Source organism: Microcoleus sp. AS-A8 (assembly GCA_039962225.1).
GTDB lineage: Bacteria > Cyanobacteriota > Cyanobacteriia > Cyanobacteriales > Coleofasciculaceae > Allocoleopsis.
On the sequence record JAMPKV010000002.1, the window covers coordinates 461,372 to 519,042 of the forward strand.

Sequence of the window (57,671 nt, forward strand, 5' to 3'; positions counted from 1 at the left end):
GAGTGATACCATAGCCGGTGACTGTTTCGGCACAAAAATAGCAGCCGTGGGATTGGCCACTACTCCTTGTTGTAATAAATTTAGGGGGCTTTGAGAGGTTAACCAGAAAAAGCCAGCCACTGCAATCAACAGTAACCCAATGGCTCCTGCTGCCAGGACATAAAAAAATGAGCGTAGCTTCATGATGAAATCTAACCGCGTCCGATGGCGATTGAGGGAGGAATAATCTCAATTCCACGCTTATTGTACCAAATGCGGGTTGACCACTCTCTTTATCACGAAAAAGAATCTCCCTTAAACTACCCCGCCCTGATGGATCGCTGAGGATGGGGATTTCAGTAGCCTTAAGACATGATGTATGTAGAGAGCAAGCAAGTCCTGAACCTCCAGGCTGGTTTAAGAGCAGCCCCAAAGTGGAAAGATTCTTAGCTGCATTCTCGTCCGCATCATCGGTTTAATCAGGCTAGGAATTGCAACGATTGCTGCAAGCCACCTACAAAGGTGACATGCTCCCGATCGCCTTTTGTTTTTCCGGCGACTCACCTGCTAATTGCAGAATCTCACAGGCCGCGCGATCGCAAACTCCAACTTCCCCTAACAATTGGCGCATTTCTTGATAATCAGCCTGGGTTTGTTGACGCCTTTCTGGATTAAACAGAAGCTCTAACGATTCATTAACAATATTTTCTGATGTGGCTTGTTCTTGTAATAACTCTGGCACAATAGAACGCATCACCACGAGGTTAGGCGGCGACATAAAAGGAATCGAAAACTTCAAAAGACGAGCAATCGAGTAAGTCAAAGGACTGACCCGATAAAAAACAACTTGTGGCACATTTAACAGCGCCAATTCCAAGTTCACCGTCCCTGACTTCGTAATGGCTAAATCAGCCGCAGATAGCACTTCCTGCGTTTGACCCGAAACCAGAGTTGCCCTTAGACCATAACGCTCAATCGCCGCTTCAATTGCAGGTCGATAAGCTTCTAGAGACAAAGGAATCCAAAAGAGTGGGGATTGGGAATTGGACTTTTGACTTTCTGCTGTCTCCAGTAATTTCGACTGGAGTTGTCGTGCTGCCTCAAAAGCTACAGGCATCATATACTTAAGTTCTTGTCGCCTAGAAGCCGGGACAAGCGCGATCGCCATCTGCTCCGGTTCAATTCCGAGTGCTGCCCTTGACTCCTCCCGCGTCGGCGTCAATCGCATCCGATCAACCAATGGATGACCCACCCAAGTCACAGAAGCTCCCTTTTTTTCAAAATAACGGGCTTCTTCGGGGAAAACTGCCAACAGTTGGTCGGTCATCTTCACAATGGTCATCGTATCGCGGGGAAGAATCGACCGAGCTGACCAAACCCAATCTTGTGGGGCAATATAATAAGCAATCGGCATCTGCGGTAGGTGACGCCGCATAAAACGACCCAGGCTGAGATTTGGCCCCATATAGTCAATCAGTACCACCAAATCAGGTGGGTGCTGCCGCAGGTACTGTTTAGCACGCTGCTGAATTTGCAGAGTCGGCACGACAAAAGGCAAAGATTCCAGAATTCCCACCGAACCTATGCCAGTGGTATTACCCAACAGCGTGGCACCCGCTGCTGCCATTTTCTCGCCGCCTAGCGCCACAATCTCTAAATCTAACCCTATGGCCTCTGCCTGACGTTTCAAGCCGTCAATCAGGAGTGCCCCTTGTAAATCACCAGAAACCTCTCCGGTGCTAATAAAAATGGTTTTGCGTGTCATGACTCATTGGTAAAGAAGAGTTGAAAGCCGATCAAGTTAAAAGGCGAGCCAGTTGAAAGTTGAATATTAAAACTTTCAACTTTCAACCTTCCAACCTTCAACTCTTAAAAACCTTCAACCTGTAACCCTTTGATGCGACGACCAGGAATTACACCCCGTCGTCCCTCCATCTGAGATAACTGCAAAAATCGGCGTAGGTGCTGTAAGTGTTCGCTATCGGAGAGTAAATCTAGATGTTCTAAGGATTGAGGCAGCGTGTATCCAGAACGATACAGAGTTCGGAATGCTTTTTTGAGCTGTCCGATTTCAGTCGCCGTTATTCCAGCGCGCTTAAGTCCCACTAAATTGAGCGATCGCACTCTAGACGGATTTCCCTCAATTAACATGTAGGGTGGCACATCCCGGTCAATTCGGCTCATACCACCGACCATCGCTAAACGCCCAATGTGGACAAATTGATGAATCCCTAAAACTCCACCAATCGTTGCCCTGGACTCAATGTGAACATGACCTGCCAAAGCAACGGCGTTGGCAATAACAACCGAGTCGCCAAGGACGCAGTTGTGGGCGACATGAACATAAGCCATTAACAAATTGTTGCTGCCAACCACCGTTGTCTCACCCGCAGCCGTGGCTCGGTTAATGGTGACATACTCCCGAATTCGGTTGTCATCGCCAATTTTAACCCCAGTGGTGGCTCCGTCATATTTGAGGTCTTGGGGTTCCGAGCCGATCACCGCACCAGGAAAGATTTGATTCCTGGCTCCAATCTCTGTTGGCCCTTCTAGCACGACATGAGCACCAATCGTCGTGCCTGGACCCACCTTGACATTATCCCCAATCACAGCATAGGGGCCAATCTGAACCGTGGGGTGGAGTTCAGCACCGGGATGGATAACAGCAGTTGGATGTATCAGTGTTGCCATAGAAGTGTTGAGTTGGATAGGAGCTCCTGCTCCTGTGCTGTGAGCTTGAGGGAGTGAGTTATGAATTTAAAACTTTAGACTCAACACCGTCGTACTCAAAGCGACATTTAGTCTACGAGAGAAAACAATAATTCGCCTTCTGCGACTCGTTGACCATCGACAACCGCACGAGAGAGCATCTTTCCAAAACGACGCCGCTTGATCGATATCAGTTCCGTGGTCATGATCAGTTGGTCTCCAGGCACGACAGGACGACGAAAACGAACTTTGTCAATGCCAGCAAAAACAAATAATCCACCCTCCAAATCGGGCAACTGAGTCAAGACAATACCGCCAACTTGAGCCATGGCTTCTACAATCATTACCCCAGGCATCATCGGGCGTCCGGGAAAATGTCCTTGAAAGTGGGGTTCGTTGAAGGTCACGTTCTTGATGCCAACGGCTCGTTTGCCTGGAACATATTCAATAATCCGATCCACTAAAGCAAACGGATAGCGGTGGGGTAGAAGTCTCTGAATGTCTTCAAAGGTAAGAGCTTGGCTCGATGGTTGAGCGCTCGGCTTCTCAACAGTTTCTGTGGAATTCGGGTGGGTGTTAACGTCGGTCAGTATAGACATTTTGGTGCTTCGGAGGGTTGCAGGTTGCAGGGCGAGTCGGTTGCCAGGTTAATAAGTTGTCCGGTTAGTAGGTTAGCAGGTTACAGGTTACAGGTTATAGGTTATAACGTTTAACCTTCCAACTTTCCCGCCTTCCCGCTTTCAACGTTCTAACCTTCAACCCATTTGTTGTGCTAGCTCTTGAGCCAGTTGGACATGCAAATGGTGGCTAGCTTTGTAGGCAAGGAAGTGAGCTACAGGAAAAGTTCCGAGTAGACTTAAATCCCCTACTAAATCTAAAAGTTTATGACGCACTGGCTCATTTGAAAATCTTAAGGGAGGATTCAGCCAGCCAGTATCGTCACAAACTAGGGCATTGTCTAGGCTCCCGCCTTTAATTAAACCGGCTTGTCGCAATTGCTCAACTTGGTGCGCTAAACCAAAAGTTCGAGCCGGTGCGATGCTTGTGGCAAAACTCTCCTGCTCCGGTGAAAAGCTATACCATTGATTCCCGATCGCAGGTGAATCAAAATCAATGCCATAAGTAAATCGGAGCGTCGGTGCTGGCAAGGCAGCAACAAAGGCATCTCCTTGGTGTACCCAGATGGGTTGCTGTAAGGCAAACGAGGCGGAAAGTGTTCTTGAGGAATTCCCCACCTCTATGTGTCTTTTCACCAAAGGTTCCGATGTCCCTGTGTCTTCTTTTCCCTCTTCGGTCTGGACTCCGTCCCGTTTGGACGCTAGCGCCATCACTAAAGCATTGTTCCCCCTCTCCTGCTCTCCTGCCACGACACCTACTCCCTGAATCGCCTCTACCCAAACCTGGGCTGAACCATCTAACAGTGGAACTTCCGGGCCATCAATTTCAATCCTCGCATCATCAACGCCGCTACACGCTAACGCCGCTAATAGGTGTTCCACGGTTCGCACTCGTGCTTCCCTGTGGGTAGATTGAGGCAAAATGATGCTGTGTTGCGCTGCATTGTCCATTTCTGAGTCACTGGTGATCAGTGCTTGGAGTTCAGTAGACAGTCTGGTTTCATAAACAGCCTCGACTCGTGCTGGAATGATCGGTGATCCAGGCAAGTCCACTCGCACGAAATAGCGTCCCTCCCCAGGAGTAGCAGGCAGCACTCGCACATTTGTCAAGATACCGCTATGTAGTCCAACGCCGGAGCGATCGAAAATACCACCCAAGGTGTATTGAGCCATAGGTTATTCGTCACGACTGATTAGTTTAAACAGGGATTGGGCGTTGGCAGGTTGAAGGTGAAGTTCAAGAGCGTCGCTACGGCTTCTCTAGAGTTGGTGAACATTGGCAGGTTGATCTGTTCAATGTTTCAACCTACGGCTACCCTACCCCTTTGGGGAACGCTAGGCGAATAACCTTCAACCTTCAACCTTCAACCTTCAACCTTCAACCGTTTAGAATCGCTCTCCAATGCCGAAGTGCAACTGAGAGTCGCCTTGGTCATTAAAACCATAGTCCACGCGAATTGGACCTAGCGGCGACTGTACGCGGATACCTAAACCGTAGCCAAAACCATTGCCGGGTTTGCCCCGCACGCCCGCTGGGTTACCCGGAACGTTTTCACCGGAACCGAGATCACTGGCATAGTCCAAGAACAAAGCACCACCTATCACAGAGAAAACAGGGAAGCGATATTCAGCCGTAGCCTGAATATAACGACGCCCTGCTCCCACATCTCCTTCACCGTAACCCCGTACCGAATTAACGCCACCCAAGGAAAACGCTTCATAAGGCGGCAAATCGCCCAGCACGGTTCCCCCTTGAACATTAAAGGCAAGAGCTTGGGGGCCTTTGGTGAAGTTGGTAAAGTTCACAGGGATGTAGTAGCTGTAGCTGCCTCTCAGGCGGGTCATGAGGATGGAGCCGACGGGAATCGACTGTTCCGCACCCAGTCGCAGCAGAGAGCCGCTGGTGGGTCGTATGGGGTCATTGCGCCGATCGCGCACAGCACCCAACTGAAGGGTCAACAGGTTGTCTTTTCCACTCTCATCAAAGCTTAAGAGTCTGCCCGCCTCATCCCTGGGAGTAACATCACCCTCGCTATTGGTGACGGAAATCCTTTGATACTGTAAGCCTAAGGAAGCCGTCCAATCCGCTGGGGTGAACACATCTCTCGACAACGGACGGGTGAAGGTAATACCGCCTCCTGTTCGCCGGATACGGGGGCGATCGCGATCTCCGTCATCGTCGGGTGGGAGGAACACTTCTGGGTCACCGCCCTCAAAAATCAGGGAGATCGAGCGGCGTCGGAAGGCGTTTACTGTATACGATGTACGGTACGGATCGCCTGCAATCCAGGGGTCTGTAAACCGTGCGTCAAACAGGAACTCCCGTTGACCCACCTGTACTTCGGCTCCTAAGGTCTGATTGTTACCCCCCAGGTTTTGCTGTTGATAGCTCACAGAACCAAACAGACCACTTGCCGAACTAATCCCACCCCCTAGCGCCAGAGAACCGGTGTTTTTCTCAATCACATCCACGACTACAACCACTTTACGGGGGTCAGTACCGGGGGCAAAGGAAAGCCGCACATCATCAAAAATACCCAAGCCAAACACGCGCCGCAAGTCTCTTTGAGCTGTCTCCCGATTAAAGACATCGCCCGGTTTAAGTTGCACCTCTCGCGTAATGATGAAGTTACGGGTACGACCCCTGATCGTTTCACCCTGCTCATTTGTCGTCTCTCCCTCTTTATTGAGGAAACGCACCTGAATATCTTCAATGACCCCTTCTGCCACGATTAACGTGACTTTCCCATCGGCGGTCACTTGCTGAGCATCAATGACCTGAGCGAGGTCATAACCGTTATCTTTGTACCATTGATTGACCTTTTTAATGCCCTCTTGCAGGTCGCGCAGGTTTAGGATTCTGCCATACTGCTGGCTGAAGATGTTCTCGACAACTTGAGCAGGCAGGACTTGCGTACCGGCACCTTCCGGAACGGTTTGAACCGACACATTCCGCAGCACGGGGTTAGCCTCTACCACAAAAGTCACGCGAACCCCCAGAGGTGTATCTTCTGGCTGTACATTCACACTAGAGAAGTAGCCTGTGGCGAAGATGGCATTCACATCTTCCTGCAACTGGGAGCGAGTGGTTGCCTGTCCCGGTCGAGTTTTAATCACGCGAAAAATTTCCTCTTCCAGTTCCCCTTGTGCGCCACTGATGTCCACTTCCGCAACGAGAACTCTTGGTTCTGGCTGAGTCGGTTGCGATTGAGTGTCTGGAGGAGTTGAAAATTCGGGCGCTGGGGTTGGCGTTGGTGAAAAGTCCTGCGTCGGGCTTGGTGAGGGACTGGGTGAAAGTTCCTGCGTCGGGCTTGGTGAGGGACTGGGTGAAAGTTCCTGCGTCGGGCTTGGTGAGGGACTGGGTGAAAGTTCCTGCGTCGGGCTTGGTGAGGGACTGGGTGACGGTGAGGGACTGGGTGACGGTGAGGGACTGGGTTGCACAGAACCTCCGGACTCAGCATCCTGTGCCATCAGGGGTTGCACACTAGAGGTTTCTGGCACAGGTAGAGTCTCGACAACCCCATTGTTGACCCTTTCTGGTTGGCGTTCTGTTGATGCCACAGACTCCGAATCTATGGGAACAGCATCTTGATTAACATAGACTGGCTTTGAAATTGAGCCTGAATGACGCTCAGTGGTCGGCTCAGCGTTAGCTGTAGGCACTCCTCCACTGCTGTTGGTCGCTTCTGGTTCTGTTGCTTTTGACTGGGGACTGGGCAAGTCTAGGGTTTGCCCCTTCACCGGGTTGGATAAACAGAAAGTGGCTGAAGCAGCCAGCATTGCTGCTAAAAAGGGAGATAAGCGCATGTCTTTGAGCTCTTTTGACACTTCCACACACCACGTTTATTGCAAGTCAGCGAAAGACGCTAGCGAGTCTTGCGTCGCTATCCGTTTCTTATTTTTTGTCCATTGTCCATTGTCTGTGAAGAGTTTTAACGATTTGCTGATCGCTAATCTGAAAAAAGCGATGGGGACTGGGCAGGATAAAGGTTTTTCCTGTAAGACTTACGCATTACCTCTACATCTTGGATGAAAGCAGGGCAACCACAGAGCGATTGTCCCTACAACTGGTATTGGTGCATAAGTCCTGTGCTGTTGTTGTGTACCCAGTGTGTGGGTCTCTAGCTAGCCGTCAACCCCAGTAATACCGCAACGGTTGAAAAAGGTCATGAGAATTTCGAGACTGAAGGAATTGACATCGGCTACCAGTACTAATGTTCCTGAGTATCACCTCCAATGAACAAATTCACACCTGTTTAATACCATTTCACTTTAAGTTGCTTAGCGAGCAAACTAGGGGCAGTAGAGCAAGCCAGGGGCATAAGGAAAATAATTTTTATCAGGAATTAAGTGAATTGGTATAACAAACCCCAATAGAACCATTAACGAGTTTAGTCTGCTAGGAGTAAAATAGAATCTTCTACATCAGTCATACTGGAGAAAAATTATAGACCGATTTGTTGCCTTGGGCAGGCAATGCTTACACTAATCATGTGCCAAGATGTCCGCAATGGATATCCGTTATCCGAGACAGGCGTTTATGGCATCCGCAAACTCACTGAAAAAAGGCTGTTGCTGGGGTTGATTTTTCAAAAAAATTACCGTAAAAATACTGTTGATTTAGATAATTTTATCTAGGATATATATATATATATATATATATATATTAAAGAGTAAGGAATAGATTTTTAAAGCTACTTCGCTCAAGTCAAAGCGTCCAATTTCTATAAGGCTGGCTAAATTCCAGGAAAACGCGAAAATAGATTGGATTAAGCCGATTAGAGAATTGAGAGATTTTCACCTCAAGCGGCGAATTTTAAAATAAAAATAAGGAGATAGCTATGGCTGATAAATTTGATTTTCTATATCCTCGCAGTCGCTATTACGGCCAGGTCAAACCAGAGAATCTGGTCTTCAACGCTAATCTACAGGAGTTTACTCAACGGGTCAACTATATCTGTAATCTAGAAACGGGCGGTAAACTTTCCCCAGAAGAAGCTTACTCCCAAATCAAAGAACTTTGGAAACAGTTGAAGCGCACTAAAAAGCAACTCTCGATTGGTCAGCACCCATTCCAAAGTGATGAAGGAGAAAACGAGGAAGGATGAATGAGAAAGTATGAAGGATGAAAAAAGGTGGTTTAGAGTTCATACTTTCGACTTCTTCATAACAAATTATTCGTCGTGGGAAACTCCGTGTATGAGACACCGCAAGAGGAACAAGCGGGAGCGGTTTTTACCGCCTACCCGCCAACTGTTGTAGGAAAGAAACTTAATCTCCGTTGTAATTGCATTTTGAGTTAAGCGTTTTCCTGTTTTCAGGCAGTGAAGACTCACTGCCTTTGTGTCTGGATCTTTCTTCGTAGGCAATTCCCAGACAGTTCAGCAATTGGCTAGACACCGTTTTAGTCTCGGATGAAGAAGGTGGTGAAGCTTCCTCTTCCCAGCCCCCGAATTCTATTCGGGGGTTAGTGACAACTTGATTATTTCGTTGTTAGCGTGTGAACACCGTCCCACCACTCTGGGGGCGGATTGTTACGATAGTAGGCCGCTCGATCTAAATGGATTGAGACAGCTTGGTCAGTGGGTGGCTTTAAGGGATAAGCCTGCTCAAAGTAGATGAGAGCTTTTTCAAAGTCTCTGTTGAGGTAGGCTTGGCGTCCTGCGGCGTAAAAATCTAAAAACCGTTTCGTCGTGTTGTTAAGGGGTACATCGGATTCACCAATTAACTCATAAATACTAACAGCTTGGTTTTTGCCCTTAACCCGGATTCGATCTAACTCACGTACCCAGATGCGATCGCAACACAAGGAATAAGTATATTCACTTAAAATAATATCGCAGCCATACTCTTTAGTGGCGCTTTCCAGCCGTGCGCTTAGATTCACTCCATCCCCAATCACGGTATAATCCATCCGTTTTTGGGAACCAATATTCCCTGCAACCACCTCTCCCGAACTAATCCCAATCCCAATCCGGATTAAAGGTTGGTTAGTTAACATGCGCGACTGGTTAAACGCGGCTAAGCGCCAGCGCATATCCAAGGCTGACTTCACCGCCATCCAAGCGTGATTTTCTTGTAAGGGTAAGGGGGCACCAAACACCGCCATCAAGGCATCCCCAATAAACTTATCTAAAGTACCCTCGTGGTTAAACACCGCCTCCACCATCGTTTCAAAATACTGGTTCAGCAGCGACACCACCTCAGCCGCTCCCAGGTTCTCCGTCAGCGTTGTATAGCCTCGGATGTCAGAAAATAGAATCGTGACGTCCTTGCGTTCACCGACCATCAGGCTATCTTCACCCCGTGCCATGACTTGCTCGGCAACTCTGGGGGTCATGTAGCGATACATGGTGGTTTTCATCCGCTTTTCGCGTGTCATATCTTCCAACACCACCAGTCCCCCCCGCACCGTTCCCTCTAGATTCGTCAGGGGGTTAACGGTTAGGTTAATACTGCGTTCAATTTCCCGGACTTGCTCATTCGACAAGTAGGTTGAGGCGTTGGAATCCCAAGGGGTTTCATTCCAAGGAATAAACACATTGGGGTCATCATTTTTCGGGAGTGCCAGGATGTAGACATCGCCGTCAGGACTTCCGTAAGGAGTCGTAAACTCTGCTCGACTCCCCATTCCCCTTTCCCAGTTTAAAACCGCACTATTCCCCAACGTCCCATGACCGTTGAGAGTTGAGCGTCCCGGACTTTTATACAAACCCAGGGTCAGGGTTTGCTCTGGCACATAATGTTTAGTCCCCGTTGTCAGGCTGCCCTGGAGACGCTCCTTGAGATTGTCGATGGGCACCACGTCCCAAACGTAGCGACCCATGAGTTTATATTCCCACAACTGCTGGATTTTACTGTCCTTGCTCGTGTGGGGACAACCCAGTAAGGCGAGAGCCGCATCATTGATGGTGACAATCCGCCCCTGCATATCGGTGGAGATCACAGCATCGGAGAGGCTTTGCAGAATGTCTTTCTGATATTGTTTTTCGATCAGGACATTTTCAAACAGCTTGGCGTTTTCCAAGGCAATTCCGGCCTGAATATTAAAGGCTCGCATGAACTCTTCATCCGAACTGCTGAAGCTGCCTTGCTGCTTGTTGATGAGCTGAGTTACCCCAATCAATTCGTTCTTAGAGTTATAGACAGGCATACAGAGAATGTTGCGAGTCACATAACCCGTGCGTCGGTCTGTGCTGGGATCGAAGCGAGGGTCTTTGTAAGCATCAGGAATATTCAGGGTTTGACCCGTGGAGGCCACATAACCCGCGATGCCACGATTAGCCGGGATGCGAATTTCGACAAAGTCTGACCCATCTGCTGTCGCCACCTTGCTCCAAAGTTCGCCCGTTTCCTTGCTCAGCATAAACAGGGTACTGCGGTCTGCCTGCATTAAATCGCGAGCTTGATCCATCACGAGACGGAGCGTGGCTTCTAAATCGAGGCTTTGACCCAAAGAAGCTGTGGCTTTGAGCAGTGCCGCCGCGCCCCGTTGGTTGCGAGCCGCCATATAAAAGGATTGACAGGTTTCCAGAATTATGCCTATCGAGGCGGCAAAGTCCCGAAATCGCTGTTCGTCGTCGGCATCAAAGGGCGTACCCCCCGCTTTGTTTAACAACTGAACCACGGCAACCACCTGTTTGTTGCTGCTGAGAATGGGCATACACAGGAGGGTGTGCGTCTGATAGCCGGGGCGTTCGTCTACTTCTTTATTAAATAAATGGTGATTGTAGGCATCGGGTATATTAAGACACTCTCCTGTTGCCGCCACATGACCCGCTAGACCCACATTTAGAGGAATTCGGACTTCTATCGGTTTGTTGGTTTCGGCTTGGGGAATTTTTGCCCAGAGTTGACCTTTGTCGGCATCAACCAGGAAGATAGTTGTGCGATCGGCTTGTAGGATTTGACCAATTTTTAGGGTAAAGGCATCCATCACCTGCTCTAACATGGTTTCCAGGGCTTCGTTGTTGATCATTTCGATCGCCCGTAGAAATTGCTGAAATTCAGCGGTGATAAAGTCCAGCAAGCAGATGAATTCGGGAACGGATAAGTCCTTGACGCGGTGAGTCAGGGCGCTTGTCCGATTGAGTTGGGTTAACTGGGTCAGGCTAGCCAGAATGCTACCAACGTTGGAGAGTGTCATAGTGATGGCTGTTTAACAACTATCGTGTAATCCAGCTTGTAGCGACGGATGGGGGTGACTTCACTGGGGAGATGAGGAAATGTTTGAGAGCTTAGGACAAGGTGACTCAGACCGAAAGATGCACGCCAGTGGTCAAAAGATGGTATGACACCTAAAAAATTAGATGATAACATTTGTAAACTGGAACTCCTGAATATCAGTAGTCCTACCTACGAATGTATCCACTCCTTGGAAGTAAAACAAGGGTTGATGCCCCCAATCGTCCAAAGATTGACACCGCAACTCGAATCGTAGGGTACGTCGAGACGCACCCTACCTTGTTAGTTTGGTGGGCTACAATGACGCTCTCCAGACCGTCAGCGATATGTATTAGCGATGGCTAAAGGTCATGCGGCTGATGACATTGACTGGGATACGACTACGGCTCTGTAATAATTTTGCAACTGGCGTGTCGCTGCCGCCCAGCCCCAACGTTCGGCTTCCGCCCTCGCGTTTTGGCGCAGGGTTTCCCGTTCTTCTTGCCGTTCTAACAAACGTTGAGTGGCTGTGATTGCACCCTGTTCATCGGCTGGGTTAAACAGGTATCCATTCACCCCATCGGTGACAATATCAGGGATACCCCCAGAACGTGCAGCGACCACAGGGCAACCGGCTGCCATGGCTTCTAGTAACACTAAGCCCAGGGTTTCTGTGCGCGAAGGGAAGACAAAGGCATCAGAGGAAGCAAAGGCCGCACCCAATTCTTTTCCAGTAAGGTAGCCCACAAAATGGGTGGGTGTGCCCGCAAAGTGTTTTTCCAGGGCGCTGCGATGGGGGCCATCTCCCACTAAGGCGAGACGGGCGTTGGGAATGGCTTCTAAAACGGGCTTGATGCGCTCAATCTCTTTTTCTGCCGAAAGACGCCCCACATAGAGGAGGATCGGGCTTTCGGGGTGTCCTTGAGAGAGGCGCGAGCGCATTTCCTGGGAAACTAAGCTGGGATGAAACGTTTCCGTATCAACCCCTCGCTGCCACAAGTCCAAGTGGAGGATACCATGCTCTCTCAACTGCTCGATCATTGCCGTCGAGGTACACAAATTGAGCTGGGCTTGATTGTGGCTAGCCTTAATTAACTCCCACATCACCGGTTCTAACATCCCCAGCCCATAATGTTGGAGATACTGAGGCAGATGGGTGTGGTAAGACGCCACCAAAGGAATTTGCAGCATCTTCGCATAATACAGCCCACCTAACCCTAAGACAGCTGGGTTGACCACATGAATCAAATCCGGTCGAAATTCCTCTAAAGCAACCCCAATGGACGGGCGTGGCAGAGCAAGTTTGAGTTCTGGATATAGAGGCAGTGGGAAGCCAGAGACGCCGTAAATTTTGGCTCCTTTGTATTCTGTCAGCCCGCCATCTGGGGAGATAACCAATACTTGGTCACCGTTACGCTGTAGATGTTCGACGGTGTGACATAGGCGCGTTACGATGCCATCAACCTTGGGTAAAAAGGTTTCAGTAAATAGAGCGATTCTCATGAGGATTAGGGGCTATCTGTAGTTAAATTTCATCTCATTTCAAGATGTCTTTTCTTGATTAGGGAGGGTGCACAAGCCATGAATTCCAATCGCCATGATGACCCCACCGAGAAGGACTCCTATGCCTTCAGCAAAGCAATTAATTCTGTGTCGGTTCTCCGCAGCTTGAGCAATCAATAGGTCGCGTTCGCGAGAAGTTGGAGATTGAGCGATTCTCTGATAATTTTTATGACTCTTGTCGAGCGCTGTCCAATCTGGCAATAGGTAGTAGGCACTAATCGCCGACGCTCCCAACCCTGGAAGTACGACAAATAGTAAGAGGATAACCTGTTTTATATTCACATCAATTGCATCTTCAAACAACAGAGGTAATCGCCAAAACGATTACCCCGTTACTGTAGACGTTCTCACCTATCGACGCCAAGATACTTTGGGCAAGATTTGGTTTTTGTCCACACGATGCTGATACTTATGGGCAAAGTTCAGTAAGGAATCGAGAAGAGAATCAGAGAGATAGTGAGGTTCTAAACCCAGACTCAAAAGACTGGTGTTTTTGGCATAGAAGTAGTGTTGTTCTAACTCAACTCTGGGGTTATCGATGTGGTTAACGCTGACATCAAGTCCCATTTTTGTGCCTGCGTTTTGTACCATCGCGGCTAAATCGCCCACGCTGAAGAGTTCAGTGAATTGGTTGAACACACGGAATTGACCGGGATCGGCGGGGTTTGCGATCGCAATTTCCACACAGCGCACCGTATCCCGAATATCCAAAAAGCCGCGAGTCTGTCCACCTTTACCATATACGGTTAAGGGATAACCAATGGCTGCCTGGATACAGAAGCGGTTGAGGGCTGTCCCAAAGACGCCGTCATAGTCTAAGCGGTTGATCAAAAGTTCGTCCATGCCCGTTTCTTCGGTGAGGACACCATAGACAACCCCTTGATTCAAGTCAGTGGCGCGTAATCCCCAAACTCGACAAGCAAAGTGGATATTGTGGCTGTCATGAACTTTGCTGAGGTGGTAGTAACTTCCGGGCTGTTTGGGATAGGGAAGGGTATCTTTGCGCCCGTTGTGTTCGATGGTAATATAGCCTTCTTCAATATCAATATTTGGTGTGCCATACTCACCCATCGTCCCCAACTTCACCAAGTGGCAATCGGGGAAATCTTGTCGCATGGCATACAGTAAATTCAGTGTGCCTACAACATTATTCACTTGAGTGAGTACAGCGTGTTCGCGGTCAATCATCGAGAAGGGTGCTGACCGTTGTTCACCAAAGTGGACGATCGCTTCTGGCTGAAATTGATGGAGTGCTTTGATCAGGAACTCGTAATTGGTAATATCGCCAACAAACAGGTCAATCGACTTACCGGTGAGGTCTTTCCAGCGCTGAAGGCGTCGCTGAATCGGTGCGATCGGTGTCAAAGTGTCAGCACCTAATTCCAGATCCCAGTGACGGCGCACCAAGCTATCGATAATGCCGACTTCATAGCCTTTGTTGGAAAGATAAAGTGAGGTTGCCCAACCGCAATAGCCATCCCCGCCAATAACCAGGACTTTCATAATTGCTCAAAAAACTTTACTTACCGCTACTTCGGTAATTTACCAGGTTTGGGTACCGTCTCAACCAGTTTGTTGAGAAAAAGGTTGAGGCGGAGAATATTAGCCATAGGCTTCCGGCTTACTTTGTTTTTGCTCTCAATGAGGAGTGGCGGACTCATAAACAAGACTATGCTGCCCTAAAAGAGGAACTGGATACACCCTTCACGCAAGCGAGTGAACGAGAACAAGGATGGTTGCGGTATCGGGCATGGCTGCAAAAGCGAGTTGATGAACCGATGTTTTTGGAATCCTTCAGCCTGAAACAGGTTTATGTGTCGTTACGAGCTTACTACAAGCGTGAGGTTGAGGGACAACCGGAGCATAAATTAGAACGAGGTATCGCTGAAGAGAAACAGTATGAGCGAGTGGTTGTTGACTTAAATAGTGAACTAGAAACTTGGTTGCAGGAAGCTAAACCAGATGATGCCATCCGTTTAATTAGCGGGGGGCCAGGGAGTGGCAAGTCTTCCTTTGCTAAAATCTTTGCCGCACAACAGGCAGAAAAAGGAGAAATTCCGGTTCTGTTAATTCCCCTACACCTGTTTAAACTCTCGGATGATTTGGTGAAAGCAGTGGGGGAGTTTGTCCAGCTTGAACGTTTCTTGCCTCACAATCCTTTAGATAGAGTAGATGGTGAATCGCGGTTGTTGATTATCTTTGATGGCTTGGATGAGCTATCGATGCAGGGCAAAGTTGCTGAGGAAGCAGCCAGAGAATTTGTAGAGGAAGTCAGGTCTCAAATTGCTCAATTTAATGCTCATGTACCTCGCTTGCAGGTTTTAATCAGTGGGCGTGAACTGGTCGTGCAGGCAAATCACAGTAAGTTTCGTAAACCGCATCAAATTCTGCATCTTTTTTCCTATTTTGTTGCAAAAGAAGAGAGAACTGACAAGAACTACGTTGATGAGCAACAGTTGCTGGAGGAAGATCAACGGCAGCTTTGGTGGCAGTTGTATGGTGACGTAAAAGGTAAAAAATATAGCGGATTACCACCAGAATTAGATCAACCTAATCTGCTTGAGATTACGGCTCAACCTTTGCTGAATTATCTGGTTGCTCTCACTATTGAGCGGGATAAGTTGCAATTTTCAGACGAGACTAACCTGAATGAAATTTATGGGGATTTGCTAGAGGCCGTTTACGAACGAGGGTATGAAAAGCATGGGTATCGTGTGACTGAAGGAATTGAGAAACACGAGTTTATCGCTATTCTTGAAGAAATTGCCCTGGCTTGCTGGCATGGATATGGCAGGACAACCACAGTAAGAGAAATCGAAACACATTGCGAAAACAGCGGTCTAATGAATATCTTGAACCGCTTTCAGGAAAGCTTTAATGAAGACTCGAACGCCAGTGTCATTCGTCTGTTAACTGCATTTTATTTTCGTGCCAGTGGAGAGGTAAGGAATAGAGAGAATACTTTTGAATTTACCCACAAAAGCTTTGGTGAGTATCTGATAGCAAAACGGATTGTAGAGGAAGTTAGACTTATTCATGAAGAACTAGAGGAACGTAAGAAAAACTTTCGGAAAGGATGTGATAAACGAGATGCTCTTGTCAGGTGGGTAACTCTATGCAATCTTTCCGAAATGGATGAATACTTATTTAAATTCATCTGTGATGAAATACGTTTGCAAAATCAATCAGATGTTCACAATTGGCAAAAGAGCTTATGTGGCCTGATTGAGTTTATGCTAGATGATGGAATACCTCTGGAAAGCCAAATACCTCGATATAATTTTCACATAGAACTGCTTCAGGCACGGAATACGGAAGAAGCTTTATTAGCTGTATTAAATGCCTGTGCAAGAGTGACAAAGGCAAATTCAGAAATTGACTGGCAGTATCGTAATACTTTTGGTACATGGATTTCAAGGTTACAAGGTCAGAGGATAGGGATAGAGAATGTACTGGCTCTTAAGTGCCTTAGTTTTCTAAATTTGCAAGATTGCCTTCTATATGTCAGAGACTTTATTGGTGCAAATTTTGCTTTTACTAACCTTAAGAATGCAGAACTTAATTTTGCAAATCTTGCAGATGCGAATCTTGCAGAAGCAAATCTTCAAGGAGCGATTCTTTACAAGGCGAACCTTCAAGGGGCAAATCTTCAAGGGGCAAATCTTAAATGGGTGAATCTTTACGAGGCGAATCTTCAAGGGACGGTTCTTGAGGGGGCGGATCTTGAAGGAGCAAATCTTGAAAGAACGATTCTTGAGGGCAAGGATATAGCCAGTCTGACTGAAAACCCAAATGAAGACTTAGACGAATCTTAGCCCTCAACCCCTCAGCAACGCGATCAGCTACGAGTAAAGCCATAGGCAATCGCAACCTCTCAACCCAACGGCGCGATCGCTCATTGTCAGAAACTATCGCCGTTCTCAGTTCCATCAACCACACCGCAGGGGCAATCATACCTTGCCCCTACAGAAAACCTGTATTCAATAACTAACGCATCACTGAGGCACAAAGCCTGTTAAACCTTTACCTCATCCGCAAAACTCGCCCAACGGACAAATTGAAATTCCCCGGCGATCGAACCCCAAATATGTTCATCGGTTTGGGGGTGGCGTCCGCGATCGCGACTGATAAATTTATGTTCATCAATCTCGAACATGCTGTCGAGATAGGTTTCCTCACCTTTCCACACAACCATACAGCCCTTACCCGGCTCAACCTCACCTTTAAAACTGTTACCCGTCCATTCAACTTGGAAGGTACATCCGGGAAGTTTCTCCAACTGTTCGGCTTGTAGGGTTTGCAAACGTGCGATGTCACGGGAGGCACCGTAGAAGGGTTTTTCGTCCTTAACTTTGTAATTTTCAATTTCGATGCGATCGCCTACTGTCAGTAACTTCAACACCCGCAACCGATAAGGCTGGTTTAGCGCATAGTCGTAGGCTTGTTCAAGAAAAAAACTGACTCCATCGAGCAGATTAAGCGGCAGGGGACGCATACAAACTCGAATATGGGCAAAGAAGGGGGGATTAGCATACGCCTGCTCTTGGTTGCTAAAATCAGCGGCCATCCAGCGGGCTAAGGTGGCAATATCGGTAGAATGCGTCATTAATTATTTCTCAGAATTCTCATCAAACTTTATCAATAATTGTAAAACTCAGACTGAACCTAACTGAAGATGCAAACGGGAAAACCATGAAACCTCTAGAACGGATGTCATTGGCTTTGACTGGAGTTTTAGTGAGGTTGGAGCATGGTTAGTCTTTCGGGTGGGTGAAGGAAAATCGATATCGGCTGAGTAATTTTTGCAACAAGTTGTTGAGAATATCCTGGATAGCCAGACTCCTAGAGGTATTGAGCAGGCAGTAGCAATTCCATCACTGTGTCTCCTCCTAAAGTAGCCACAGCACTGGGTGCTGGCACTTGGCTGGAGGCGAGGGAACCGTTTCCTGAGGATTTCCTTGGCAATGATGCTCCTGGTTGATATCAAAGAAACTAAATGAAATTCCTCAAGTTTAATTCAAAAAATTTTCTCGCCTATTTTGGGCTGGGATTGACATTTTTTTTGTCTTTCACTTGGTTAACATTAGAGTTAACAACATCCAAAATCCCTCTTTTGAGGTTTCATGGCATCATTGGTGTTGAAACTTCTGCGCCTCAGGTTAAACCCTTTGAGATGGACTATCCTCAACCTGAATTAGAAACTTTTTTAAACCTATTTATTAAAGCACAATTATTGGTTTATAAGTAGCCAAGAGGTATACGATTATTTTTTACCGCGAGCAAAAAGCATTCCTGCTGAGCATTTGAATCAGAAGCCCATCATTATTTTTTTTGATGATGGCTATAAAAGTGTCTACAGTAATTTAATGTCATTTTTAGATAAATTTGAAGAAAAATATGGGCAGCGAAAATGGCTACAAGTGTTAATTGATAAGGGTCAAGATCCTTGGAAAAATTGGCAAAGGACGCCACTAAAGACTGGGCGAAAAATTTAATTAAAGATTCCCTGAAAAATGTTCTGCGACTGCCCAGCAAAGAACCAGTAGATGCGGACTTATAGCCGCGATCGCATTTCTGGACAATGCAAAGATTTTCTGGAATTCTGCCACAAAGGCAGCGTTATCTGCCGCCTCAATCAATTACCCCTTCGAGCGTAAGAAAGACTCGGAAGACAACCCTCGGCAATTAGCACTTGAGATAATCATCAAGCAATATCGCGACCATCCCCAGACTCTATCCCTGTGCAAGACAGAGCAGAGAATGACCCTGATGAGCAATTAAGGGAGTTTGCCAGGAAGAAATTAGAGCAGTTAGTGAGGCAAAATTAGAACTGTGGGATGTGAGGAGCGATCGGGCAAACCTAGCTTATGCGTAAGAAAAGCAGGGAGTTGAAAAGCCTGTTGCTGAAGGCAGATTTCACTTGCACTCTTGGTAAGGGTAGTCATACTAAGTGGTTTCATCCTCTGTTTCCAAGAAATCAACTGACTTTCTCAAGATCTCTATCAGTTGCTAGAGGAAAAGGATGCTAGCCAAGCCCTACCTTGTGTAAATATAGCGGTTCTCAATTGGATGGAATGCAGCAATGTAAGACTTCGTAGGGACACGAATGCCTTAGCCCCTACCGTGCGGTACAGGTAACTGAGAAACGCTATAGGTAATCTAGCTTTAACAAAAGAGCCAAAAATGAACCCCCAAGAAGATAGACTGATTAATTTAGCAGTAGGCGAAAGCTCCGATCCAGAAATGCTCAGACGTGATGCTGAGTCAAAAACAGGTAGTAGTCCAAACCCTGAAAGTTTTAATTCAGAGGCACTCAGAGGAGATGCCGACTCAAAAACCCTAGATGACTTTAACTATGAAAATGAAGAAGATAGGGAAGCTCCTCCAGACCTAGATTTTGATATTACCAGCGAAGATAGAGTTGCCGACAATCAAATCCAGATTGCAAACCGACACGCTGGGTAAGTTTTCTACCTGTTCAAGCTACTAGACTGAGGCAAAAGTTTAGCTAATATTAGTTGTAGGGTGGGCAATGCTCACCCTTGCTGTTTTCAGCTCTTTTATAAGGCAGAAATATTGTTGACGCCTAGCTTTCATGCGATCGCGCCCTCAATGACCACTTTGAGCGAAAAGAAGACAGGCAAGACAACCCTCGGCAATTAGCACTTGAGATAATCATCAAGCAATATCGCGATCGTCCCCAGACTCTACCCCTCTTGCAGGACAGGGCAGAGAATGATTCAGACGAGAAAATGAGGGAGTTTGTCAGGAAGAATTAGAGCAATTAGAAAGGCAAAGTTAGAACTGTGGGAAGTGAGGAGCGATGAACACACCTAGCTTATGCCAAAGAAAATCAGGGACAGGACTTACGCAACTGGCTACGCTATCCGCTACATGTAGGGGCACGGCATTGCCGTGCCCCTACGAAGATGGTGTATTAATCCAGAAAATGCGTAAGTCCTGGGGGAATTGAAAAGCTTACTCTTGAAAGCAGGATTTTTTCATAAACCTGCAAAAGGTAACCACAGTAAATGGATTCATCCAAAATCGCCTAAAGCAATCATCGTAGCTGCCAAAGATGGTGATGATGCTAAACCTTATTTAGAAAAGCAAGTAAACGAGGCACTTGAGACACTTAAGGAAATGGACGAGGAGGATACAGAAGAATGAAATACACAATCGTTATTCAGTGGTCAGATGAAGACCAATGCTACGTTGTATTCCTGCCTGAATTTGAGGATGTAATGCAACCTTGTACTCACAGAGATACCTATGAAGAAGCTCTTAAGAATGCTCAGGAAGTCCTAGACCTTCTAATTGAGACAACTCTTGAAGAAGGTAAACCTCTGCCAGAGCCTAAGACTGTAGGGAAATTATTTCAAGTTGCATAGTCTGCCAATAGCATTTGCCACAAGTATTCAGCAATATCCTAAGTGTCTCATTTTTACATTAGTCCAGAACTTGAGTCTCTAGCCAGATAGTATTTAAGTGAAGCGATGTAGAGTGCTTTAAACTTACTCCTAGCCCATAACCAAGATTTACAGCCGCAGGAGTCACATCATGGAACAACTCGATCGCCTAATCAAAATGGCAGAAGATGAGCTAACCGAATACAGCACGGATGCTCGCAAAATGGAGAAACTCCGCCGTAAGATTGGTCTATCTGTCCCTCTGGAACAGCAACGTCGTTGCCGTGAAGCATTAGCAGCACAAATGTCATCTGGCGGCTTGCCCAAACTCGTTGAAGAACAACGTCAAACCGTTGCCTTACCCTTTTGGGGAATTGCTGGATTGGGTTTACTCGGAGCCATTTCCCTCGTGCAATGGGTAGGCTATATCGTCGCTGTTGCTGGAGCTGTTGCCGCGTACCGCATTCAGAAATGGGGCTGGGAATTACAGGCAAAGCGTCTGCTGCTGCAAACCTTAGAGGATATTGAAGCCCGTATCGCCCAACCTCAACAGTCAGAGTGATGAAGTAAAAAATGCGATCAGCTTGGCTGGTGCCGTAGGCAATCGCTTGTTCTGGAAATGGGAGATGCGATCACATCTTCCATTTTCCCAGTATACTCAGGCAGAAATTACTGATACCCGAAATTAGGCAAAGACACTAACTATTACTGCTTGTAATCCGCCTTTTCCAATTCTTCCCCCAATTGCTTAATACGGTGCAAAAGGGTTTGAATATCGGTTATTGTCGTGCCTGGATTGAGTAGGGTAAACTTCAGATAAGTAGAGTTAGCAATTTGGGTTTAACCAATCACAGTTTCCCCTTTTTGCAGCAAAGAGATTCGGATTTGGCTATTGATTTGATTAGCCTTTAATAAAAATCCATTCGTCTCCTGTTCCCTCTACACCTAAAATCTTAGTTTTTGATGATTCACCTTTAATCGAAAACCTGCATTTCTATTACGAGTAACTAACTCAGAACGATGTATGCGCGATGGCAAGCAAGTTGGAATTACCTCGTGAACAGAGGTGTTTCCACCATTCTTCTGGTCAACTCCGGGCTTCAGCATTTAGGCTGCAAGCCCTCATTTCTAATCGGGGGCCGTTGACAACCCTTTCAGGCGGAATAAAAGGAACTGCGTAATCTGAGTGTCGCTAAAATTATCATCGCTGACCAAAAGTAAACTCTGGCTACCATCGGGCAGACGTGGCCCCAGTGCCATTGCCTCCAAGTTATCTAGATAAATCCCTAATTCACTCAAGTCCAACAGTAACTTTTTCTTGACAGGATCGATTCTGGAAACATCACCCTTGAGCGTTTCAATTGTTGAGGTATCTGTTGCCGCACTCATCGCCATCTGATAAATTTTGGCATTGGCTCCCAATACACCATAAGTACGTTCCAGCGAGAGAAAGTGACCTCCCATATCTATGGTGACTAACTCCGTTAAACCATTATCGATCGCACCCGCCGGAGTAGGGTCGAGTAGGTAGAGATGTTCAGCTACCACCATTGGGCGACTAATCGGGCCGATTAAATAATGCATCAGCCGAATCCGAGCGGACTCTTGCGACTTCGGGGGTAAGGCGTCTTGCCATAGTGCAGACTCAGTTGCAGTAAATAGGCGAAACGGGTCACCATTTCCTCCAGCTAAGCTGCCTAGTTCCAATGTCAACGCCTCGAATCCTAAGTTATCTTGAATCCCGCGAGGCGGTTGTTCCTGTTTTTCTTTATCCTTAGTGTCCTCAGGGGCGAGATAGCGTTCTGGAATCATTAAGCTACTGCGCTGCTGTCCGGTTTTTAAATCGAACTCCCGAATAAAAGGAGCAATTCCTGAGGAGGGCACGCCTTCGCTGGAAATAAACACGGTTCCTCTGGGAGAGAGAGACATGCCTTCAGGGTCAATACTCCCTTGGACATAATTTTTGCCGTTCTCATCGGTGATGAAGGTAACATCTTCCACGTCTACTTTTTCAATGCCAATCTCCCCCTTGTCAGTGCGCTTGACACTGAGTGCTAGGGTATAAAACCGAGCTGGGGCAAATTGAGAGCGGTCATCGGAAAGGGCGTAAAATTTATTGCGCTGGCGATCGTAGGTTAGAGCCGATAACCCCCCAACAGGGGTATCCTTAAATTTCGTTTTGGGGAGTCGGTACTCGCCTAAGAAATCGAGGGAAAGGTCGCGAAATGTCCGCTGTTCTGCTGTCCTCGCTTGGGATGGAGAACAAGCCGTTGTTAGGAAACTCAGCAGTGTTAGCACCAGAACGAAGAGTAGGGAAAACAACTGGCGAGATGCCTGTAACTTTATCCGGTTACGGTTTACTAGCTGAGTCATGAGTGGTTATTATATCAGGGCAAAAAGTGGGTACAGCTTGTCAAGCGATCAACAGAAACTCTCGCTTTAATTTAAGCGTCAATTGGGGTGTAAATTCGTTATGGCTAAAGTGATATTAAATTCTTTACAACTTAAACTTCTCAACTGGGGCAGAGGCGGGTTATGGATTGCCACGTTCCTGCTGTGCTTCAGTTCAGTGACATTGGCAGCCCCAGAGAAGCCTAAGCCAGAGGAATTCAAAGTCAACCCCCTGGAGATAACGAAACCTGATCCACTGTTGCCTCGATTGCCCAAGCGGGGTACTCTCAGCCCAGAAGAACAGTCGAGATTACAAGCTTCTATTGATGAGTTAGATGCCCAAGCCGCCGCTTTGTACCAAGAAAAAAAGGCAGATGAGGCGTTTGAGGTTTGGTATCGAGGACTACGACTGCGACGGGCGTTAGGGCGAGTGGAGGAAGTGCAAGCACTAGGGCGAGTCGGAGAGATGGCTTGGCAAAACACGCGCAAGTTTGACACACAGGTGATTACGAGGCGTTTGCAGGAGATTCAGAAAGAGGCTGAAGATCAAAAGGCGCTGAATCTAGAACTTCTGCGAACCTTGGGGCAGGCTTACCAGCAGGTGAGATTTCCAGAACCTGCTGTTAAAGTGTATCAGCAAATTTTGACCCAGGAGCGTCAGCAAGGGGATACCCAAGCGCAAGAGACGACGCTCAAAACCCTGGCTCAATTGAACATGGATTGGTTCAACTACCCGCAAGCGGTAGCCATTTATGAAGAATTGCTAACTCAAGCTCAATCACGGGGCGATCGCGTTAATGAACTCGTTTATCTGGAACAGCTGGTTTACGTCTACAACAAAGCCCAGCAGCCGGAAAATGCCTTACGGATGAAGCAAAAATTGGCAGCGACTTACCCCCCCACCGATCCGCGTGTACCCGCTCTGAAAATTGCGATCGCGACTGACTACGAAGCTCTCAATCAACCCGATCCAGCGAGTCAAAACTATCAAGACGCCTATAAGTTAGCTTGGGCGTTGCGTCAGTGGGCTTATGCGAGCGAGGCACTCCAAAAACTTGCGGCTTTATATCATTCTCATAATCAATCGGATTCTGCTTTACAAGTTTATGATGTGCTGCTCAAGACACAGCAGCAGTCTTATAACTTTTATGGTTTGATGAATACTTACGACAAAATGGGACAAATTTATTTAGAGCAGAAAAAGTATTCTCAAGCTCTGGATGTTTTCCAGAAAGGTATGCAATTAGCCAAGTCATTGCAGTATCAGGAAAATTATTTTGCTGAGCAGCTTGCTCGTGCAAGTAAGCAGAGTTCACAGTAGGAGTTACAGTTTTAAACTTGCTCAACCCTAACCCGTTTTATTTATTTGCAGACAATTTTTTGTAGAGGCACAATAATATCGAACGCTGGTGGTGTGATTCATTTAACTGACTACGGTAAATCATGGCTCCCCTGGTGACAGGCGTCGTACACAAGCGGGAGTCATCTAATAGACTTCTTGCAAAAATACGAAGAACCCCTCCCCAATCCTCGTATGAGCTCCGGTCCCCGAAACGGAGAGGGAGTAAGATTTCCTCCCCCCGTTTCGGGGGGAATGAGCCGGAGCTCATACGAGGAGGTCAATTCGACTTTTGCAAGAGGTCTAATGAGTGAGTCAAAAAAATGTAAACTTATGTTAAGTCTATCCCTTAGATTTAGTCATGATCTCTCGTCGCACTGTTTTGAGTAGTCTCTTAGCGATTTGTCTTACCCTCGTAACTTGGTTGAATTTCACACCTACTGCCAACGCCCTCGGCGGCAAGCAACCTGCCATCAATGAACCTGCACCAGAGTTCACACTGCCTACTAATACGGGCGATGGGAAAGTGTCACTTTCTGACTATCGCGGCAAGTGGGTTGTTCTCTATTTCTATCCCAAGGATTTCACCTCAGGTTGCACCTTGGAAGCTCGTCGATTTCAGCAAGATTTGCCCAAATACAGGGAAAGAAATGTGCAGATTCTTGGCGTTAGCGCTGACGATGTGGAGTCTCACGCCGAATTTTGTGATTCAGAGGGTTTGAAATTTCCTCTTCTTGCGGATACTGATGGTCAAGTGAGCAAGGCTTATGGTTCTTGGATGGGGTTCGTTTCCCTGCGCCACACCTTCATCATTGACCCCAAGGGAACCCTGCGGGAGGTATTTCTTGGGGTGAGACCTGCTATTCATAGCACAGAGGTTTTAGCGCGTTTGGATGAGTTGCAGCCAACGTCGTAGAAGATTACTCCAACTAAGGCGATCGCAACTTTTTTGAGTTGGGCTGCGCGAAGCGATCGCCTCCTACCTAATCCGTGTTTATCAGCTTTTTTGTCTGTTTAAAATCTCTCCATCGGTCAACTAAACCGCTGCTTTCGTACTAAATCTTCCTAGGTTTTTTAGAGCGTCCAAAAAAGCATAAACCGCTGGAGTATGAAGGGCGTTTGTAATAACTGCTGTCCCAATAATTCTTTGTAAAGGAACGGGTAGGCTGCACACTTGAATTCCTGGGGGTACGGGTTCGGCAGCAAGTCGCGGAAGAATAGCGGCTCCTAAATTTTGCATCACCATACTGACAATCGTCGAATCTTCCCGAACTTCATAAGCAAATTTTAAGGGGTATTCCGCCGTCCTCAAATGGTTACGAATTTTGAGCGAGCAGCTATTGGTAGCGGGCACGATTAATGGGTAGGCGGCTAACTGCTCCCAAGTAATTTTAGGGCTTCTAAACCCAGAGTTGGGTGGGAGTAGGGCAACGTAGTCATCTCGTAGCAGTTCCCAAGTCTCAAATTCTTCTCCTGAGGGAAGATAGGTAAAGCCAATATCAGCATGACTTTCGCGCAACGATTGTTCTACCCCAGCAAAATCATCAAACTCAGTAATTGCCACCGTAATGGCTGGGAATTGGCGGCGGAACCGGGCAATCACGCTGGGTAAGATATGGGTTGCCACGCTGCGAAAAGCCGCAATTCGCACCTGCCCACCATGTAAGCCTTTTTCCCGATTAGCTTCTTTGACGATCCCTTCTAAAAGTTGTAGGACTTGACGTGATTGAGCAATCACCCGTTCGCCTACAGGCGTTGGATGTGCGCCGTGGCGTCCTCGCGAGAGCAACAGCACGCCCAATTCATCTTCCAGGTTGGCGATCGCATGGCTGATGGCTGACTGGGATAAATCTAAGTGTAGAGCCGCCTCACTAAAATTCTTGTGGTCTGCTATCGCCACTAAGGCACGCAGTTGAGAGATTTTTAACTTATAGGGATTGATTCTATTCATAGCAGTTAGGCTAACGATTTATGATTTTTTGCAAAAGCTATCCAATTATTCTCTTTCTATCGATTTTATTCATATCTACTATGAATAGCATGTTTTGCTAGCCAATTCAATCATAATTAAGCTTAACTTACGAGGGTAAAGTGATGAATTAACTTTCCCAAAAAGGTGATTTTATATGACGAATTCTACAGGCTATCAAGACTCACAAAAAAGAGAAATTATTGCCTATCGACCGGAACCCAAACAAGTCAAAAAGACAAGTCAGGAGACTGAGACTACTGTATCTTCTTAACATCTCATAGTTTGAGCGATTAAAAATCACCCAGTCAGGTGAGTGAATCAGGCGATTCAGCAATCAATGACAAGCCGATTTTCATACAACTCCTGGCATGATTGGGAGGCTTTGAGTAGTTTTGTTTCAACACAATTCGATTAACAGCGACGAGAATGTTCTTGAATTTTCCGATTACAAACTTCAATGGAGAACTGGCGGCTTTAGGTGCCGCCTTTTTGTGGGCGCTGTCTGCGGTCATTTACGCTCACCTAGGCCAAAAAATACCGCCGCTAGCCTTAAATTTGAGCAAAGGCGTAATTGCGATCGCCTTGATTGCCTTAACTCTGCTTGTGCAAGGCAACTACTGGCCTACGGACATGAATCTTGTTGCTTTAGGATACCTGCTGTTAAGCGGTGCCGTTGGCATTGGTTTAGGCGACACCTTTTACTTTGAGGCGTTGAACCACTTGGGAGCCAGACGAACCCTGTTACTGGAAGCTTTGGCTCCCCCCTTATCCGCCCTCATCGCCCTGCTTTTTTTGGGGGAAGCTTTGAGTTTAGGTGCTTGGATGGGGATTTTTCTCACTGTTTTGGGAGTATCTTGGGTGATTAGTGAGCGGGTGCCGGGAACTCCCGTGAACACCGAAAACTCACTTCGAGGCGTTGGTTTTGCCCTAGTGTCAGCTTTGGCACAGGCCAATGGAGCCGTTTTATCCCGCGCCGCCTTGGCAGACACAAACATTAGCCCTCTATGGAGTACGCTATTGCGCCTAATAGCTTGTGTTGTGGTTTTGCTGCTGTGGATACCGTTTAAACAAGAGTCTCAAGTTGCGTTTAAACCTTTGCAATCGAAACAATTATTAGGGATTATTATTATCACGGCTTTGTTCAGCACTTACTTAGGAATTATGCTGCAACAAACAGCCCTGAAATATACAGCAACAGGAATTGCCCAAGCGCTCCTTTCCACAAGTCCTTTATTTGTCCTACCCATTGCGATCGCCATGGGTGAAATCGTTAGCCCTAGGGCATTTTTGGGGGTGTTGGTCGCACTGGGAGGGATTGGGCTGTTGTTTGGCTACCAATAACGGTACTCCCAGCGCCAACCCCAGCTTAAAACTATTGATGCAACTTTGGAATGCATCCTTTGTCGCTCCCCTAAATAGATGCCCGTCAAGGATAAGATTGAGAAAAATTAAACAAGGCTTGCCACTGAGCAAGGGATTAAGTTAAGGTAGCGCACAGCCTACAACAGTGGTTGGATAAGTTCTGGGCATGGGTTGCATCTCATTTCTGCCAATGTACTTTCAGCCAATCAGTACAGAATGAGTGTTCTAGGATTTGTTTAAAGATTTTCTGAGGATTAATGTTTCAAGAATGCGTTGATAGCCGATTCAACGCGTAGGGCAAAATCGCCCTCATTTTGACTTGCAGTAAATGACTGAATCGTGATAAGCAAATTTTTAATTTTTGCCATCACGATAGTTTTTAACATCTACATTTAATCCTTGAATAGCTAAATTGATGCTTGCTATGTATCTGTCTCAAAAATGAACCCAATTAATAAGTTAGAAATAAGTCTAAAAAAAGCAGGCAAAAAAATTAGATCTTATGTTTTTTGGGGGTTACTTGTTTCCTGTATTCTCATGTCTCAGGTGTGGGCGCAACCTGCACGGACACAGGAACCCGTAACCATCACCGCCCTCATTAATGCTGGGGAAGTTTCGTATTGGAAGAAGTTAATTGTCCAGGATTTCGAGAAAGAAAACCCTGGTATTCATCTGGAGATTATTGAGGCACCCAACGCAACAGATTTGACAGAAAACCTGTACACGGCGGCTTTCATTTTGGGTGACTCGCCCTATGATCTGGTTTACATGGATGTGATCTGGACAGGTAAATTTGCGGCGGCTGGCTGGCTTTTAGACCTGAGCGATCGCATTTCTGAGGACGAGTTGAAAGCCTTTATGGACAAGGATGTGGAGGCGGGTCGTTACAAAGACAAGCTATACCGAATCCCACTCCGTTCCGATGCCGGAATGCTCTACTATCGTACAGATTTATTGGAACAAATTGGAGCAAAGCCGCCAGAAACGTTTGAGGATTTAGTCAAAACTTCTCAACAATTGCAGGAGAAAAAAGCAACTCGTTGGGGTTATGTCTGGCAAGGTGCTCAATACGAAGGATTGCCTGCGATGTTTGTCGAAATTCTAGAAGGTTTCGGTGGCTTTTGGGTGAATTCAGAAACCAACGAAGTTGGACTCGATCAACCAGAGGCGATTCAAGCGGTTGAGTTTTTACGCAGCGCGATCGACAAAAATATTTCACCTCCTGGAGTTACAAGTTACCGAGAAGAAGACACCCGACGTTTATTTGTAAGTGGTGAATCAGCATTTTTGCGTAACTGGCCTTATGTCTGGGCGACTGCGAATGAAGCGGGTTCAGAAATTAAGGGCAAGGTTGGGATAAAACCCATGGTTCATATTCCAGGTGCAAAAAGTGGGGCTTGCTTAGGGGGTTGGGGTATGGGAATTGCTAAAACTTCCAAACATCCTCAAGAAGCTTTGAAAGCCATTCAGTACTTTACTAGCAAAGAAGCACAGCGTCGGTTCACATTGGAAACCGCGAGTATTTCCAGCCGACGGGATTTATTTAGCGACCCAGAGATTATTGCCAAATATCCGCACTACCCAAAATTCCAAAAATTAGTAGAAAGTGCTGTCTTACGTCCACCCATTGCTCAGTATGCTCAAGCGTCTGATATTTTGCAGCGCTACCTCAATGCTGCTCTCAGTAATAGAAGCCTCAGTGTGGAAAAAACGATGAAATCTGCGGCAAATGAAACACGTAATCTGCTAAAGAGTTAAAGGTTGCAATGTAGCAGATTGCAGGCTACACAACTGATTTTAATCTTTAACCTTCAATTTTTCCTCCAAATCTTCAACCTTTAACCTTCAACCCTGATGAAAGCCGACCCCATCCGCTTACAAGAACAGAGGACAGGCTGGCTGATGTTAGCCCCTGCTTTGCTGTTACTATTACTGGTTTTTGCCTATCCCATTTTGCGCTCATTTGGCTTAAGTTTGTTCACGCAAAATTTGGGGACACAGCTACAACCAGTCTTTTCCGGTTTAGACAATTACATGCGGATGATGGGGGATGGGCGCTTTTGGCAAAGTCTATCTAACACCATCCTTTTCACCTCAGTATCCGTTCTCCTGGAACTGATTTTTGGCATGGCGATCGCATTAATTTTAAATCCTAGCTATCAAGGACGGGCATTAGTCCGAACCGTTGCCCTCTTACCCTGGGCATTGCCTACCGCACTTTTAGGACTTGCTTGGACATGGATTTTTAATGACCAGTTTGGGGTTTGGAACGACATCTTAATGCGTTTGGGAATCATTCAAACTGGAATCAACTGGTTGGGAGATCCAATAACCGCCATGATGGCTGTCATTGCTGCCGATGTTTGGAAGACTACGCCCTTTATTAGTATTTTGCTCCTCGCAGGTTTGCAATCGATTGCTGAAGACCTTTACGAAGCTCATGCGATTGATGGTGCAACACCTTGGCAAAGTTTTACAACCATCACGCTGCCGCTATTGATGCCGCAAATTTTAATTGTATTGCTGTTCCGTTTTGCTGGAGCTTTTGGGGTTTTTGACCTCATCCAAGTCATGACGGGGGGTGGGCCTGGGGGAGCAACTGAAGTGGTATCTCTCTATATCTATGCCACAGTTATGCGCTATCTAGATTTTGGCTATGGAGCAGCTTTAGTTGTGGTGACATTTTTATTCCTGGTCGCTGTCGTACTGATGGGTAGTTTCTTCCTCAGTAAATATCGTGCCAAGATTTCCGGGATGAATTAATCGTAAGTAATGAAAATGGCATAGTTTATGACTGCAATTCCCAATGCTCCAGCTCCGAAAATTCAGGCCAGTAAAATCAATGTCCTCAAGCAGGTTATCTTACCCTTGGGCATCTTCTTGCTCTTAATCTTTTGTCTCGCGCCGATTCTCTGGCAATTACTTACATCCATTAAGATCAATAAGGATATCTCCGCTGTTCCCAACGTCTATATTCCTAGCCAGTATACGTTCAAGCACTATATTGACTTATTCCTGCGTCGTCCTTTTGCTCGATACATCTTCAATAGTTTCTTTGTTTCCCTTGTCTCTACATTTCTTTGTTTAGCGATTGGGACACCCGCTGCTTACGCTCTCGCACGCTTACGCCTTCCTGGTGAAAATATTATCCTGGCAGGCATTTTATCGATTACTTTATTCCCCTTTGTTTTGTTCTTTCTGGGGTTACTAGAAGTTATCCAGCTCCTAAAATTGGGTAACAACTATCTGGCCTTAATTATCCCCTATATAGCGCTCAACTTACCTTTAACCATTTCGATCATGCGGAGCTTCTTTCTCCAGCTCCCTGTGGAATTAGAAGATGCTGCTAAGGTCGATGGTTACAACACCTGGCAAATGTTGACCCAAATTTTGCTACCTATGACGGTTCCGGCACTGGTAACAACTGGGGTACTGACTTTTATCTTTGCGTGGAATGAGTTTATTTTCGCCCTCACGTTTATTACCCGTGAATCGATGAAGACGATTCCTGTTGCTACCGCTCAATTAGGTACAACATCCGTCTTTGAACTTCCCTATGGTGCCATTGCCGCCGCCACAGTTTTGGGGACGTTACCTTTAGTATTGCTCGTGCTATTCTTCCAACGGCGAATTGTTCAGGGTCTAACCGCAGGCGCTATTAAAGGTTAATCGCAAATCTGCCTTCATCACCAAGAAAGGTACCGGAGCTCATACGAGGAGGCAGGAGGCAGATGGCAGAAGGTAAGAAGAAAAAAGAACTCTCTTTCCTGGGGAGAAAAGCCCACGATTCAAAGAAAAAAGTTGGGGAAAAGAGATGATAATCGTCTCTTGAATCCAAACATCCTTTTTCAATCCCACGCTTTTAAACGTGAGAACCTTCTGCCCTTGTACTTTTGCCCTCTGCCTTCTACCTTCTGCCTTCTGCCTTCTGCCTTCTGCTATAACTTAAACTTACGGACGCTTGAGGGTTAGGGTGAGTCCATCCGCAATCGGGACAAGGCTTAGCGTTACCCGTTGATCTTGGTGTAACTTCTGGTTAAAAGCGCGAATTGAGTTGGTTTGGTTATCTTTTACTTGAGAGTCCGCAACTCGTCCTGACCACAGAACATTATCGATCGCAATTAGACCACCAGGGCGAATTAACTCCAGCGATTGCTCATAATACTTCTCATAATTGGCCTTATCCGCATCAATGAAGGCAAAATCAAAGGTTCCCGCCTGTCCAGTGGTGAGGAGTTCATCCAAGGTTTGCAGTGCAGGTGCTAATCGTAAATCAATCTTATCGGCTACCCCAGCCGCTTCCCAGTAACGACGCGCAATCGTGGTGTATTCCTCACTCACATCACAGGCGACCATTTTTCCCTGAGGAGGCAGTGCCATCGCCACACACAGGGAGCTGTAACCCGTAAATACCCCAATTTCTAAGGTTTTTGTCGCACCGAGCAATTGCACCAGCAGCGCCATAAATTGACCTTGTTCCGGCGAAATCTGCATCATCGCCATCGGCAGATGGGCGGTTTCGTCCCGCAGTTGTCGGAGAATATCTGACTCTCGCAGGGAAACGGATAAAAGGTAATCGTAGAGTGGATGATCAAGCCCAAGAGTCTTTTTTGTCATGATGGGTGAGGAAAAATGAGACAACCACTGCTTATCCTATCGTTTGAAGTCCTATGCATAGAGCCGCAAGATTAATCGTAAGCCTTGTTTTAACAGCGATTTTCTTGGTTGCGCTGACCGCTTGTGGGGCAAACACGCCCCCCCTTGGACTCGCACCGAATAAGCAATTGGTGCAAAAAGCGATCGCTCTCCAAGTCAATCAAACCCAAGAACGACTCACTCAACGCTTGCAATCTATCCCCCCCAAAATTCAAATCACTCAGGTTACACTCAAGCAATTAGAACCTTTGTTTCTGGATGATTTAGCCACTTTTCACATCTGGGGTACCTACAGCTTTAAAGTGAACTTACCTTCTCAACAGCTTCCTCAACAACAGCGTCCTTTTGATGTCTACTTGCAACGGCAGCCGGAAGGTAAAACTTGGCGTCTGGTTATACCTGATCGTATGGGCAATAGTTCCCCAGTGAGTTGGCGCACTTATGTGATTCCTTAACCCGAAACAAAGGTAATGTTCAGGCTCGGTGGTTACTGTACAAAACAGTCAGTGACAATAATGTCAACAAATTGTTACATATTGTAATACTTAACCTTTGTAGAGGTTGCCATGCCACTCAGCCGTTTGTCTGAGCCGTCCCTTGTTTGTGAGCAAATTCTTGACTGCATTGGAGCGATCGCGTCTGGCATTGCTCAATCCCAAGCATTAAACACGATTCTGAACATAGCCGTTGAGGAAGTACGGAAAATCCTTCAGACGGATCGAGTCGTGATTTATCGCTTCGATCCTGACGGGAGTGGCGTTGTCGTGGTTGAGTCGGTTGGTTCTAACTGGACACCAATACTGAACCAAACCATAGATGATTCCTGTTTTGCCCACCACTGGGCACAGGCTTACAACCAGGGTGACTTTAGGGCGATTGAAGACATTTACACCCCTGATATGCAGCCCTGTTACCTTGAATTTCTCACTCAGTTCCAAGTCCGGGCAAACCTGGTAGTTCCCATCCTGCCCAAGCATCCAATGCCACAATCTAAAAACCAAAATCCATTATGGGGATTGCTCATTGCTCATCATTGTTCCAGTTCTCGGTCGTGGCAGCCATTAGAGGTAAAATTGCTCCAACAAATCGCCATGCAGGTTGCGATCGCCATTGGGCAAACACAAGCTGTTGATGCATTCCACGCAGAAGTAACCCAACGGCAAGAGGCACAGGCTAAACTGCAAGCGAGTGAAGAATTTTTGCACAGCATCTATGAGGGTGCAGCCCATGCAATTTTTGTCGTTGATGTGCTGCCATCCGGTGAGTTCCGTTTTGCGGGCTTAAACCCAGCCCATGAGCAAATAAGTGGACTACGCAGCGAGGACATCGAAGGCAAATCACCGGAACAAGTACTTCCTCCAACTGCGGCGGCGGCGGTTTCTGCCAACTATGCTCGGTGTGTTCAAGCCGGAACCACCATTTCTTACGAAGAGTGCCTGCCCGTTGAAGGCAAAGAGGCTTGGTGGCTCACCACCCTCACTCCACTCCGAGATGCACAGTCTAAGATATATCAGTTAACTGGTACCAGCATCAATATTACGGATCGCCAGCAGGCAGAAGAGAAACTCAGCAGACAAAAGGAGTTTCTGCGTAATGTCATCGATACAAACCCAAACTTGATTGCTGTCAAAGATTGGGAGGGAAGGTTTAGGCTGGTCAATCAAGCCCTTGCGGACATGTATTGCACAACGGTTGAAGACCTAATCGGAAAGACGGATAGAGATTTTAATTCTCATCCAGCAGAAGTCGAGCATTATCTTCACGACGATCGGCAAGTCATGAGTTTGTTGCAATCCAAGTTCATTCCTGAAGAAATCCTCACCTGCCCAACTGGAGAAGTTCATTATTTACAGACGATCAAGAAGCCGCTACTATCACCCGATGGTAGGACGCGCTATGTGCTAATCACAGCAACAAACATCACGGCTCGCAAACGAGCTGAACAGGAACGCGATCGCGAAGCCGCCGCCAAGCATCGCCTCTTTGAACACATTGAACAGCAAAACCAAACCTTGGAAGCCAAAGTGCAAGAGCGAACGGCACAACTAAGTATTGCGAATGAGCAGCTACAGCAGGAGGTAACGGATCGCAAGCGGGTAGAAGAGGAATTAAGAAAGAGTGAAGAACGCTGGCAATTAGCTGTCAAGGGTAACAATGTGGGGATTTGGGACTTGAACCTAAAAACCAACAAAGTCTTCCGCTCGGCTCGTTACAAAGAAATACTCGGTTATCAAGACCACGAACTTGGGGACGACAATGATGATTGGGTAAGGCGCATCCATCCCGATGATTTTGAGCGGGTGATGCAAGTCAACCACGATTATCTGACTCGGAAAATACCCGATTATGCTGTAGAGTACCGTCTGCGCTGCCAGAATGGCAATTATAAATGGGTTTTGGGACGGGCACAAGCGGTTTGGGATCAAGCTGGGAGTGCCGTGCGAATGGTAGGCTCAACCACCGACATTAGCGAGCGCAAGCAGGCAGAAGAGGCTTTGCGCGAAAGTGAACAACAGTTCCGTCAAATCTTCCAAGATGCTTCCATTGGTATGGCTCTCATCGACTTCCAGAGCCATCAATTTATTCAGGTGAACCCCGCCTGGTGTCGGTTACTGGGATATTCTGCATCAGAAATCGTATCTCTCACGTTTGACCAAATCACCCATCCCGATGATTTGCCGCAAGATTTGCACGACTTGGAGCAACGTGATCCTGGTAAGATCGACAGCTACCGCCTAGAAAAGCGCTATTTCAAGAAGAATGGTGAACTCATGTGGGGGAATCTTACAGTGACAGTTCTCACAGAGCAAGAGGGTTTGCCCAGGTTTACCCTAGCCATGATTGAAGATATTACGGAACGTAAGCAGACAGAAGAGGTAATTCAAGCTTCCCTGCTGGAAAAAGAAACCCTGCTCAAAGAGATTCACCACCGCGTCAAAAATAACTTACAGATTATCTCCAGCCTACTCCGCTTGCAATCAAGGCAAATTCAAGACCAGTGGACTCTCGAATTGTTCAAAGAGAGCCAGAACCGAGTGCAGGCCATGGCGCTGATTCATGAGAAGCTTTATCAATCTTCTAACTTAGCTCAAATTGACTTCCAGGAATACATTACAACCCTAGTTGAGCATTTATGTCGTTCTTACGACATTCATCAACCCGCTATCACGATTAAAATTAATGTGGAGCCAGTTCCACTCCCTATTGATACAGCGATACCTTGTGGTTTGATTATTAATGAACTGGTTAGTAACTCTCTCAAGTACGCCTTTCCTGGGAATCAAGGGGGTGAAATTTGTCTTAAGCTTCAGTTCGGAGCGTCGTCATGCAATGCGCCAGTAGACACAGAGCAGTTTATCCTTACCGTCAGGGATAATGGCATCGGTTTGCCAGAAAACTTAGACTTTCGCAACACTAGCTCCCTTGGTTTACAGTTGGTGTGTCGATTGGCTAAGCAGATAAGAGGTAGCCTAGAACTCAACCGCCGTCAGGGAACTGAATTTAATCTCGTATTTGCCTCATGAATGAAATGGGTCACTAACATCCCCCCCATGGCATAAATTGAGACTTTTCCGACTTCTTATTCCGGGAAATCAATATTAAGATATACTTAATATTTCCGTCGCTTGGTGGTTGAGAGTTTGTCAATCTTCCCACTCCTGCATTCAAAAATTAAGTGAAGAACAACCTTCTAACAGGAGTTTGCTAACGACAGGCTACCCAGCCTCCGACAGTAATAGATAATCGATGAAACGTGAGCAGGCGGGTTCGTTTATCCCTTCAGCATTGAGCGTTCAACATTTAATGTTAAACGTTCAACGTTCAGCATTTACCTAGAGAACCCCAAGCCGATGACTAATAACTAATGACCAATGACCCGCCAATCTTATTTGGCAGACAGAAATAGAAACGGTATAACTGCCTTTTATTAATTATGTCCAAAGCTAAAATCCTGGTAGTGGAAGACGAAGAAATCGTTGCATTCGATATCGAGAACACCCTCAAAGACTTGGATTACGAAGTTCCAGCTGTGGTTGCCTCAAAAGAAGAAGCGATCGTCTTCGCGGCTGCACTTGTGCCAGATTTAGTTCTGATGGATATCATGCTTCAAGGTAGCATGGATGGGATCGAAGCCGCTCAAGAAATTCGGAATCGTTTTAATATTCCTGTGGTCTATTTGACAGCCTACGCCGATAGCCATACACTTCAACGAGCCAAGCTCACCGAACCGTTTGGTTACGTACTCAAGCCGTTTGAAGAAAAAGAATTACAGACGACCATTGAAATTGCGCTGGGTCGTCATAAAGCGGAAGAAAGCATACGTCAGGCATTAGAAAAAGAAAAGGAGATTAGCGAACTGAAATCCCAATTTATCTCCATTGCTTCCCATGAATTCCGCACACCATTGGCAACCATCAACTCTTCCAACGATCTCTTGCAGCGTTATTGCCGGGATGCGATGGATGGGAAAAAAAGCAAACATTTTCATCAAATTCAAACTTCAGTCGCTCAGATGACCCAATTATTGGATGATGTATTAGTTATTGGTAAAGCTGATGCCGGAAAATTGGAATTTGAGCCAGCTCCCCTTAATTTACTAGAATTTTGTCGCCGCTTAATTGAAGAGTTGCAGCTTAATGCTGGCAGGCAGCATACAATTTGTTTCACCATGCATGGAGAATGTACCCATGTCTGTATGGATGAGAACCTGCTGCGGCGAATCTTAACTAATCTGATCTCAAATGCGATTAAGTACTCTCCTCAAGGAGGAGAAGTGCTTTTTCAACTTGCCTGTAAAGATAAAATAGTGACCTTTGATATTCACGATCAGGGTATTGGTATTCCTGTAGACAGCCAACGAGAACTGTTTACGCCGTTTTACCGAGCTGCCAACGCAAGTAAAATCAAAGGGACAGGGCTAGGACTCTCGATTGTCAAACGATGTGTAGACTTACATCACGGTCAGATTTCTGTAAAAAGTGAGGTTGGCTTGGGCACAACCTTTAGGGTTACTCTGCCACGAGTGAGTGGTTAGTTAGGTAATGGGTAATGGACTCGTTGACCATAAATTTTTGTAGGGGCACGATAATATCGTGCCCTTACCTATGCGGTATACCACTCAAAATCGCTTTAGGGAGTAGTAGTTGACTCAGATTTCACGCAGTTGAGCATCCGCAGCGTTGCGGCAGCGGCGTAGTTCCGGCGAGTTTGAGTATCTGGGGAAAATGCACTACCCGTTTCGTTAACTGGAGAAGCCACTCGACAATAGGAAGACATTTGACTAATCAACGAAGCCGCCCAATGCCCTTGAGTGTCGGAAAACTGTTGGGCAGACTGCTTCGGATTTAGGGTGGCTTGGCGTCCTTGGAGCGTTTGAGCAAATTCAGCCGCCCGTCGCTGTACCGCCATGAGTTCTGCACGAGTCACAGCTTGAGTGGGTCGAAACGTACCATCGGTATAGCCACTGACGATTTTATTGTCTCGCGCCCATTGAATTTTTGCTGCGCTCCAGCGTGCAGCCGCCACATCAGGATAGGGAGAGGTTGCAACTTGAGTGGGAACCGTGAAATTTGCACCCGGTAGCTTACCCAATGCTTCAATCACCATCGACACGAGTTGCTCTCGGGTTAAGGCAAGCTGAGGTCTGAAGGTATTATCTTCTCTGAACCCAGCCACAAAGCCCAATGCCACTGCCTGGTTAATTTCCGAAGCGTAGACATCGGAGGCAATGTCTCGGAACGCAATGGTGGTGGGATCTGTGCCTGTGCCTGTGCCTGTGCCTGTGCCTGTGCCTGTACCTGTACCTGTGTCCGTACCTGTGCCTGTGCCCGTACCTGTACCTGTGCCCGTACCTGTACCTGTGCCCGTACCTGTATCCGTACCTGTTCCAGAACCCGTTCCGGTATTACCAGAACTGCTAATGCTGGCTAAAGTCAAATCATTGGTGAGATAAACGTGACCGAGTGTTTTTCCTTCGTAGGTTCTTTTCGTCAACCGCCAACCGGGTTCGAGAAAGATTTTGGCAAAGCCATTCGTCATACCCCGTGTTCTGCCGATGACAATATCTGGGGCTGTGCGATTCGTTCGGGATTTGCCTACCAGTTGCAGTTCACCATTGCGCTGAACAATGCTCAAGAGGTACTGTAACCCCAAATCTTCATCCGCTAGGCGCATGGAATAGCCATTCGCGTCTGTACTGCGTCCACAGATACCTGAAAAGTTAAAGTTTAGGAGTAGTGGCTCGACAGCAACAGGATTGCTACCACTTTCACTCCAGCACTGGCGCTGGGATGAAATTTGCTCAATGAGCAGCAGTTGATGCTGATTGGTACCATAGGGTGCAGCGACGGCAATAAATTTGTTTTGGTCAACTTCTTGTTTACCAAAGGTAGCCGCCTTGGCTAAGGTGCCTGCACCGATGATGGAGATTAAAACTGTGGCAAACGCCGCTACTGTCCCTCGAAACGAAGTTTTCATTGTGTCTCTCGCTGCAAAATTAAATAAGCTTTTGTGTAATGGGAAAATTCTTTGTTCAAATTATTTGATGAATCTCATCCTCAAAAGTTTCCACACTTGCTAGATGCCGTCGTTTTTATTCTTCTCTCTTAAGAACTGTTAAGGTTGAGAGATGAGTGGGAAACTGGCATAATGATTCTCCCGCCTCTGTGGCAATTGACCCTGTTTGCAGAATCAAACGATAGTTGAGAGGTCTAGTGGGAGCGTCGGAGTAAACATACCACATCCTGACCGTCTAGCATCCGATCAAGCTGGGCTGTTATTGTGACAATTTGAAGAATGTCCACTGCCCAGGGAAGGGCAAAGGCGGTTTTGGACGATATTGACCAAACTCCGGTGTGAAACTCTAACAACCAGCACAACTTGACATACTGTCGCTATCACAGCTCGTCAGGATAATGCTATGTTTTCTATTGAGACTGACCCAAATGTACTACAACTTCATCGGTTTGAGTTTCGGACTTGGCGTTTTAGTTTTGTTGGCGTTTGGGGTGCTGCAAGGGTTGCATGTGCCTGCCGGTAGCTTTATAGATTGGGTAATTGCGATCGCGATTTTCGAGTGGCTGCTGGTAATTGTCACTGTGCCGTGGAATATACACTTTGAGGCCAAAGCGGTTTTAGATGAGGCGGCGGCGTCGGCACAAAAAGAGATAAAGGTAGATGAGAAGCAAGTCGAGTATGCCAAGGTAGTCGCCAAGCGATCGCTCGTTGTTGCCATTACGCTGCATTTACTCTCAGCCGCCGGACTTTACACCCTCGCCGCTACGGGTATCAGTGTAGTGGGTTATATCAGTTCTGGTGCCGCGTTACTCCTCACCGTTCTGCGTCCAGCGATACGAACCTATGAATATCTTGCCGCCCGCTTAGCGATGATTCGGCAAGAATTGACTTATCCCAGAGAAGATATTTGGGAACTACGAAACCGCTTCACGACGCTAGAAGAAACCGTCAAGCGCATCGAAGAGCAACTTGATCCAGAAGAACCTTACTCCTGGGTAGCCACAAATCAACATTTTCAGGGAGAGACTCGTAAAGAGTTAGCTCAGCTAGCGACATCCATTGAACAGTTACGAGCAACCAACGAAGCTCAGCACGAGCGTCTTTCTAAAGAAGCCCAAAATGCGATCGCACAACTAACTACAGATGGACAATTTCTCGACCATGTTCGCGAAATTATCCGCTTTTTCAAGACAGCTTAGTCTGCATCATCAACAGGAAGCATCTCATCTGGGTAAATATGAGATGAACCAGGAGGGTTAGCGACTTTTACACCTGTGTTTCTCGCTCACAGCAAACCGGCTGACTCGTAGAGACGCTTAAGTACTGCCATAATGCGATCGCCATATTGCAAATCCGCCGACCAACGTCCACTCAACTGACTGACTAAAGGCGCAATCCCACGCGGCACAAACCCAAATCGGGGAGTGATCGGTTCTTGTACCAACGGCTCTAAACTGGCATAAGCTTTCAGGTGTTGCACATGGGCGCGAACACCGAGTCGGGCGCTAGGGAAGGTTGCCCCCTCCGTTCCTCCACCCACAGTTCCTAAATTGCCAAAGTTATTTTGACTGGCTTTGATCTCACCGCCAAAGCGGAGGTAGTTGGTTTCTACACACATTTGACTAAAGGCAATGTCATAGTTGACGCCCTCAATCGTGGCCTCTTCTCGATACAGTTTGGGTATGTCGGGAAACTGAGTCAGAGCATTCTCATTGTTGGCTTTGAGAAACATCATCAACTGCACTTCCGAGGTATTGCCATGCCCCATAATTCGGTCAATTTGACCGGGGCAGATGGCTAAAATCGATCGCAAAATTACAGTGCGTGTGGAATTATCCCAACTAACGGAGATGTGATAGTCCCGCAATTCAAGCGCTTTAACATACACTACACCCCGATATTGAACGCGCCGAACCTTCGGATCATTGGCTAAATTAATTCCCAGTCGATCCACCAAGTCAACGGGGATATAAGCATTGGTGTTAATTAAGACACCCTGCTCAAGATAAGCCTGATTATTGATATTAATATTGATGGGCAGATAAGTCGGATTCGAGCCAGTCCCTGGCTGAGTCCCAGAAATCTCACGACTCCAAGCCGCCAGTCCATCGGCAATCCCCAGTGCCACATCACGGCGTCGAGTCTGTAATAAAGATCGATCATCTGGGTTACTGAGAAATCCAACCTCCAGCAAGGTTGAGGGGAGAGTCGTATCACGGCAGAAGGCAATCCGTCCGATACCCGTAGCCGTGTCAGGTTTTGCACCTCGGTTGGGCAGTTGAGGGAGGCGTCGCACTACAGCCAGGAGTAACATCTCTGCGTGTTTCTTGCGCTCGGTGTTATTGGCGATGTAAAAAGCCGTCGTTCCTCGGACATCGGGATTGGAAAAGGAATCAGCATGAATTTCCAGCGCCACATCGCCGGGACGAGTCCGAGCATTAATCCACTGGATGGTTTGACTGGCACTCAGGTCATCGGGGACAGAGAGGACTTCAAACCCTCGCGATCGCAACTCTGGCACCACTAAGTCACGCAGTAAAATCATCTCTTGGGCTTCATTCGTGCTGCCCACAATCGCCCCTACGTCGCGACCACCTTGTTCCATGCCACCGTGACCGGCAGAAATAAATATGCGTCCCATCTTTTCGCTTTTTCCTCGGCGCTTTGCTTAGCACTCGCACTCACTCATTTAGGATACGGATTTCGATGGCTAACCGCTAGCCCTATTCCCGTTCATCCTCAAGCCATCTAATTTGTGAACGGCATAAAAAATAATTTATATGCATAAGTTTATGCGTGTGAGATATAGGCTTTCGAGTAGATAATTGCGATTGTCCCAAGGGGGCAGCGCCAAGCGATCGCCTATTCGCTACCCTTCCGAGTAATCGCCCTTTAGGGCTGTCTCTAGCCAATCCCACCACCCTAATTGAGATTGATGCATCTCCAGAAAATTGGTCTGTTGTTTCTCCCTGTGTTTGCCTTCAGTGTTTCAACATTGGTGGACAGCGTGTTGAGTGCTAGTTTTAGCGCCGACGGACAGCGAATTGTTACCGCATCTGTTGACAGAGTCGCTCTGGTATGGGATGTTTCGGGCAAGCTGTTAGCGAAACTCCAACAGCATGAGGGTGGTGTTAACAGTGTTAGGTTTAGCCCGGATGGCGAACGCATTGTTACCGCATCGAGTGACAGTACTGTGTGTGTCTGGGATTTGTCACGCAAGCTGGTAACTGAACTTCACGGACACCAAGGAGCAGTCATCAGTACCAGTTTTAGCCCCGATGGTAAGCTTATTCTCACCGCATCCAGTGACAAAACTGCCCGAGTGTGGGATACAAATGGCAGGCTATTAGTTCAACTACAGCATCAGAACGAAGTCACAAAGGCTAGTTTTAGTCCGGATGGCAAAAGGATTTTCACCGCATCGGCTGACGGAATTTTACCAAAATCTCCAGAAAAACCCTGATAAAGCCCAAGCCTTGCGACAAGCGATGCTGACTACCCTCAAACAACACCCCAACCCTAAAAACTGGGCGGCTTTTACTCTCATTGGTGAATCTCATTAGTGTTGGCTTTCGCTTATAACTTATAGAGTTACGCTTAGAGTTACCCTGATCGACCTCACTCACCGACAAAGTGGAAATCCCCCGCCTGCATCCCGACACCATTGACGACGTTAAACAACGGGCTGACATTTATGATGTTGTCTCGGATCATGTTGTCTTACGCAAGCGCGGAAAGGACTATGTTGGGTTATGCCCCTTCCATGATGAGAAGACGCCCAGTTTCAGCGTCAGTCCCAGTAAGCAGATGTACTACTGTTTCGGCTGCAATGCGGGTGGGAATGCGGTTAAGTTCTTGATGGAAGTGGGGAAGCGTTCCTTTAGTGACGTTATCCTCGATTTGGCACGGCGCTATCAGGTACCCGTAAAAACCCTGGAACCCGAACAACGGGAGTCATTGCAGCGTCAGTTGTCACTGCGAGAGCAACTTTATGAGATTCTGGCGTTAGCCACCGCATTCTATCAACACGCTCTCCGGCAACCGCAAGGACAGGTGGCACTAGAGTATTTGAAATCTGAGCGGCGTCTTTCAGAGGAAACGATTCAGCAGTTTCAGCTAGGGTATGCACCCGGTGGTTGGGAAACCCTGTACAAGTACTTGGTGGAGCAAAAAGGCAAACCCGTACACCTGGTGGAACAAGCGGGATTAATTGCACCCCGCAAAGAGGATAGAGGTTATTATGACCGCTTTCGCGATCGCCTAATGATTCCCATCCACGACACGCAAGGGCGAATCATTGGTTTTGGGGGGAGAACCCTAAAAGATGAGCAACCGAAATATCTCAACTCCCCAGATACCCCCCTATTTGATAAAGGCAAAACCTTATTTGCTTTAGATAAAGCGCGTGATGCCATTAGTAAGCAAGACAAAGCCGTTGTTGTAGAAGGCTATTTTGATGCGATCGCACTTCATGCTGCTGGCATTACCCATGCCGTTGCCTCACTCGGTACCGCCCTGAGTCAACACCAAGTCAAGCTACTCCTACGTTACACCGAATCCAAGCAGATTATCCTCAATTTTGATGCAGATAAAGCCGGAACACAGGCTTCTTTGCGTGCGATCGAGGAAATTGCCTCTTTAGTCTATAGCGGACAAGTCCAACTCCGAGTCCTCAACTTGCCGGATGGCAAAGATGCGGATGAATTCCTCAAAGGACATCGCGACGCCGCCCAACAATACCAACAACAGCTCAACACGGCCTCCCTCTGGATAGATTGGCAGATTGACCAACTTTTGATCAATCAAAACCTCAACCAAGCGGATCAGTTTCAGCAAGTGGCTCAAAGTATGGTGAAGTTACTCAACCAACTAGAGGATCTGAACAAGCGAACCTATTACATCAACCACTGTGCCCAAATCTTGAGCCAAGGGAAAACCAAGTTAGTACCCCTATTTATCGAAAATTTGCAGGCTCAACTCAAGAAGCCAATCACAGCTTCCAGCCACAAATCATTCCCGCGATCGCCTAAAAAATCAGAAAAGAACACCGATGTCAACTTACGCGTCCTGGGAGAACAGACGCTTTTAGAACAAGCCGAAGCGTTACTCTTGCTCATCTACCTCCACCGCCCCGAATATCGGCAGACGATCATCGACACCATAGAAGCACAAGATTTACTCTTCAGCCTCTCTCACCACCGATTTTTGTGGCAGCAAATCTTAGAACTGCAACCCCCCGTTCCATTATCCCCTCATGTTTCCGATCCCCTCCTTTCACGCTTGCAAGAACGCAGCATGGAATTCCCTGAACAGATGCGTCGCGTCGCACATCTATTTCATCTAGATGAGAAGAGACAAGAGGATATCGTCCGTACTCCTCTGTTAATTCAAGCTGCGACAGCCTGTATGGAGAAAGTCTCCTACGAACAACATCGGCGTTATTGCCTGGAGCAGTGGCGAAAACTTGACCCTGCAACTGATCTCCAACGCAGGGAATACTACTCTCAAGAATTCTATAAGGTAGACCAACGGATTAAGGAACTTGACCAGCTACGTCAGTTCAACATCTCCGACATTATCAAAAACAGTCTCAATTAAGCCGAAGCGAAGACTAATCGCAGAACAAGGTATCGCGGGTGTTGCGTCCGGTTGTGGGGTTAGTGCCACTGGCAACGTTACACAGTTGTTTTTGCACATCCTGGCGGAACAAAACATCTGTAAAATCAGCCCCTTCAATCATTGCCCCATCAAACTTAGTATTAAAAGCAAATGCTCCCTCAAGCACCGCATTCTTTAAACTCGCCCTAGTTAAACGAGCTGTGTCTAAGGTAGCATTGCGGAGATTCGCACCTTCAAAGTTGGCAGATTCCAGATTAGCGCTAAAGAAACTCACGCCCTCTAGATTGGAATTACTAAAGTTACTGCTGCGGAGATTGGCTTTAGTAAAGCTGGAATCCGTCAGGTCACGGTCTGAGAAATCTTCACCAATTAAAATTTCTTTGTTGTAATCTAAGGCTAGAACAGGCGTCGCGCTCACTCCGAACATCCACGCACCAGCAAGCAAGAACACCACTAGACTTAAAACAATAGCTGGGATAGGCAGACTTTGCCGACGAATCATACGGGTTTGAGCCACTGAAAAACTTTAAGGGTTGGCGAACAATTTCTATGAACGACCACATTCATCTTACCAGCAAGGGACATCCGTGAGCTTGTGGACTGACCCCACCTCAACCCCTCCAAGCTCAACTCCTAATGTCGGGAAATTAGGAGAACAGCTCGTGGCGCAGTGGCTACAGACGCAAAATTGGCTAATTTTACATCACCGTTGGCGTTGCCGCTGGGGAGAAATCGATTTAATTGCCCAACACGCCGAGTGGGAAACTGGGGGAGACTTGGGACAGAAGCATTCCTTACCCAACCTTAAAACCCACCCCAAGCTTCATCTTCGCCCAACGAAGTCCCACGTCACTAACCCCGCCTCCTCATTGGCATTTGTCGAGGTCAAAACTCGTTCATCAGGAAACTGGGATGCGGATGGACGCTTGGCGATTACACAACAAAAGCAAGCTAAACTTTGGCGGACAGCCCAACTGTTTCTGGCAGAACATCCGGATTTGGCACATCTTCCCTGTCGCTTTGATGTTGCCCTCGTCAGCTACCAGAGGATTTCCCAAGGTTCACGTCGCGTTAGCCAAACGTCTGTTTCACCGCATTCTGCCGATCCCTCTTCCTGGCCCGTAGCGATTGACAAAGGAAACGGCAGACAAGTTCCATCCATTCAGCTAGGTCAACCCCTTTTCACAGCAGGATATCGGCTAATCTTGCAAGACTATATTCCATCAGCTTTTGAGGGTCTCGACTAAAAGAACAAACTCCGCAGATGACATTGATTCTGAATCAAAGAGTTCATCTACGTTTTATGGAAATGTTGTGAGAGAGCCATTGTATCGAATGCACGAAACTCAACCCTCAAATTAGGCTAATGTTTCTGGGCAGTATCCTAACCCCATCGTGAATTGCTGACGAAAGGCTTCAATATCGCTCCGGTCAGGATTACCATGAGAAACAACAGCAACTTGATAGCGACGCATCACATCGATGGGCGACTGTCCTGTCTCCAAGCTCCAAAGAGCCATTTGTAGACGAATTTCAGGGTCGTAGGGAATCCCTAATTCGTTCATGAATGAGCGAAAATCTCCATGCTGGTGCGGAGTGAGGGGGCCGTTCATCTTAACCTTGATCACCCAGCCGTCAATCTGATGAATCACCGTCATAGATTGAATGGGTAGCTGGTGCATCGAGTTCAGATACTCAACCACTCGTAGTGTCAGGCTGGCGTTAGCCAAAAAGTAGAGGTAATCCATAGTGGTTCTTGGCTGAAAACTCCAAGGAGGTCTATACCTTTAATTGTGGCAAGAGCTAGATCAGACGGGTAGGGGCAATGCCCCCGATGTGGGATAGGGGACTTTACCCATTTTTGTGTCTAGTTGAGGAATCTCCTCTCAGTAAAATAACGGTTGACAGAATTGTTCAAAACACTAAACCTATGGATGATGCTCAGTCTCAACCCTCTGATGTCTCTAGTGAGAGGGCGGCTTTTCTCAAGCGCGACACCGTCACTGACTTGCGGCTGAGCCAGAGTTGCCAGTTAGACGAATCGCTTTCTAGCTATGACTATGTACTGCCTCAGGAGAGGATTGCCCAAACTCCTCTCCCCCAAAGAGATGGTTCGCGCCTGTTAGTTGTAGATTCGCCCACTCACCACACTCATGGCATTTTCCGCGATTTACCCAAGCTGTTACGCTCCGGTGATCTGTTAGTGCTAAATAATACCCGCGTCATACCGGCTCGACTCTATGGCTATAAATCGACAGGAGCACCCGTGGAGGTATTGCTCTTGGAAGAGCGACCGGATAACTGTTGGTTAGCACTTGTCAAACCGGGCAGGCGTCTCAAACCTGGGGCTAAGATTTTGTTTGAACCGCAGCTACAGGGAACACCATCCCCCACCACTCCCCCATTACCCAATGGGGGTACTCCCCCAGTCCCTCCTCTGAGTGCGACAGTTCTAGCCAGAGATGAGGCGACCAGTGGGCGTCTGTTGCAGTTTGATCTTCCCCCTGAGGAATCCTTGGCAGCGCTGCTGGTGCAATATGGACAGGTACCACTCCCCCCCTATATCACGGATACCCAAGCGTTACCGGAACAGTATCAAACTGTTTATGCACAAATTCCGGGTGCGATCGCAGCTCCCACGGCTGGGCTACACTTTACGCCAGAGTTACTCGAACAATGTCGGCAACAGGGTATCCGACAGGCATCGGTAACCCTACACGTCGGTATCGGCACGTTTCGCCCTGTGGAAGTGGAGGATATTACCCACCACGCCATGCATAGTGAGTGGTTAGAAGTCCCCCAGTCCACCGTAGAACTGATTCGGGCGACGAAAGCATCGGGGGGACGGGTGATTGCTGTCGGAACAACGGTGGTGAGAGCACTAGAAGGAGCGGCAGTGGGTGGGGAATTGCAGCCTTTTGCGGGTAAGACGGAGTTGTTCATTTATCCGGGATATCAGTGGCGCGTGGTGGATGGGTTGATTACCAATTTCCACTTACCCCGCTCTAGTTTGTTGATGTTAGTGAGTGCCTTGATTGGGCGTCAGCGCTTGTTGGCGTTGTACCAAGAGGCGATCGCTCATGATTATCGCTTCTATTCCTTTGGGGATGCCATGCTAATTTTGCCAGACGCCAGAGAACGGAAAATGATATGCTAATACCTTTCTTAGCCATACTGGCTTTGTATTGAAGCGATTAAAATCTGGGTAAACACTGATACTCAAAGCTAGTAGCCACCGGGGACGGTTTTCTACCTATGTTCAAATACTACAAACAGATCCCGTTGCTTGCCGCCACCCTGATCAGTTTCGGGTTGACAAGTGCCAGTCCTGCCTTCGCTCAGCGGATCGAAGGTTTGTACAGTGAAAATCTTGAGGCCGCTTCTTCCTTTCAAGTGGGATTAACGCTGTATAATCGCAGCGACTTTGAAGGGGCAGAACAGGCGTTGCGGAGAGCGCTGCAATTCGACCCTTTTATTCCCATGGCGCATTATTTGTTGGGAAATTCTCTGTTCCAGCAAGGTAAAACGGATCTGGCGACGGATCAATACCGCCGTGCCCTTGCTCTTGACCCAAATATGGCAGAGGCTTACTACAACCTAGGCTTGACCATGTATCGACAAGGGAACGTGGGCGAAGCCATTAGCCAGTATCAAAAAGCGCTTTCGATCAAACCGAATCTCCCCGAAGCTCGCTATAACATGGCTTTGGCGTTAGAGTCTCAAGGTCGAACCCAAGAGGCGCTCACCGAGTATAATCAAGCGATCGCACTCAACCCCAACAATGTAGGTGCGCCATATAATATGGGGTTGCTTTATGTCAGGCAAAATCAAATAGAACCCGCCATTACCGCATTCCAACAAGCGGTGGCGCTCAATCCTGACTTAATTGAAGGGCACTATCAATTGGGGATACTGCAAGCTCGACAAGGCCGGTGGAAGGAAGCTGAAGAGTCGTTGAGGACAGTCACCAAGTTAGACCCCAAATTCGCTCAGGCTCAGTACCAATTGGGTATGGTGTTGGCAGAGCGGGGGGATTTTGAGGGGGCTGGCGATCGCTTTGCCTGGGTCACAGGTCTCGAACCCAATAATGTCGATGTCTATCGACGCCTAGGGGCAGCGCGGCTCAAAACGCGTCAGTACGATCAAGCTGTTACGGCTCTCCAGACCGCCGTGCGCCTCGAACCCAACGACGCTATGGCACGTTATAACTTGGGAGTCGGGCTACAGCAGCTCAAGCAATATCCAGAAGCGCTGGTGCAATACCAACAGGCGATTCTCCTCAACCCCAACATGCCCGATGCCTTTTTTAACTTGGGTGTCACGCTAGAACAGTCTCAACGGCGAGACGAAGCCATGTCGTTTTTGCTCCAAGCCAAGAGCCTATACTCCTACCAAGGCAATTTGCAGAAGGTAGACGAAATTGACCAGTACATGCAGAAGCTAGCGGCACAACCCAGCATCCCAGGGCTGATTCAGCCAGTCCAAGGCCCAACGATGGTTCCCCCAAGACCTTTGACACAGCCGCCGACGATGGCTCCACAACAGCCTAGTTCACCTCGCTTGACTCCTTTTACACCACCTCCTAGGGTGGCTCCACAACAGCCTAATTCACCTCGCCTGACTCCTTTAACACCACCCCCTAGGGTGGCTCCACAACAGCCTAGTTCACCTCGCCTTATTCCGTTTAATCAGGAGCGGTTAAATCGGTAAGCGGTCAATGTCTGCGTTCGAGCCAATGATCACCATCGCTAAACCCTTATGCAGGCGCTTGTTGGGGTCGGGGTTAATTTCAAATTGATCGTTCTGTCCAATCGCCAATAAATTCACGCCATAGCGGTTACGGAGTTCTAGTTCCGTGACCGTTTTGCCATGAAATTCTTCCGGCACCAACACTTCCACAATACTATTATTGGGATCGAGATCGAAGCGTTCTAGGATGGACGGTTTCGTCAACAATCTTGCCAAGGCACAACCTGCCTCATTTTCTGGGAAAACCACATGATCGGCTCCCACCCGCTGCAACAGTTTACCGTGAACTTCTGAAGAGGCTTTGGCAACCACATAAGGAACACCAGCTTCTTTGACATTCAGCGTCGTAACAATACTTTCTTGCAAATAGTTACCAATTGCAATAATTACCGTATCAAATTCAAAAATCCCTGCTTCTTTCAGCGCCAGCGGTTCGGTAGAGTCCAACTGCACTGCATGAGCCACAATTTGGTCACTCAAGACTTGAGCCACACGTTTTTCATCAACATCTGTTCCTAGTACTTCATAGCCTAATTGGTGCAGAGAGCCACAAACAGCCCGACCAAAACGCCCTAATCCAATCACGGCAAATTGTTTATTGTCTCGGCGTAGATTGCGAAAGAACCTGAAAGATGACAAATTCACACGTTTTCCTTTTTTATCAAGGTGTAGCTGAGTCGAGGTGCCCACATCAAGCAACTGAAGTTGGCAATAATCATAAATTCCAGACTAGCAAGGAATGGGGGAGAGGGATGGAACGTTTTAATCTTCTGATACCAATTTTCATGAACGCTGCAATTGAGTCCAATCTCCCCAAGTTCATCTTCTGAGTGTTAATTGATTAAGGGGCGAACCAGAAAGTTGCCAGGAATCTCAAGCCCCAACAAATTAACCTTCTATCTTTCAACCTCCAATCATCCAGTTGCTTACAGATTATCCCACAAGTAAATTCTCTTCGGGGAGGTGCACTCGACTGGGACGAGGGTCTCCCAAAAGTGCCGTCATCAGCAGTAAAACCCCCACCCGTCCGATGTACATGGTAGCAATCAAAACCAGCTTTGCGCCGACTGAGAGACCGGCAGTAATACCTGTGGAAAGACCTACTGTGCAAAACGCTGATACAACTTCCAACAAGATACGGATAAAATCTACGTTTGGATCGGTGAGGGTAATTAATGCGGTTGAGATGATCACAGTTGTCGCTGAACCTAGTAAGACACCAACCGCTTTTAAAACGAGATTGATGGCTATCTGCCGTTCATAGAGCTGGACTTCCTCTTTTCCTTGTAAAATCGCCTTCGTGCAACTCGTCAAAACTCGTAATGTTGTGGTTTTAATTCCACCCGCTGTCCCACCGGGACTGCCTCCAATAAACATCAGTCCAACTGTGAGAAATAAAGCGGCTGTCGTCATCTTGCTGTAATCAACAGAATTAAAGCCTGCTGTTCTGGGTGTGACAGCTTGAAACCACGCCGCCAGTAATTGGTCTTTAAAACTTAGATTACCCAAGGTGCCTGGATTATGGAATTCGGTCAAGAAAATGCCAATTGTCCCAATTATTAAAATAACCAAGGTCGTACTGGTAACAACCTTGAAATTCAAGGAAAAGTTAATGCGTTTAGTTCTTTTCCCCAATCGATCGCGTATCCCTAAATATGTTTCAATAATCACCTGATAGCCAATACCGCCAAAGATAATGAGTGACGTAATAACGAAGTTAACAGTGATGGAGGATTGATAGCCAATTAAATTATCCTTAAATAGGCTAAAACCAGCATTATTCCAAGCACTAACACTATGGAAAACTGACAACCAAAGCCCATAATCTAATCCATACTTTGGCGCAAATACGGGTAAGAGCAGAAAAATACCCGTAATTTCAAAAATAAGGACAGTGGCAATGATAGAACGGATGAGTTGGGCGCTATCTTGGAGACCCGGTCGAGACAGTTCTTCTTGAATTCCCCTTTTATGCCTCAATTGAAACCGATAACCCACGAGGAGGATGAGAAAGGTGGTTGTGGTCATGTAGCCCAGCCCCCCCAACTGAACCAGTATGAGGATAAAGAGCTGACCCCAGAAAGAAAAATGGGTGCCGGTATCGACAACAATATGACCCGTGACACAGACAGCAGAGGTCGTTGTGAACAGCGCAACTAGCGGATCGTTCCATGTCCCAGCGCTGGTAGAAATCGGTAGCATCAGGAAAAAGGTGCCTACGGTAATCACCGCAAGAAATCCGAGGCAGATGGTGCGCGAAATGGTCATGGAGAGTTTGACTAAAAAATCATTGTTGCAGCTTACCTCTAAAAAAAGAACTTTAAAATACCAGGACAAGAAGAGACATCTGCCCTGTACTTTTGATGGAGCAGGAGTTTGTCTGCTAGGCTAATTCCGGTCTACCCATCAGCGCAGCAATCCATGACTTCTACTCTCAAAAGCCAAATTCAACAATTTTATGACGCCTCTTCCGGTTTGTGGGAACAAGTATGGGGCGAACACATGCACCACGGCTACTACGGCCCTACTGGCAAAGAGAAAAAAGAACGGCGTCAGGCACAAATTGACCTGATTGAGGAAATGCTCAACTGGGCACAGGTAAGTGACTTAAGGACAACCCCAGGACGTTGCCCACAAATTCTCGATGTCGGTTGTGGCATTGGCGGCAGTTCTCTTTACCTAGCACAAAAGTTCAATGCTCAGGCTACAGGGATTACTTTAAGTCCAGTGCAAGCAAAAAGAGCAACCGCACGAGCACAGGAAGCGGGGTTAGGGACAGAGGTACAGTTCCAAGTTGCCGATGCCCTAGATATGCCTTTCGCCGATCACTCGTTTGATTTGGTTTGGTCGATGGAAAGTGGCGAACACATGCCGGATAAAGAAAAATTTCTCCAGGAGTGCTACCGGGTACTTAAACCAGGCGGAACCTTCCTGATGGCAACCTGGTGTCATCGCCCCATCACACCCGCAACGGGAGAGTTAACGGCAGATGAAAAGCAGCATTTAGAGGAAATATACCGAGTTTACTGCTTACCTTATGTCATTTCGCTGCCGGAGTATGAAGCGATCTCCCGTAGTCTCCCCCTGCAAAACATTCGCACGGCTGATTGGTCGGATGCAGTTGCACCCTTTTGGGATATCGTGATGAATTCAGCACTGGACCCTAAAGCGATTGTCGGCTTGATCCAAAGCGGTTGGAGTACGATACAAGCCGCATTGTCCTTAGGATTGATGAGCCGAGGCTACCGAAGTGGGTTGATTCGGTTTGGGTTACTGTGTGGCACTAAGTAATCCTATCGCTGACTGAGAAGGCCAGAAATTTCTTTATTTGCCTTCCCCCATCCTCGTATGAGCTCCGGTCCCTGATTTTCAGGAGTTTTTCTGGGCGATCGCCTGGAATTGTTCTGCCTCTAACAAAAGCGGATTAACATCATACCAGCGTCCTTGCTCGTCCTCATATTCCAAAACAAAGCGCGATCGCTGTAAGACTTCATCTGCTGCTTCTTGCGTCAAACGACGGTCTTTCGCTACGCGCACGAGCAACTCCCACTCGTGGTCATCGACGGCAACAACCAAGCTATCGCGACTTTCTCGAATTACGGCTTCCACAGAAGTGCGCGATAAGGGTAGTTCTCCTTCTTCAAAACCTCTGTTGAGCATCTCTAGCAACGTCCCCACATTTCCGCCACTAATGCGGCACAGTCGGTCTAAGGTTTCTGGAGTATCAAAAATGTCTGTAATCCGCTTGAGGCGTTCTTCTGGCTGAAGTTTGGGAAAAGCTCGAACCATGACCATCTGCCGCATGAGTTCCATCCCCTGTTCACAGTTACGACCATCCCGGTGCTGCACGGGAATCATGGGTAGTAGGATCGGGGTCACACCAAAGCGCTGCTGGAGAACAACATATTCCTCCGAGAAAACTAATCCCAGGGGAAATGTATAGATCATGTGGCAGTTAAGTTCGCGTAGCTGAGCTGCTTGCTCAATAAATAGGTTTTCGTAGTGGTGGCATCCCCAGACGTTGCGGGGACTGTCTAAGCGGTCTAAGCCATCCACAATCACGACTAAGCCTTTTTTGCCCTGACTTTGAAGCTGTTCGTTTGCAGGTGGCAACAATTTCTCGTTAATTGTTGCCACAAGGTTATAGTTACAGCTTGCCAAAATATGCCGTAGGTAGTTGCGAAGCTTGACATTGCTTTTCAGGGCAGAGATTAACTGATCGAGTCCTAAGGAGACGGGGGAAATTTCGGGTAACTCTGAGAGGGCACTGAGCAGATGAGTACAGAATTGTTCTGAGATATTGATCTTTGAGGCTTCCAAGCTTTGAATGATGCGCTGGGCGATCGCAATCATCAGAATGTCAATATCTAAATCGGCCAAATCCACATCGTCCTTGGCATCGAAATAAACGACATGAAATGACTCCTGCTCTAGCTCTGTCTTGAGCTGAAGTAACTCTACCGTTTTGCCAGTACCGATGTATCCCGTAAACAACTGGCAAGTTGCCTTCTCCAACACGGTGCGTTGAATTGTTTCTTTCATCGCTCCCATGACTCTCAGACCCCGCACAGGTGAGTAATCGAGCTGATAGGGTTGATGATTATCACTATCACTCAATGTCTGACTAGGGTTACAGGCTTTGTAGAACCGATGGATATCTTGAGTCATGGTTTAGTTTGAAGTCCAGGAAGGTAACAGGACGGTTCCCTTATACACGAGATCCTCGTCCTTTTCCGGTCAACTGGCTTTGCTAATTGCCAATTGAGGAGTTACTGCCTCTGCGGAAAGGTTTTTTCTGTTCTATTTTTAATACACAGTTTTGTCTTTTTGTCAAATTTTTTCGATAGGTTTACCCTGTAGCAAAATGTCCTTCGAGCTGATCGTAGACATTTTCAATTGACTAAATTTGTCTTGGGAAACCATTGGAATTTCAAATTCTAAAATTACCGACTTTCCTTGCTTCCAAGATGGCTCTATTTTATAGTGCAATTAATAGATTTACAGCATTATTAATACGTACTAACCAGGGGGTAGCGGCATGTCAGTCACAGCTATCAAGGACTCGTTCAGCCAACAAGGGCAAAAATGGCATTACTGGAAAGTTCAAGAAGTTGCAAAAATCCTGGATAGCTATCGGGGAAAGGGTTTAACGATTGAAAAAATTGCTCATCCCCAGCGCCCCGGAGAAATCAAACTGCCTATCAGGAAGAGTTTATTTTTTCAAAAATAATTACAACCGACCTTTACCACACAGGCAATTCCCGTGTTAGAAGCATTCGTCTTCGCAACAATATTCTGCGGATTTCTCGGCATCATCCTTAAAAAGAACCTGGTTATGAAGATCATCTCTATGGATGTCATGAGTACGGGGGTTATTGCCTATTACGTGCTGATTGCATCGCGAGATGGTTTATTCACGCCCATTATTTCAGACGCGGCAAATGGGGCTTACGCCGATCCGGTTCCTCAAGCGGTCATCTTGACAGGGATTGTGATTGGCTTTTCGATTCAGTGCTTAATGCTGGTCGGTGTCATGAAGTTGGCACGGGATAATCCCACCCTGGAAACCAACGAGATCGAGAAGAGCAATACCCCATGAATACCATTACCCTTGCATGGATCGCACTACCGTTTTTCTTGGGGTTCACCATCTATCTGTTCCCCAAACTTGACAAAACCCTTGCACTGTTTACAGCTTTTGCTTCGGCTGCATATGCGTTGCAGCTATTTGTCGAACAGTCGCCCCTGAAACTAGAGTTACTAGATCATTTCAGCGTCACATTAATAGTCGATCAGTTAAGCGGCTACTTTATCTTGACCAATGCGCTGGTAACAGCCGCAGTCATCCTCTACTGTTGGCAAAGCGATAAGACGACTTTCTTTTATGCACAAGCCATCATTTTGCATGGCAGCCTCAATGCCGCGTTCGCCTGTGCCGACTTTATCAGTTTATACGTGGCGTTAGAGGTGAGCGGGATTGCCGCATTTCTCTTGATTACCTATACCCGCACCGATCGCTCGATTTGGGTTGGCTTGCGCTATCTGTTTATCAGCAACACGGCAATGCTGTTTTATCTGGTGGGTGCGGTGCTAGCCTATCAGACCAATCATTCGTTTAGTTTTGCAGCTTTGCGCGGGGCACCACCGGAGGCGCTTGCCCTTGTATTTCTGGGACTCTTGGTTAAGGGGGGAATCTTTGTATCGGGATTGTGGCTACCGTTGACCCACTCTGAATCGGAGACACCAGTATCGGCATTGCTGTCGGGAGTTGTGGTCAAAGCTGGAGTCTATCCGCTAGTGCGTTGTGCGCTAATGGTGGATGAACTCGATCCACTCATCCGGATTTTCGGAGTTGGGACAGCCCTGCTAGGCGTGTTCTATGCTGTCTTTGAAAAGGATGCCAAGCGGATGCTGGCGTTTCATACGGTTTCGCAGTTAGGCTTTATCCTCGCTGCCCCAGTCGTAGGTGGCTTTTATGCACTGACTCACGGCTTGGTCAAATCGGCACTCTTCCTGATTGCGGGTGCTTTACCGAGCCGAAACTTCAAGGAACTGCAACACAAGCCGATCAATACAACCGTCTGGATTGCTCTGGTCATCGCCAGCTTCTCGATCTCAGGCTTTCCCTTGTTGTCCGGCTTTGGGGCGAAGGTGTTGACGACGAAAAATTTACTGCCCTGGCAAGCGATCGCCATGAACGTTGCGGCTTTAGGAACAGCAATCTCGTTTGCCAAATTCATATTCTTGCCGCATAAACCGGACGGCGAGGATGTAGTAAAGCCTGGTTTCTGGCCAGCAGTGAGCCTGCTACTCGGTGGCTTGTTTGCGGCAAACGTTGTCTATTACGAGGCGTATAGCCTTGAGAATATCGTGAAACCACTGGCAACCATAGGCATTGGTTGGTTGGCGTATCTGTTGATTTTCAAACGATCCGTACTCAAGCTGCCCCGTGTTATGGAGCAATTTGAGCATCTGATCGGTGGGATGAGTCTCATGTTAATCCTGCTCTTTTGGATGGTGTTGCCATGATTGGGTATTTGAATCTGATATTGCGACTGGCCATCTGGTTTTTGCTAACTGCTAATCTGAGTCCGGCAAATATCATCATTGGTATCAGCATCGCACTCCTTTTACCGGGACGCCCCAAAGCCCCAGGACGATTGAAGGACTGGCTGCGGGCGCTGTGGGAAACGCTCGTGGCGATTCCGCAGGCATATAAGGAAGCCTTTGAAATGATCCTCCGTCCCCATAATTACGAAGAGGTGACGATGGAACGAGTCAAACCACAACGGACACCGGGACTCATCTTCCTGGATATATTTCTGATCACCTTTACGCCCACAAGCATTGTCTTGAAGTACCACGAAAATGGCTGGTACGAAGTCCACTGGGTGCGACGGAGGAGAAAAGCATGAACTTGGCACTGAACTGGGCACTGGTTGCAATGATTCTAGCTATGCTCATACCCATGTACGAGGCTTGGCAGGATGATGATATTTGGCAAAAAATGTTGGCATTTGCCAGTGTCGCCACCAAGGCATCCATCATACTCCTGGTGGTATCGGTCTTACGGGATGATTGGATGCTCGGTGTTGTAGGAGTCATCATCCTGAGTGTGGGTAATGCCGGATTAATGTTGTTGGCACAAATTCTTAAACGCCTGAATGAAGTATGATCACCGCACTTAGTTACGCCTGCATCGGTATAGGAATTTTCTTCTGGTTTTGGGGAACCTTTCCCTTAATCGGCGATCGCTCGGTATTATACAAGCTGCATACTCTTTCGGTTGCAGATACGCTAGGGAGCATGCTCATCATGGTCGGACTGCTGCTTCCGAAAGTACCTAGCGAATGGCCGTTGCTCATCCTTGGCATTATCACCTTAGCAATCTGGAATACAGTGCTGGGGTATGTGTTGGCATACGGTGCCAGTAGTGGAGGGAATCAATCATGAATGATAGCTATATCTATGTCATAACCGCCCTGCTGCCGTTGTCCTCGCTAATGCTGTTACTTCAGACCAATCCTTACCATGCCCTGGTAATTCAGGGAATATCGGGAGCGGTGGCGACATTGGTATTTGCGGTTTTGGGGGCGGCGGATGTTGCTTTGACGCAAGCCTTGATGGGGACTCTGCTTGCGATTACTCTCTATGCGATCGCAGTGCGTTCATCGCTGGTGATGCGTCTGGGTGTACTCGAAGACGGAGCGATCGAGACAGATGACAAGTCCCCTTTAGGGCAACTGATGGATGAGTTACGAACAATTTTCGGCAAACACTATATGCGTCTTGAGGTAGTCCCGTACACGAATACACAGGCTTTGCACCGGGCGCTGATGGAGAAAGAAATCCATGCGACCTGTGCCAGACGAGAGTACGATAATCAAGACCTTGTAGCGAGTCAGGACGAACAGGAACCCTATCACACCATAACTAGGGTTCGACGCCTCTATGACATCATGCGAACCGAACTTTCGTCACCAGCGACAAGCCTAACCTATGTAAATGCACCAGACTCAGGGGAGGAACATAAATGAAATGGGTTTACATTGCAGCGGGGATAGCGCTATTCGTCAAATTCCTCGTCATGCCCAATCCGACACCGGAGTTATCGTTCTCGATCGTCC

At 47.3% G+C, this 57,671-nt stretch carries 53 protein-coding genes (2 of these 53 running past the window's edge); 32 read left to right on the plus strand and 21 right to left on the minus strand.

What is annotated here, in order from left to right; genetic code table 11:
* From NDI48_05040 to NDI48_05065, 6 genes are all read right to left on the minus strand, one after another.
* Window positions 1-183 carry the start of a DUF3352 domain-containing protein gene (locus tag NDI48_05040; GenBank protein MEP0830571.1) on the minus strand. 1,566 nt of this gene lie to the left of the window's left edge, so 183 of the gene's 1,749 nt are visible here — the first part of the coding sequence; the start codon lies at window positions 181-183; its stop codon lies off the left edge, out of view.
* A 310-nt stretch (window positions 184-493) separates the two neighbouring features.
* Window positions 494-1,744 carry a lipid-A-disaccharide synthase gene (gene lpxB / locus NDI48_05045; GenBank protein MEP0830572.1) on the minus strand — a complete coding sequence of 417 codons (1,251 nt, stop codon included), beginning with the start codon at window positions 1,742-1,744 and terminating at the stop codon, window positions 494-496.
* A gap of 104 nt (window positions 1,745-1,848) precedes the next feature.
* Window positions 1,849-2,670, minus strand: a complete 822-nt coding sequence (gene lpxA, locus NDI48_05050; protein MEP0830573.1) for an acyl-ACP--UDP-N-acetylglucosamine O-acyltransferase — start codon at window positions 2,668-2,670, stop codon at window positions 1,849-1,851.
* Between the two features lie 107 nt (window positions 2,671-2,777).
* Window positions 2,778-3,287: a 3-hydroxyacyl-ACP dehydratase FabZ gene (fabZ, locus tag NDI48_05055; GenBank protein MEP0830574.1), complete on the minus strand. Its 510-nt coding sequence runs from the start codon at window positions 3,285-3,287 to the stop codon at window positions 2,778-2,780.
* A gap of 156 nt (window positions 3,288-3,443) precedes the next feature.
* The gene (gene lpxC / locus NDI48_05060) at window positions 3,444-4,478 is read right to left on the minus strand and encodes a UDP-3-O-acyl-N-acetylglucosamine deacetylase (GenBank protein ID MEP0830575.1); all 1,035 of its coding nucleotides are present in this window, start codon (window positions 4,476-4,478) and stop codon (window positions 3,444-3,446) included.
* A 213-nt stretch (window positions 4,479-4,691) separates the two neighbouring features.
* Window positions 4,692-7,112, minus strand: a complete 2,421-nt coding sequence (locus NDI48_05065) for a BamA/TamA family outer membrane protein (protein MEP0830576.1) — start codon at window positions 7,110-7,112, stop codon at window positions 4,692-4,694.
* Window positions 7,113-7,781: 669 nt separating this feature from the next.
* Here NDI48_05065 and NDI48_05070 point away from each other — a divergent pair.
* Together NDI48_05070 and NDI48_05075 are read left to right on the plus strand one after the other, a co-directional pair.
* Window positions 7,782-7,943 carry a hypothetical protein gene (locus NDI48_05070; GenBank protein MEP0830577.1) on the plus strand — a complete coding sequence of 54 codons (162 nt, stop codon included), beginning with the start codon at window positions 7,782-7,784 and terminating at the stop codon, window positions 7,941-7,943.
* Window positions 7,944-8,146: 203 nt separating this feature from the next.
* Entirely contained in the window at window positions 8,147-8,413 is a 267-nt protein-coding gene (locus tag NDI48_05075; GenBank protein MEP0830578.1) for a hypothetical protein, read from the plus strand.
* A 374-nt stretch (window positions 8,414-8,787) separates the two neighbouring features.
* On the opposite strand, the gene NDI48_05080 is transcribed toward NDI48_05075, so the two are convergent.
* From NDI48_05080 to NDI48_05095, 4 genes are all read right to left on the minus strand, one after another.
* On the minus strand, window positions 8,788-11,451 hold the full coding sequence (locus NDI48_05080) for an adenylate/guanylate cyclase domain-containing protein (protein MEP0830579.1): 2,664 nt from the start codon (window positions 11,449-11,451) through the stop codon (window positions 8,788-8,790).
* 386 nt (window positions 11,452-11,837) lie between these two features.
* Window positions 11,838-12,971: a glycosyltransferase gene (locus NDI48_05085; protein MEP0830580.1), complete on the minus strand. Its 1,134-nt coding sequence runs from the start codon at window positions 12,969-12,971 to the stop codon at window positions 11,838-11,840.
* A gap of 39 nt (window positions 12,972-13,010) precedes the next feature.
* Window positions 13,011-13,334 (minus strand): hypothetical protein, encoded by a 324-nt coding sequence (locus NDI48_05090; GenBank protein ID MEP0830581.1) that lies wholly within the window; start codon window positions 13,332-13,334, stop codon window positions 13,011-13,013.
* A 48-nt stretch (window positions 13,335-13,382) separates the two neighbouring features.
* The gene (locus NDI48_05095) at window positions 13,383-14,534 is read right to left on the minus strand and encodes an NAD-dependent epimerase/dehydratase family protein (protein ID MEP0830582.1); all 1,152 of its coding nucleotides are present in this window, start codon (window positions 14,532-14,534) and stop codon (window positions 13,383-13,385) included.
* A gap of 275 nt (window positions 14,535-14,809) precedes the next feature.
* On the opposite strand from NDI48_05095, the gene NDI48_05100 reads away from it, so the two are divergent.
* A complete protein-coding gene (locus NDI48_05100) occupies window positions 14,810-16,846 on the plus strand; it encodes a pentapeptide repeat-containing protein (GenBank protein ID MEP0830583.1) in 2,037 nt (678 codons plus the stop codon).
* Between the two features lie 200 nt (window positions 16,847-17,046).
* On the opposite strand, the gene NDI48_05105 is transcribed toward NDI48_05100, so the two are convergent.
* Window positions 17,047-17,637 carry a chromophore lyase CpcT/CpeT gene (locus NDI48_05105; protein MEP0830584.1) on the minus strand — a complete coding sequence of 197 codons (591 nt, stop codon included), beginning with the start codon at window positions 17,635-17,637 and terminating at the stop codon, window positions 17,047-17,049.
* A gap of 1,577 nt (window positions 17,638-19,214) precedes the next feature.
* Here NDI48_05105 and NDI48_05110 point away from each other — a divergent pair.
* From NDI48_05110 to NDI48_05125, 4 genes are all read left to right on the plus strand, one after another.
* A complete protein-coding gene (locus NDI48_05110; protein ID MEP0830585.1) occupies window positions 19,215-19,496 on the plus strand; it encodes a hypothetical protein in 282 nt (93 codons plus the stop codon).
* A gap of 519 nt (window positions 19,497-20,015) precedes the next feature.
* Window positions 20,016-20,201: a type II toxin-antitoxin system HicA family toxin gene (locus NDI48_05115; GenBank protein ID MEP0830586.1), complete on the plus strand. Its 186-nt coding sequence runs from the start codon at window positions 20,016-20,018 to the stop codon at window positions 20,199-20,201.
* Window positions 20,198-20,422, plus strand: a complete 225-nt coding sequence (locus NDI48_05120; GenBank protein ID MEP0830587.1) for a type II toxin-antitoxin system HicB family antitoxin — start codon at window positions 20,198-20,200, stop codon at window positions 20,420-20,422. The genes NDI48_05115 and NDI48_05120 overlap by 4 nt, the downstream gene beginning before the upstream one ends.
* A 169-nt stretch (window positions 20,423-20,591) precedes the next feature.
* On the plus strand, window positions 20,592-21,002 hold the full coding sequence (locus NDI48_05125) for a hypothetical protein (GenBank protein MEP0830588.1): 411 nt from the start codon (window positions 20,592-20,594) through the stop codon (window positions 21,000-21,002).
* 566 nt (window positions 21,003-21,568) lie between these two features.
* Here NDI48_05125 and NDI48_05130 read toward each other — a convergent pair.
* Window positions 21,569-22,813: an esterase-like activity of phytase family protein gene (locus NDI48_05130; GenBank protein MEP0830589.1), complete on the minus strand. Its 1,245-nt coding sequence runs from the start codon at window positions 22,811-22,813 to the stop codon at window positions 21,569-21,571.
* A 100-nt stretch (window positions 22,814-22,913) separates the two neighbouring features.
* On the opposite strand from NDI48_05130, the gene NDI48_05135 reads away from it, so the two are divergent.
* Window positions 22,914-24,152, plus strand: a complete 1,239-nt coding sequence (locus NDI48_05135; GenBank protein ID MEP0830590.1) for a hypothetical protein — start codon at window positions 22,914-22,916, stop codon at window positions 24,150-24,152.
* A gap of 379 nt (window positions 24,153-24,531) precedes the next feature.
* Window positions 24,532-25,086 carry a peroxiredoxin gene (locus tag NDI48_05140; protein MEP0830591.1) on the plus strand — a complete coding sequence of 185 codons (555 nt, stop codon included), beginning with the start codon at window positions 24,532-24,534 and terminating at the stop codon, window positions 25,084-25,086.
* A gap of 120 nt (window positions 25,087-25,206) precedes the next feature.
* Here the strand turns inward: NDI48_05140 and NDI48_05145 are convergent, their stop codons facing one another.
* Window positions 25,207-26,121: a LysR family transcriptional regulator gene (locus NDI48_05145; protein ID MEP0830592.1), complete on the minus strand. Its 915-nt coding sequence runs from the start codon at window positions 26,119-26,121 to the stop codon at window positions 25,207-25,209.
* Between the two features lie 447 nt (window positions 26,122-26,568).
* Between NDI48_05145 and NDI48_05150 the strand changes: the two genes are divergently transcribed.
* From NDI48_05150 to NDI48_05165, 4 genes are all read left to right on the plus strand, one after another.
* Window positions 26,569-27,483, plus strand: coding sequence for a DMT family transporter (locus NDI48_05150; protein ID MEP0830593.1), 915 nt, complete (start codon window positions 26,569-26,571; stop codon window positions 27,481-27,483).
* 558 nt (window positions 27,484-28,041) lie between these two features.
* Entirely contained in the window at window positions 28,042-29,262 is a 1,221-nt protein-coding gene (locus tag NDI48_05155; protein ID MEP0830594.1) for an ABC transporter substrate-binding protein, read from the plus strand.
* A 96-nt stretch (window positions 29,263-29,358) separates the two neighbouring features.
* Window positions 29,359-30,267, plus strand: a complete 909-nt coding sequence (locus NDI48_05160; GenBank protein ID MEP0830595.1) for a sugar ABC transporter permease — start codon at window positions 29,359-29,361, stop codon at window positions 30,265-30,267.
* 27 nt (window positions 30,268-30,294) lie between these two features.
* The gene (locus NDI48_05165; GenBank protein MEP0830596.1) at window positions 30,295-31,173 is read left to right on the plus strand and encodes a carbohydrate ABC transporter permease; all 879 of its coding nucleotides are present in this window, start codon (window positions 30,295-30,297) and stop codon (window positions 31,171-31,173) included.
* A 282-nt stretch (window positions 31,174-31,455) separates the two neighbouring features.
* On the opposite strand, the gene NDI48_05170 is transcribed toward NDI48_05165, so the two are convergent.
* Complete coding sequence (locus NDI48_05170) at window positions 31,456-32,121, minus strand: class I SAM-dependent methyltransferase (GenBank protein ID MEP0830597.1); 666 nt, start codon at window positions 32,119-32,121, stop codon at window positions 31,456-31,458.
* Between the two features lie 53 nt (window positions 32,122-32,174).
* On the opposite strand from NDI48_05170, the gene NDI48_05175 reads away from it, so the two are divergent.
* The 3 genes from NDI48_05175 (at window position 32,175) to NDI48_05185 (ending at window position 37,195) form a co-directional block, all read left to right on the plus strand.
* On the plus strand, window positions 32,175-32,615 hold the full coding sequence (locus NDI48_05175) for a hypothetical protein (protein MEP0830598.1): 441 nt from the start codon (window positions 32,175-32,177) through the stop codon (window positions 32,613-32,615).
* A gap of 111 nt (window positions 32,616-32,726) precedes the next feature.
* Window positions 32,727-35,684 carry a PAS domain S-box protein gene (locus NDI48_05180; GenBank protein MEP0830599.1) on the plus strand — a complete coding sequence of 986 codons (2,958 nt, stop codon included), beginning with the start codon at window positions 32,727-32,729 and terminating at the stop codon, window positions 35,682-35,684.
* A 410-nt stretch (window positions 35,685-36,094) separates the two neighbouring features.
* Window positions 36,095-37,195, plus strand: coding sequence for an ATP-binding protein (locus NDI48_05185; GenBank protein MEP0830600.1), 1,101 nt, complete (start codon window positions 36,095-36,097; stop codon window positions 37,193-37,195).
* Between the two features lie 95 nt (window positions 37,196-37,290).
* On the opposite strand, the gene NDI48_05190 is transcribed toward NDI48_05185, so the two are convergent.
* Complete coding sequence (locus NDI48_05190) at window positions 37,291-38,637, minus strand: DUF3747 domain-containing protein (protein MEP0830601.1); 1,347 nt, start codon at window positions 38,635-38,637, stop codon at window positions 37,291-37,293.
* Between the two features lie 467 nt (window positions 38,638-39,104).
* Between NDI48_05190 and NDI48_05195 the strand changes: the two genes are divergently transcribed.
* On the plus strand, window positions 39,105-39,875 hold the full coding sequence (locus NDI48_05195) for a hypothetical protein (GenBank protein ID MEP0830602.1): 771 nt from the start codon (window positions 39,105-39,107) through the stop codon (window positions 39,873-39,875).
* 86 nt (window positions 39,876-39,961) lie between these two features.
* Here the strand turns inward: NDI48_05195 and NDI48_05200 are convergent, their stop codons facing one another.
* Window positions 39,962-41,317 (minus strand): N-acetylmuramoyl-L-alanine amidase, encoded by a 1,356-nt coding sequence (locus tag NDI48_05200; protein MEP0830603.1) that lies wholly within the window; start codon window positions 41,315-41,317, stop codon window positions 39,962-39,964.
* Between the two features lie 294 nt (window positions 41,318-41,611).
* Between NDI48_05200 and NDI48_05205 the strand changes: the two genes are divergently transcribed.
* From NDI48_05205 to dnaG, 3 genes are all read left to right on the plus strand, one after another.
* Window positions 41,612-42,139: a WD40 repeat domain-containing protein gene (locus NDI48_05205; GenBank protein MEP0830604.1), complete on the plus strand. Its 528-nt coding sequence runs from the start codon at window positions 41,612-41,614 to the stop codon at window positions 42,137-42,139.
* A 25-nt stretch (window positions 42,140-42,164) separates the two neighbouring features.
* Entirely contained in the window at window positions 42,165-42,239 is a 75-nt protein-coding gene (locus tag NDI48_05210) for a hypothetical protein (protein ID MEP0830605.1), read from the plus strand.
* Window positions 42,240-42,309: 70 nt separating this feature from the next.
* A complete protein-coding gene (gene dnaG / locus NDI48_05215) occupies window positions 42,310-44,274 on the plus strand; it encodes a DNA primase (protein ID MEP0830606.1) in 1,965 nt (654 codons plus the stop codon).
* A 13-nt stretch (window positions 44,275-44,287) separates the two neighbouring features.
* On the opposite strand, the gene NDI48_05220 is transcribed toward dnaG, so the two are convergent.
* Window positions 44,288-44,722, minus strand: a complete 435-nt coding sequence (locus tag NDI48_05220; protein ID MEP0830607.1) for a pentapeptide repeat-containing protein — start codon at window positions 44,720-44,722, stop codon at window positions 44,288-44,290.
* A 160-nt stretch (window positions 44,723-44,882) separates the two neighbouring features.
* Here NDI48_05220 and NDI48_05225 point away from each other — a divergent pair, with 160 nt between their 5' ends.
* Window positions 44,883-45,542, plus strand: coding sequence for a YraN family protein (locus NDI48_05225; protein ID MEP0830608.1), 660 nt, complete (start codon window positions 44,883-44,885; stop codon window positions 45,540-45,542).
* 111 nt (window positions 45,543-45,653) lie between these two features.
* Here the strand turns inward: NDI48_05225 and NDI48_05230 are convergent, their stop codons facing one another.
* The gene (locus tag NDI48_05230; protein ID MEP0830609.1) at window positions 45,654-46,043 is read right to left on the minus strand and encodes a hypothetical protein; all 390 of its coding nucleotides are present in this window, start codon (window positions 46,041-46,043) and stop codon (window positions 45,654-45,656) included.
* A gap of 77 nt (window positions 46,044-46,120) precedes the next feature.
* Between NDI48_05230 and queA the strand changes: the two genes are divergently transcribed.
* Both queA and NDI48_05240 read left to right on the plus strand, forming a co-directional pair.
* Window positions 46,121-47,452 (plus strand): tRNA preQ1(34) S-adenosylmethionine ribosyltransferase-isomerase QueA, encoded by a 1,332-nt coding sequence (gene queA, locus NDI48_05235; GenBank protein MEP0830610.1) that lies wholly within the window; start codon window positions 46,121-46,123, stop codon window positions 47,450-47,452.
* Window positions 47,453-47,550: 98 nt separating this feature from the next.
* On the plus strand, window positions 47,551-49,005 hold the full coding sequence (locus NDI48_05240; GenBank protein ID MEP0830611.1) for a tetratricopeptide repeat protein: 1,455 nt from the start codon (window positions 47,551-47,553) through the stop codon (window positions 49,003-49,005).
* On the opposite strand, the gene NDI48_05245 is transcribed toward NDI48_05240, so the two are convergent.
* Together NDI48_05245 and NDI48_05250 are read right to left on the minus strand one after the other, a co-directional pair.
* A complete protein-coding gene (locus NDI48_05245; protein MEP0830612.1) occupies window positions 48,994-49,689 on the minus strand; it encodes a TrkA family potassium uptake protein in 696 nt (231 codons plus the stop codon). The genes NDI48_05240 and NDI48_05245 overlap by 12 nt on opposite strands.
* Before the next feature lie 288 nt (window positions 49,690-49,977).
* Window positions 49,978-51,312 carry a TrkH family potassium uptake protein gene (locus NDI48_05250; protein ID MEP0830613.1) on the minus strand — a complete coding sequence of 445 codons (1,335 nt, stop codon included), beginning with the start codon at window positions 51,310-51,312 and terminating at the stop codon, window positions 49,978-49,980.
* A gap of 153 nt (window positions 51,313-51,465) precedes the next feature.
* Between NDI48_05250 and NDI48_05255 the strand changes: the two genes are divergently transcribed.
* Entirely contained in the window at window positions 51,466-52,335 is an 870-nt protein-coding gene (locus NDI48_05255) for a methyltransferase domain-containing protein (GenBank protein ID MEP0830614.1), read from the plus strand.
* 78 nt (window positions 52,336-52,413) lie between these two features.
* Here NDI48_05255 and NDI48_05260 read toward each other — a convergent pair whose 3' ends face one another.
* Entirely contained in the window at window positions 52,414-53,712 is a 1,299-nt protein-coding gene (locus NDI48_05260; GenBank protein ID MEP0830615.1) for an ATP-binding protein, read from the minus strand.
* Window positions 53,713-54,082: 370 nt separating this feature from the next.
* On the opposite strand from NDI48_05260, the gene NDI48_05265 reads away from it, so the two are divergent.
* The 8 genes in view from NDI48_05265 to NDI48_05300 are tightly spaced (at most 33 nt apart) and all read left to right on the plus strand, a layout consistent with a single transcriptional unit that may run on beyond the window.
* Window positions 54,083-54,274 (plus strand): hypothetical protein, encoded by a 192-nt coding sequence (locus tag NDI48_05265; protein MEP0830616.1) that lies wholly within the window; start codon window positions 54,083-54,085, stop codon window positions 54,272-54,274.
* A 33-nt stretch (window positions 54,275-54,307) separates the two neighbouring features.
* Window positions 54,308-54,643: a cation:proton antiporter subunit C gene (locus NDI48_05270; protein ID MEP0830617.1), complete on the plus strand. Its 336-nt coding sequence runs from the start codon at window positions 54,308-54,310 to the stop codon at window positions 54,641-54,643.
* The gene (locus NDI48_05275) at window positions 54,640-56,073 is read left to right on the plus strand and encodes a cation:proton antiporter (protein MEP0830618.1); all 1,434 of its coding nucleotides are present in this window, start codon (window positions 54,640-54,642) and stop codon (window positions 56,071-56,073) included. The genes NDI48_05270 and NDI48_05275 overlap by 4 nt, the downstream gene beginning before the upstream one ends.
* On the plus strand, window positions 56,070-56,459 hold the full coding sequence (locus NDI48_05280) for a Na+/H+ antiporter subunit E (protein ID MEP0830619.1): 390 nt from the start codon (window positions 56,070-56,072) through the stop codon (window positions 56,457-56,459). Before NDI48_05275 ends, NDI48_05280 begins: the two co-directional genes overlap by 4 nt.
* On the plus strand, window positions 56,456-56,719 hold the full coding sequence (locus NDI48_05285; GenBank protein MEP0830620.1) for a hypothetical protein: 264 nt from the start codon (window positions 56,456-56,458) through the stop codon (window positions 56,717-56,719). The genes NDI48_05280 and NDI48_05285 overlap by 4 nt, the downstream gene beginning before the upstream one ends.
* Window positions 56,716-56,997, plus strand: coding sequence for a monovalent cation/H(+) antiporter subunit G (locus NDI48_05290; GenBank protein MEP0830621.1), 282 nt, complete (start codon window positions 56,716-56,718; stop codon window positions 56,995-56,997). Before NDI48_05285 ends, NDI48_05290 begins: the two co-directional genes overlap by 4 nt.
* Window positions 56,994-57,581, plus strand: coding sequence for a DUF4040 domain-containing protein (locus NDI48_05295; GenBank protein ID MEP0830622.1), 588 nt, complete (start codon window positions 56,994-56,996; stop codon window positions 57,579-57,581). Before NDI48_05290 ends, NDI48_05295 begins: the two co-directional genes overlap by 4 nt.
* On the plus strand, window positions 57,578-57,671 hold the 5' end (the start) of the coding sequence (locus tag NDI48_05300) for a Na(+)/H(+) antiporter subunit B (protein MEP0830623.1). 566 nt of this gene lie beyond the right edge of the window; 94 of the gene's 660 nt are visible here — the first part of the coding sequence; it begins with the start codon at window positions 57,578-57,580; its stop codon lies off the right edge, out of view. Before NDI48_05295 ends, NDI48_05300 begins: the two co-directional genes overlap by 4 nt.

Excerpts from the sequence above, each read along its gene's own strand:
- lpxB (MEP0830572.1), bottom strand. The coding sequence starts at position 1,744 with ATGACACGCAAAACCATTTTTATTAGCACCGGAGAGGTTTCTGGTGAT.
- lpxA (MEP0830573.1), bottom strand. The coding sequence starts at position 2,670 with ATGGCAACACTGATACATCCAACTGCTGTTATCCATCCCGGTGCTGAA.
- fabZ (MEP0830574.1), bottom strand. The coding sequence starts at position 3,287 with ATGTCTATACTGACCGACGTTAACACCCACCCGAATTCCACAGAAACT.
- lpxC (MEP0830575.1), bottom strand. The coding sequence starts at position 4,478 with ATGGCTCAATACACCTTGGGTGGTATTTTCGATCGCTCCGGCGTTGGA.
- NDI48_05065 (MEP0830576.1), bottom strand. The coding sequence starts at position 7,112 with ATGCGCTTATCTCCCTTTTTAGCAGCAATGCTGGCTGCTTCAGCCACT.
- NDI48_05070 (MEP0830577.1), top strand. The coding sequence starts at position 7,782 with ATGCTTACACTAATCATGTGCCAAGATGTCCGCAATGGATATCCGTTA.
- NDI48_05075 (MEP0830578.1), top strand. The coding sequence starts at position 8,147 with ATGGCTGATAAATTTGATTTTCTATATCCTCGCAGTCGCTATTACGGC.
- NDI48_05080 (MEP0830579.1), bottom strand. The coding sequence starts at position 11,451 with ATGACACTCTCCAACGTTGGTAGCATTCTGGCTAGCCTGACCCAGTTA.
- NDI48_05085 (MEP0830580.1), bottom strand. The coding sequence starts at position 12,971 with ATGAGAATCGCTCTATTTACTGAAACCTTTTTACCCAAGGTTGATGGC.
- NDI48_05095 (MEP0830582.1), bottom strand. The coding sequence starts at position 14,534 with ATGAAAGTCCTGGTTATTGGCGGGGATGGCTATTGCGGTTGGGCAACC.
- NDI48_05100 (MEP0830583.1), top strand. The coding sequence starts at position 14,810 with ATGTTTTTGGAATCCTTCAGCCTGAAACAGGTTTATGTGTCGTTACGA.
- NDI48_05105 (MEP0830584.1), bottom strand. The coding sequence starts at position 17,637 with ATGACGCATTCTACCGATATTGCCACCTTAGCCCGCTGGATGGCCGCT.
- NDI48_05110 (MEP0830585.1), top strand. The coding sequence starts at position 19,215 with ATGAACCCCCAAGAAGATAGACTGATTAATTTAGCAGTAGGCGAAAGC.
- NDI48_05120 (MEP0830587.1), top strand. The coding sequence starts at position 20,198 with ATGAAATACACAATCGTTATTCAGTGGTCAGATGAAGACCAATGCTAC.
- NDI48_05125 (MEP0830588.1), top strand. The coding sequence starts at position 20,592 with ATGGAACAACTCGATCGCCTAATCAAAATGGCAGAAGATGAGCTAACC.
- NDI48_05130 (MEP0830589.1), bottom strand. The coding sequence starts at position 22,813 with ATGACTCAGCTAGTAAACCGTAACCGGATAAAGTTACAGGCATCTCGC.
- NDI48_05135 (MEP0830590.1), top strand. The coding sequence starts at position 22,914 with ATGGCTAAAGTGATATTAAATTCTTTACAACTTAAACTTCTCAACTGG.
- NDI48_05140 (MEP0830591.1), top strand. The coding sequence starts at position 24,532 with ATGATCTCTCGTCGCACTGTTTTGAGTAGTCTCTTAGCGATTTGTCTT.
- NDI48_05145 (MEP0830592.1), bottom strand. The coding sequence starts at position 26,121 with ATGAATAGAATCAATCCCTATAAGTTAAAAATCTCTCAACTGCGTGCC.
- NDI48_05150 (MEP0830593.1), top strand. The coding sequence starts at position 26,569 with ATGTTCTTGAATTTTCCGATTACAAACTTCAATGGAGAACTGGCGGCT.
- NDI48_05155 (MEP0830594.1), top strand. The coding sequence starts at position 28,042 with ATGTCTCAGGTGTGGGCGCAACCTGCACGGACACAGGAACCCGTAACC.
- NDI48_05160 (MEP0830595.1), top strand. The coding sequence starts at position 29,359 with ATGAAAGCCGACCCCATCCGCTTACAAGAACAGAGGACAGGCTGGCTG.
- NDI48_05165 (MEP0830596.1), top strand. The coding sequence starts at position 30,295 with ATGACTGCAATTCCCAATGCTCCAGCTCCGAAAATTCAGGCCAGTAAA.
- NDI48_05170 (MEP0830597.1), bottom strand. The coding sequence starts at position 32,121 with ATGACAAAAAAGACTCTTGGGCTTGATCATCCACTCTACGATTACCTT.
- NDI48_05175 (MEP0830598.1), top strand. The coding sequence starts at position 32,175 with ATGCATAGAGCCGCAAGATTAATCGTAAGCCTTGTTTTAACAGCGATT.
- NDI48_05180 (MEP0830599.1), top strand. The coding sequence starts at position 32,727 with ATGCCACTCAGCCGTTTGTCTGAGCCGTCCCTTGTTTGTGAGCAAATT.
- NDI48_05185 (MEP0830600.1), top strand. The coding sequence starts at position 36,095 with ATGTCCAAAGCTAAAATCCTGGTAGTGGAAGACGAAGAAATCGTTGCA.
- NDI48_05190 (MEP0830601.1), bottom strand. The coding sequence starts at position 38,637 with ATGAAAACTTCGTTTCGAGGGACAGTAGCGGCGTTTGCCACAGTTTTA.
- NDI48_05195 (MEP0830602.1), top strand. The coding sequence starts at position 39,105 with ATGTACTACAACTTCATCGGTTTGAGTTTCGGACTTGGCGTTTTAGTT.
- NDI48_05200 (MEP0830603.1), bottom strand. The coding sequence starts at position 41,317 with ATGGGACGCATATTTATTTCTGCCGGTCACGGTGGCATGGAACAAGGT.
- NDI48_05205 (MEP0830604.1), top strand. The coding sequence starts at position 41,612 with ATGCATCTCCAGAAAATTGGTCTGTTGTTTCTCCCTGTGTTTGCCTTC.
- NDI48_05220 (MEP0830607.1), bottom strand. The coding sequence starts at position 44,722 with ATGTTCGGAGTGAGCGCGACGCCTGTTCTAGCCTTAGATTACAACAAA.
- NDI48_05230 (MEP0830609.1), bottom strand. The coding sequence starts at position 46,043 with ATGGATTACCTCTACTTTTTGGCTAACGCCAGCCTGACACTACGAGTG.
- queA (MEP0830610.1), top strand. The coding sequence starts at position 46,121 with ATGCCCCCGATGTGGGATAGGGGACTTTACCCATTTTTGTGTCTAGTT.
- NDI48_05240 (MEP0830611.1), top strand. The coding sequence starts at position 47,551 with ATGTTCAAATACTACAAACAGATCCCGTTGCTTGCCGCCACCCTGATC.
- NDI48_05250 (MEP0830613.1), bottom strand. The coding sequence starts at position 51,312 with ATGACCATTTCGCGCACCATCTGCCTCGGATTTCTTGCGGTGATTACC.
- NDI48_05255 (MEP0830614.1), top strand. The coding sequence starts at position 51,466 with ATGACTTCTACTCTCAAAAGCCAAATTCAACAATTTTATGACGCCTCT.
- NDI48_05260 (MEP0830615.1), bottom strand. The coding sequence starts at position 53,712 with ATGACTCAAGATATCCATCGGTTCTACAAAGCCTGTAACCCTAGTCAG.
- NDI48_05265 (MEP0830616.1), top strand. The coding sequence starts at position 54,083 with ATGTCAGTCACAGCTATCAAGGACTCGTTCAGCCAACAAGGGCAAAAA.
- NDI48_05275 (MEP0830618.1), top strand. The coding sequence starts at position 54,640 with ATGAATACCATTACCCTTGCATGGATCGCACTACCGTTTTTCTTGGGG.
- NDI48_05280 (MEP0830619.1), top strand. The coding sequence starts at position 56,070 with ATGATTGGGTATTTGAATCTGATATTGCGACTGGCCATCTGGTTTTTG.
- NDI48_05285 (MEP0830620.1), top strand. The coding sequence starts at position 56,456 with ATGAACTTGGCACTGAACTGGGCACTGGTTGCAATGATTCTAGCTATG.
- NDI48_05290 (MEP0830621.1), top strand. The coding sequence starts at position 56,716 with ATGATCACCGCACTTAGTTACGCCTGCATCGGTATAGGAATTTTCTTC.
- NDI48_05295 (MEP0830622.1), top strand. The coding sequence starts at position 56,994 with ATGAATGATAGCTATATCTATGTCATAACCGCCCTGCTGCCGTTGTCC.